We start from the raw sequence: 57671 nt of genomic DNA, 5'->3' as shown, positions 1-57671 counted from the left end.
GTCAACAGCTCAAAAATCGAGATTTTCGTGGTCCAGATTTCTTTTTAATTAAAGGGGTTGAAAAAACTCCCCGTCCTTCCTGGGTAGTGTGGGAGGAAGACGGTCAATACCCAAACCTAATCATTGAACTTTTGTCTAGCAGCACTGCCTCAACTGACCGTAGCCTAAAAAAGCAACTTTACCAAGACCGTTTTCGCACTCCGGAATATTTCTGGTTTTCCCCTGATACCCTAGAATTTGAAGGCTTTCGCCTAGTCGGTCATCGCTATGAACCAATTCCCCTGACTGGGATAGGACAACGCTGGAGCGAGGAATTAGAACTTTTTATGGGCATAAAAAATGGACAATTAAGGTACTTTTTCCCTGACGGAGCCTTGGTGCCCACTCCCCAGGAAGCGGCGGAAACAGCCCAGCAACTACTTCAACAGGAAAAAAGCAGGGCCGATCGCCTAGCTAACTACCTCATATCCCAGGGGATTGACCCCGATCGCCTGGGGGATGACTGAGGGGGGAGTCCGCAATTCTAACCGAGGAAAGGATTACAATGTGGAGGCGATTTAATTGATCACACTCCCATTGCCCTGCCCCCATGACCGACGTCCCCGTTAGCCGCATTCGCAATTTTTCGATCATTGCCCACATTGACCACGGTAAATCCACCCTGGCCGATCGCCTGTTGCAGGTGACAGATACGGTGCAACAACGGGAAATGAAGGAGCAGTTCCTGGACAATATGGATTTAGAACGGGAGCGGGGCATTACCATCAAGCTCCAAGCCGCCCGCATGAATTACAAAGCGAAGGATGGCCAGGATTACGTGCTTAATCTGATCGACACCCCGGGCCATGTGGACTTTTCCTATGAAGTATCCCGGTCCCTGGCCGCCTGTGAAGGGGCGTTGCTGGTGGTGGATGCGTCCCAGGGAGTAGAAGCCCAAACCTTAGCCAATGTTTACCTGGCATTGGATAACAACCTGGAAATTATTCCCGTTCTCAACAAAATTGACTTGCCCAGTGCGGAGCCAGACCGGGTAGCGGCGGAAATTGAAGAAGTGGTGGGGCTAGATTGCACTGACATCATCCAGGCTTCCGCCAAGGCCGGTATTGGGGTCAACGACATCCTCGAAGCGATCGTCCAACAGGTTCCTCCCCCGGCCGATACGGTAGACCAACCCCTGCGGGCCTTAATTTTTGACAGTTATTACGACGCTTACCGGGGGGTAGTGGTTTATTTCCGGGTGATGGACGGCCAGGTGAAGAAGGGGGACAAGGTGCGCCTTATGGCCTCCGGGAAGGAATACGTCATTGATGAGTTGGGGGTTTTGTCTCCCACCCAAGTGCAGGTGGAAGCATTACACGCTGGGGAAGTAGGCTATTTTGCGGCGGCCATTAAAGCGGTGGCCGATGCCAGGGTTGGGGATACCATTACCATGGCGAATGCTCCAGCAGCGGAGGCCTTACCAGGTTACACCGAAGCCAACCCCATGGTTTTTTGTGGGTTATTCCCCATCGATGCGGATCAATATCCCGATTTAAAAGATGCGTTGGAAAAGTTAAAACTCAACGATGCGGCCCTGTCCTACGAACCGGAAACTTCCAGCGCCATGGGATTTGGTTTCCGTTGCGGCTTTTTGGGTTTACTCCACATGGAAATTGTCCAAGAGCGGTTGGAGCGGGAATATAACCTGGATTTGATCACCACTGCCCCGTCGGTAATTTACCGGGTCACCACCACCGAGGAAGAAGTGATTGAGGTGGATAACCCTAGTCTATTGCCCCCCATTCAAAAGCGATTAAAGGTGGAAGAACCGTTCATTAAGGTGGAAATGATTACCCCGGAAACCTATGTGGGGACATTGATGGAACTGTGTCAAAGTCGGCGGGGGGTATTCAAGGATATGAAATTTTTCACCCAAACCCGCACTGCATTGATCTATGAGTTGCCCCTGGCGGAAGTGGTGACGGACTTTTTTGATCAACTTAAATCCCGCACCAAGGGCTATGCCAGCATGGAGTATCAACTAATTGGCTACCGGGAAAATCCCCTAGTTAAATTGGATATTTTAGTCAACGGTGATGGGGTGGACGCCCTGGCCATGATTGTCCACCGGGATAAGGCCTATTACGTTGGCCGGGCCATGGTTAGTAAGCTGAAGGAGTTAATTCCCCGTCATCAATTCAAAGTACCCATCCAAGCGGCGATCGGGGCCAAGGTCATTGCCAGTGAGCATATTCCCGCCCTGCGTAAAGACGTATTGGCTAAGTGCTATGGCGGTGATATTTCCCGTAAGAAAAAGCTGTTGCAAAAACAAGCCAAGGGGAAAAAACGCATGAAGGCGATCGGGACGGTGGATGTGCCCCAGGAAGCATTTATGGCGGTGTTGAAGCTGGATGCCCAATAGTTTTAGGTAACTAGCTGAATTCCTGAACAATTTATACTTAGTTATCGAAATATTTAAATGGTTTTCTGAGGGGGCGCTCATCGCTTTTTTTCGGGAAGAGGCCTCGGTATGATATCCAAACCCATCAATACTTTTTGGGTATCTGATAAATTGCCAATTATCTTCCGTGTCGGTAAAGGTCTCTCCTTAACTAAAGTTGGAACGACAATAATATTGTGTTTGACAACCTCTTCCGTTTGTTGGTAAACATCAATCACTTCTATTTCATGGCGGCCGTGGAGATATTCTTCACAGATTTTCTCTATGTTTTGTAAAGCTTTCAAGGACTGGAACTTATTTCCCGCAATGTAAAGCCGCAGGACATAATACTGTTCTTCAGATTCAGCAACAAATTGCTCAAATACTTCTTTGATTGTGGGCTTTGAATCCTCTGGATCAGTCATTTTGATAACCTAAAATGCTAAATTTTCTAATCCATAGGGGATAAAATTTGTAACCCAACTAGTACTTTTTCTGTGTTAGATAAATCACCAATAATTTTTTTGATTGGTTCGGGCAACTTTCTCACTAAAGTAGGCAAGGCTAAAATACTATCTTCGATCGCCAACTCGGGGTTTTGGGTCAAATCGATGATTTCAATTTGATATTGGCCGTTTAGATATTCCTCACAAATCTTTTTTAAATTCGCAAAAGCAGTGAGGGATTTGGAGGTTTGTCCCGCTACGTAAAGGCGCAGTTGCCAAATCTCTGGGTTTTGATTATCAAGTGAATCGTTTGAATTTGTCATAGTGGACGGCTCCTTAGTCCTCAGGGATTTTGGTGAATGTGACGAGATTTTTGGATCAGATTGCGATTGGCTAACATCGTTTGCTTGAATTCCTCCTCTTCCAACATTAGTACTTCTAGTTCCTCATCTTGACTAGTTAATTTCATTTGCAGGGCATCAATTTCCGCCTGCAGTAAATATTTTTTTCGCTCAAAATTGCGTTTTTCCAGCTCTAGGACTTGTTGTCGTTTTTTGGCGATCGCCTCTTCTTGTAACATCTGATTAATTCTTTGGGTGCCGGTTAAAACTTGCCCATCTCCAATGTAAGCTTCAATTAAATCTACTCCATCACTGCTCAGAATGAATTCCCGCACTTGGTTAGAGTGGGTCATGCCCCTGGATTTCAAAATATAGAGAATGCGATTGCGTTCTCCATTTACCTTCAGAGTTTGCAACTCCAGCCAGGTATCCATCAAAGAGGACACCCCAATCTCTGTTTGTTCATTATCATAGCCCACATTGCCCCCGGTCAGGTCCGTTAAAAAGACGGTAATTTGTTGGCTTTTTAAGTAATCAATTAAGCGCATAAAAAAGTTTTTCGTTTGATTTAAGCTTCCACTCATAATCAAATTACTCATGGGGTCCACAATTACCAAACTAGGTTTAAAATCCCTAACCCAACTATGGATCTTAAAGAGTCGCATTTCCAAATTATAATTAGTGGGGCGAATAGCATCAAATTGCAGTAATCCACTTTCCAAATAAGGAGATAAATCTAAACCGATAGATCTTAAATTACGGCAAATTTGTTGGGGAGATTCTTCCGTCGCGAGATACAAACACCGTTCTCCCCTCAGGCAAGTAGCTTGGGCAAAAAATGATGCTAGGGTGGTTTTGCCTGTGCCGGCCCTTCCCGTTGCTAAAATACTACTACCCCGGTAATAACCTTGCCCGCCGAACATTTCATCTAACTGGGGAATGCCAGTGGAAATTCGCTCTTGGGAAACACTGTGATTGAGCACCAGGGAGGTGATGGGCAACACTGAAATGCCATTTTCTTCAATTAAAAAAGGATACTCATTATTGCTATGGCGTGAGCCTCGATATTTAACAACTTGAATGGTTCTGGTGGCAATTTCTTCCACTGTTTTTTGATCAAGTTTGATAACACAATCAGACACATACTCTTCCAAGCCCTGCCTGGTTAAATTCTTGTCGCCCCGTTCACCAGTTATGATGGCAGTAACGCCTTTTTCCTTTAACCAATGGAATAAACGTCGTAATTCTGACCGGACAATATTGGCATTATCTAAACCAGAAAAAAGGACTTCAATTGTATCTAACAGGATCCGTTTTGCACCAATTTTGTTAATGGCATAACCCAACCGAATAAAGAGAGCTTCTAGGTCATATTCCCCCGTTTCTTCAATTTCGCTGGCTTCAACATAAATGTGATCGATAAAAATCTTTTCTTTGGCAATTAAATCTTGTAAATCCCAACCCAAAGAAGCCACGTTTTGAGTGATTTCTTTAGCACTTTCTTCAAAAGTGACTAAAACCCCTGGCTCTCCATATTCGATCGCTCCTCGCACCAAAAATTCCACTCCAAACAGGGTTTTACCACAGCCGGCGGAGCCACAAATGAGGGTTGGTCTTCCCTGGGGTAAGCCGCCGTTGGTAATTTCATCAAAACCTTGGATGCCAGTGGGACATTTAATTAGAGTGAGACTCTGGTTGCTATCTGTCATAATTTTTATGGAGCCAAGTAAAGTTAATTGATAAATTAATAGGAATAATTCTAACGAAAATTGATCCTTAAATTTTTAAAAATTATTAAATTTGCCCGTAAGCATTACCAATGGTATTTAAATCTATGTCGTAATTTTGTGCTCAGAGTATTGCCAAAATTAACCTGCCTAGGTTGAGCAGTGACTGCGCCGTGGGCATGGCTACTCCGATCGCCGTTAACTGCCCAACAAAGATTAACTCCCACACCAGTAAGACCCTAGCCAAGTATTGCGGAATTTAGCCCACTCCCTTGTTTGATTTATAGATGACGATGGAGGTGCTCCCATTGTCCCATACAGCCACGGCAATAGTATCCATTAAAATAGCGATCCCCAGCTACTACAATTAAGTTATTCCTCCCTCAAACATTCCTTGCACCATGGCCGAAAAACTATCTTCTTTGCAACCAGCCCCAAAAATTTCTCAGCGGCTTCCCCTTCTAGGGGCTGGGGGCATAGTTCTAACCATGGCGATCGCCGTTATGAGCATTGGCCAAGGATTGCGTACCATTAGCCCTTGGCTCCGCATTAACAATGGTGAGGCCAAAGCGGAAATTTCTACCCTCGTGGTGCAACAAATCCGGGCGGTCAGTCAATTAACCACCACAATTTTTGCCATGGAAACCGTGGTCCCCACTAGCCAGGAACGGCAATGGGGCAATTTCACCTTGGGGCGCACCGATTTGCTTTATATCGGCTACGGAGAAGTACGGGCCGGCATCGATCTGGAAAAGTTGAATGAACAAAACATTGAACAAAGGGGCGAAAAGCTGATTATTACCCTGCCACCGCCGCAGATTCTTGACCAAAAAATTGACGTGGAACGCTCCCGCATCTACCAATACGACCGGGGATTTTTGAACCTAGGCCCCGACACCGCCCCGGAGTTACAAAGTTTAGCCCAACGACAAACCCTAGCTAAAATAACCGCCGCCGCCTGTGACCAAGGCATTTTAGACCGGGCCAATGAACAAGCAGAAATTGCCGTGGGTAGTCTACTTAGGGGAACAGGCTACACAGAAGTAGAAATTAAAACTAGTATTCCCGGCATTTGTGCCCCATCCACTTCATCGTAGAATATCAAGTCCAAAGATTTTCAAAACATGGCGCTGAAAAGCTACGTCAAAGAGGAGTCTATTTTTCGTTCCCGTGTTCGCTCTGCCCAAGTAAGTCAAGTTTACCAATTTACCATTTAAAAGGCCAGAATAATTAATCCTGAGCAAGGACAAAAAGACGGTGAAATGGAAAGTAATCAAGATTATCGTAGATAATGTCAGCAAACAAGAGTTTTTTCTAGATTATGTACGATTACGAACGGGCGATTCCGTGGTTAATTTGTAGAATGCGGGCATGTTAGAGTCCAAAATTCTTTTTAAAAAACGGCTTGTGGGTTAGACCAAATCCTTCTTTGGCAAGGGGTTACAAGTAATTAATTAAGTTTTTAAGGTTTATATAGCTGATTGAATCAAAAATAAGACATATCTGCGGGTGACAATGCTTGTTTCACGAACTTAATGGGAGTTTGTTTTACCTCGATCTTCTTCTGATCAACCGTGCTGGACTGTATTCAATTCAATATTTGCCAGGGTTCTATTTTAACTATATTTTTCTGACTTATGGTCAAACGATCACTCCAAGCTACCCCTGCCGGAATTCAACAGGCGAAGAGATCTTTCACGATCACGGGTTGGACCCAAGAAGATTTGGCCGCCGAAGTTAATCTTAAAACCCGTCAACCGATTTGGCGTTTTTTCACTGGACAACCAGTTGATCGCCATGTTTTTATGCACATCTGCTCAATTTTAAATTTGGATTGGCGAGAAATTGCTGATAATCCACCAGCGGAATTTCCAGGGCCAGGAGAAAAAAGTTTTCCCATAAATGTTGAGATCGAAATTTTAGCGGAACAAACCCGTTCTCAATTGCGGGAAATCATTGAAAATCAATGTGGCATTTTACAACTTTTGGATATTAGCCACCCGGTTAATATCAATGATATCTATATTGACGTTAATGTTTTAAAAAAAATTACTAGTCAGCAGTATTTGGCGATCGCCGATCTTGAAAATCTTGATCCCAGAAACTTTAATCGAGTAGGATTGGGAGATGTGGAACAACAACAAATTGCTGGTATAGAAGCGGTTAAGGTCCATACTAAGCTCAGGGTATTGGGTCGTCCAGGAGTCGGAAAAACTACTTTTTTAAAACATTTGGCGATTCAATGCAATCAAGGAAAATTTGCTCCCCATCAAGTGCCTATTTTTATTTTTTTAAAAGAATTTGCTGAGGATTCTAGGCAACGAGATAAATTCAATTTAGCTTATTATATTGGACATAAATTACATAAAGAAGGAATCAACAATAGTTCAGTCTTCAAAAAACTATTACAGGAAGGAAGAGTTTTGCTTTTGCTTGATGGTCTAGATGAAGTATTGGAAAATGATCTTGATGAAGTTTTAAAGGAAATTCGTAAATTTTGCGAACAATACTACAAAAATCGTTTCGTCGTCTCCTGTCGTACCGCTGCCCAAAAGTTGCAGTTACAAGGTTTTACCGATGTGGAAATTGCCCCCTTTACCCAAGAACAAATAACAACCTTTGCTCAAAAATGGTTTGTGGCCCTTACGAAAACAACCTCGTCGATGGGAAAAAATCAATCAAATCAATTCATCGAAAAGTTAGACCTACCGGAAAACTGGCAGTTTCGACAGTTGGTCGTTACTCCCTTATTTTTGCATTTAGCCTGTTGGGTTTTTCAAAATCAGGGTAAATTTCCCATCAAGCGGACAGAGTTTTATAAACAAGGACTGGATTTACTTTTGGGTAAATGGGATGAAGCCAAGGGCGTAGCTAGAGATAGCATTTATCGAGGCTTTTTATTGCCCCAAAAAATCAAACTACTAAGTAAGTTAGCCTATATTACTTTTGAGCAAGAACAATATTTTTTTGAACAAAGTGTCATCGAGAATTATATTGGTGATTATCTACAAAATTTACCAGGGGAAAATCTAGAACCAGAGGAATTACAGTTTGAAAGTGAGGCTATCTTAAAGGCAATCGAAGCTCAGCATGGTTTGTTAATCGAACGGGGTAGGGGGATCTTTTCTTTTTCTTACTTAGCTTTTCAGGAATATTTAACAGCTCGGACAATTGTGGCAGATTATAATCTGAGAGCATTAGAAAAATCCTTAGAAGGTTTAGTCAATCATGTAACAGACGCCCATTGGCGGGAAGTATTTTTGTTGACCATGGCCATGTTAAGAAGTGCGGACTCCTTAGTGCAGTTAATGAAACAAAAAATTGACGCTTTGGTCGCTGAGGATCCATACCTGCAGGATTTTTTGCAGTGGGGGAGTCAAAAATCTCAACAAATTTCCGATCAAACCCAGCTTGTTACCAAAAGAGCATTTTATTTAGCCATGGCAAAAACTCCCCAGGCTACGGCCCATTTTGCTTTGGCTTGTACCTTAGACCAGGGAATGTTTTTAGATGCGGCATTGGAAAATTTACTTCTAGAATGCACGATCCAAAACGATCAAGAACTAGCCCAGACCAAAGTTTGCAATTTAGCTCTAGGTAATATTTTAGTAATGGTTTTAGATGCTGGTTTTTACAAATCCTTACAACAGTTACGGGCACAAATACCACCGGATAGTAACAGTAGAGAAACTCTAGATCAATGGTGGGAAGACCATTATATTGCCTGGTTAGCTCAGTTAAAAAAGGCGATCGCCAATTTCCGTAATATTCACCACCAATGGAATTTTAGCTCAGAGCAGGAGATAATTTTGGCAAAATATTATGAAGCCAACCAACTATTAATTGACTGCTTGAATAGTAAATCTGAAGTAACACCGGCAATTCGACAAGAAATCGAGACAACCATGTTGCTATCCCAAAAAGAACTGGAAGATCGCGAATGGCGAGGTAGTTAACAATTATTTGGAGTTTAAAAACGAATGAGAATTGCTATTCAATCAAATAAAACCTTTCAAAGAACGGTATTTAATACGAGCAACTGCCATACTTGAATTAGTCCGATTAAGGTTAACAAATAAATGAAATGTTTAATACTAAAGACAGTGACAGATCCAACTGGGTTGTTCAGCGAGAATACCAAGATGCTGAGGGAGTTATTCGCATAGAATATCGAGACTCCTTAGGAAAAATCTATACAGAAGCTAAAGATCCTAATCAGCAAGCTAAAATCTATCAAAACGGCTATGTTGATGGAGCTTTGGTGGAACATCACCAACAAAGTGTGCAATTAAAACAGCAGGAAGTTGCAGACAAGAAGATTTCCATGGATCTATTAGTTGGCTTGATTATTGCCGGCCTTGTTGGCATAACTGCTACCATGGCTTACTATCTATTCCAAGTAAATAGTCCTAGCCCTATGACGGTGGTGACTATGCCTATTTATGAAACTAAACCCGTACCTAGTTTGTCTCCGACGCTGGTAGAAAAATCCGTTACCAACATTACTCCTGCTCAGTCAGCTAAATTGGAACCCCAGGATTTCAATCAAACAATTACAACCCCATCTAAGGCAGCTCAACCGGCCGCAACCATCGCTCCTCAAGTAATCCCCAAGGTGACTCAAACAGTTCAACCAGTAAAACCAGCTACCATAGCAGTTGAAGCTCCAGCCCGGCCCTCTCCTTCCGAAGTAAAACCCATTGTCCCGAAACCAATGGCTTCCATGCCTCCAGTGGTGCTATCCCCTAACACCCCAATTCCTAACACTGTCTCCAGTCTAAACAAAACTGATGTACAACTAAAGGAGGATATTGTTCAGAAGCTTAATGAGCAATTTTCCAATAGTCAACTGTTAGTTGATGTCAATCAAGGCAATGTAAAAATAAGCGGTACGGTAACCACTCCGGGGCAATTGGAGCAAATCCAGCCCTTGGTGCGGTCGATGGAAGGTGTTAAGACAATTAATGTAGAAGTTACCCTAAAAATTTCTTCCAATTAGCTTTCGGTTTCTCCCTATTCTTGCCAGTATGGGGGGATTCTGTTTCAAGTTTCCCGAGATTTTGCTGATTTGGGGCATAAATGACCAGGGGGAGCTATGTTAGTGGCAAATTGTTTGATTAATGGTGGTTGAGTAAATCCAAGAGTCTGTTGTTTTTAAAGATTTATATCGTATTCAAACAAATCCACCCAAAAATCCACCAGGCATTTTCTACAGTTGGAGCAGGGACGGAAATTATTCGCTAAATTTAGCAAAAATAGTTTCTGGCCGTTTCCATTTCATTTCTTAATTTTAGGAGTACGTTATGGGTTTGAAAGATAAGGCCAAAGCCACCGCTAAGAATATTGAAGGTAAAGTCCAAGAAGGCATTGGTAACCTAACCGGAGATACACAAAACCAAGCGGCAGGCAAAGCCAAACAAGTGGAAGCTAGTATTGATCACTCCGTTGAAGATGCTAAAGATGCAGTTAAAAAAGCAATTGATTAACTACTTGCTATAGCCTCTGAATTTTGAGTTGGTACTAAATTGATCGTCAGTTAAACACGCCATAAAAAAGTGTGATAGATCATCGAGAAGCTGAGTAAGGTTGGTTTCTTGATGATTATTTTCCCTACATTTCAAGAGAAATAATTATGTCACAGCAACATGCCGTTGGTACTTTTCCTAACTATGAAGTCACTGAAACAGCTTTAAGGGAATTAAGGCTTAATAACTTTGCTATGGATCTAGTTTCCGTGGTTGGTCTAGATATTCATCAACGCACTGAAATGGCCGGAGCCAACACCAGCAATCGTTTAGTTAGCCTCGGTAATTTAGAATCCCAGAATAATCAAGCGGGGGAAAAAGCAGTAGACGGGGCGATCGCCGGAGTGACGGTGGGGGGATTTGCCGGCTTATTAGTAGGTTTGGGGGGACTGATTATCCCTGGTGTAGGTCCACTTATACTGGCAGGCACTTCCGCAATGGCGATCGCCGGCATGGTTTCTGGGGGAGTGTTGGGCAGCATTACGGGGGGATTAGTGGGAGCCTTAGTGGGGGTTGGCATTCCTGAAGATCGGGCAAAAATTTATAGTGATCAAATTAGCCTAGGGAACTATTTAATCATGGTGGAAGGCACCAATTCTGACATTACTTTTGCTGAATCAATTCTTGATAAACACGGCATCAATGGTTGGTATGTTTACAACACCCCCAATCGTACAGTGACGACAGTTTCCACTACTACTACCAGTAGTCCTGCGGCGGATCGTTCCATTACCAATAGTTAAGCTCATTAATCTTAGCTAAAACCCATCAATTTTTCAGACCTGATTAATTATCTAAACATCATTTTGGAGTTTTTTATGATTTCCTTGCAACAAATCCATCGCTTTTTTTATCGGTTAAGCTTGACTGCAATTTTGTTAATTATTGTCACTTTTAGTTTTGGTGCTGAAAAGTCCTGGGCCACCATGCCCATTAACCAATTAATTCATTCTCCCCAACCCCAAATTGCCATCATGAATCGCATTGATGCTATGTCTAAAGATGTGGAAGGCAAAGCCCAAGAGGCGATCGGTAATCTTACCGGCGATCCTAAAAATCAAATGATGGGTAAAGCCAAACAAGTGCAAAGCCAAGCGATGAATGCCGCCGAAGATGTTAAAGACAGCACAGAATTGAAAGGACGAGCCAAAGCCGTTGCCAAAAATCTTGAGGGTAAAGCCCAGGAAATGAAAGGCAATATAACCGATAATACCCAGGATAAAATGATGGGTAAAGCCAAACAAGCAGAAAGTCAAGCTCGCAATTTAGCTGAGGATATAAAAGATGTCTTTCGCTAAATAGCTGACAAACTCTTGGTCTAGGAAATATCTTGATTAGACAATAATACTTCGATCTATATTACATCTAATAATACCGATATTGATTGAAGTATTTTGACAAATAATTTTAATTTTTGGTTTAATCTTTATGACATTTTCTTCTCAAAGATACCGTAAAATCTTAATTGAAAAGAAATTGACTTTTGATATATTTGTTGGTTATAAGCGGGAAACTACATATAATGCCTTGCTCCGCAAATACGACAAATTTTACTTTAATTAATTATTCTTGGAGGTAAATATGTTTGACCTTGTGTGGACTGCTGTTGTTATCCTTTTTATTCTTTGGATATTAGGTTTCTCTATTAATATTGGAGGGAGTTTAATTCACCTCCTCCTAGTGTTGGTTTTAATTGGCATTATTTATAATTTATTTTTGAGAGGTCGTATTGGCTAATAATAATTTTTTTCGTGTTTATTTTTGATCAATAGTTTTTGGAGCTTTTAACATGTCTTTTCCTAGTAAAATTCCCCAAGTTACTCACCACAGTAATGGCAGTGAACTAATTCCCTCTGGAGTACCCTTGGAGGTACCTGTTGAGTCTGATTTAGGTTCTGGCTATGTTCAAGATGAGGCCGGTGTTCTTAATAATTACTCTGTGGAACCCCCTGTTACCGGAGTTAAACAAAGCCGTGAACGATTAATACTCTTGGGGCTAGGGGCGATCGCCGTATTGTTTAGTCTGCTATGGATTGTCTCTAGTGTTAGTTGAAATTCGCCTAATTTCTTAAGCAATATATTGATGACTTAATTATGAATATTACAGTTAATGATTGAGTGATCAATTATGGGTAGATTGTCATGATAACCAACATAAAAATTAAGGGAATGGGATCAATTTTACATCCCAATGGTGTTGCTTTTCGGGTCTGGGCTCCCAATGCAGATCGAGTTTCTGTAATTGGATCCTTTAACAATTGGAATGGGGATGCAAGTCCCATGGCACCGGAATCAAACGGATTTTGGTATTTGGACATTCCCCAACTTCAAGCAGGCGCTGAATATAAATACCTAATTGCAACGCCCGGGAAACAAATCGAACGCATTGACCCCTATGCCAGGGAAGTAACCCATTCCGTTGGCAATGCCGTTGTCCATGATCCTAGTTTTGATTGGCAGGGGGATGATTTTGCCATAGCTCCCTGGAATGAATTGATAATTTATGAATTGCACGTCGGCACCTTTAATGATCAAAATAATGACGATACCTCTGGAAAATTTTCTTCTATTTCTGCCCGACTGTCTTACTTAAAAAAATTGGGTATTAATGCTATTCAAGTGATGCCCATTGGGGAATTTGCTGGGGAAAGGTCTTGGGGTTATAATCCCGCCCATATTTTTTCTGTGGAAAAAGCCTATGGTGGCCCTTTGGCTTTTAAACAATTTATTAAGCAAGCCCATGGCCATGGCATCGCGGTTATTTTAGATGTGGTTTACAATCATTTCGGCCCCAGTGATCTTGATCTTTGGCAGTTTGATGGTTGGTCAGAAGGCGATCGGGGAGGTATTTATTTCTACAACGATGATCGTTCTCATACTCCCTGGGGCGAAACCAGACCGGATTATGGCCGAGAGGAAGTGCGGCAATATATTGTCGATAATATTTTGATGTGGTTAGGAGAATATCACATTGACGGTTTTCGTTTTGATTGTACCCAATTCATTCGCACCGTTAATGGTTTTGAAGATCGTAATTTACCCGATGGTTGGAGTCTTTTACAGCGGATTAATTTAGAAATTAGCCAACGTTTTCCCGGCAAAATTACTATTGCAGAAGACCTACAGAATAATAAATGGGTAACTAAGGATATTGGTGCAGGGGGAGCGGGATTTGGTTGTCAATGGGATCCCATGTTTGTTCACCCCATTCGAAGGGCGGTAATTACTACGGTGGATGAGCAACGTTCATTACATGCAGTTGGTGATGCCATTACCTACCGCTATAACGATGATGCTTTTGATCGAGTCATTTACAGTGAATCCCACGATGAAGTTGCCAATGGCCAAGCCCGGGTTCCCCAGGAAATTAGCCCGAATAATCCCAAAGATTGGTATGCCCAAAAGCGTTCTACCCTAGCGGCTGCGATGATTTTCACTGCCCCTGGTATTCCGATGTTATTCCAGGGCCAAGAATTTTTAGAATCGGGTTGGTTCCGGGACACCGTGCCGGTGGATTGGGAACAGCGGCATGAATTTTTTGGCATTGTAAGACTCTACCGAGATTTAATTCGTTTACGGCGTAATTTAGATGGTTTTAGTAGGGGATTATCTGGGCAATTTACCCAGGTTTTTCATCTCAATGAAAACCAAAAAATGATTGCCTTTCACCGTTGGGAACAAGGGGGAGAAAAGGATGATGTGGTAGTGGTGGCCAATTTTGCCAATGAACCCCGTTATAACTATATATTGGGCTTGCCGGCGGAGGGATTTTGGGCGTTACGTTTTAACAGTGATTGGCAGGGCTATAGCAATATTTTTGGCAATTTTCCCAGTACTGACACCAGGGCTGAATCTGGAGGATATGACAATTTTCCTTGGCATGGTTTGGTTTCCATTGGCCCCTATAGTGTTCTGATTTTTTCCAGGTAAATTTTAGCTAGTCTATTTATTAATTTCTAGTTCAAAATCAATTTTTCTTAAATATTGAATTATTTTACGAGGTAATTATGATTTTTTTAAATCGTACCTTGCTTAGCTCTGGTTTAATTGCTTTGGCATTTATTCCAATTATTCCGAGGGTTTTGGCCCAGTCCTCCAGTTTTGGAGATTTACAGGGTTATTGGGGAGGACAATATGTTACAACCCTGGCAGAACGGGGCATTATTGGTGGTTTTCCCGATGGATCCTTTCAACCCAATGCCCAAATTACGAGGGCTCAATTTGCGGCGATCGCCGTTAAAGCTTTTAATTTATCCCCTGGCAATAGCACCCGTAATTTTCGGGATGTGCCCAGTAACTATTGGGCGGCGCCGGCAATTTTAGCAGTGAGTAGTTCCGGTTTAGTAACGGGATTTCCCGACGGTAGTTTTCGCCCTGAAGAAAGGATTACTAGGGCCCAAGCTTTAGTGATTTTGGCCAAAGCTTTGGGAAATAATACCAATGCTAACCCTGATGGCTTAAATGTCTATGGCGATCGCCAAGCAGTGCCAGAATGGGCTCTGGATAGTGTGGCGAGGGCGGCCAATGCGGGCATTATTGTTAACTTTCCTGATTCTCGCCAGATTGAACCTAACAGTTTAGCCACCAGGGGGGAAGTGGCCGGATTGGTTTATCAAACTTTAGTCAAGCTAGGGGACGGTAATTTTGCTCCCATTAATATCGGCCTTAATAACCCCAGTGCCCCAACGCCAAGCCCTACGCCCACCCCCCTAAGCAGTTTGGTAATCGAACGGATTGAAACCAATAGCAATCCCCGCCAGCCTTTACGGGAAGGGGACGACTTGCTAATCCGGGTCTATGGTAGCCCAGGGGCCAATGCCAGTTTTGAATTGGAGGGGCTGAATCAGAATCGTTCTGTCACTATGAATGAGGTACAGTCTGGCATTTACGAAACTAGTTACCGCATTGGTCGTAATGACCGACAAATTAACGCCAGACCGCTGGTCTTCCTGAGTCGTTCCGGACAAAACTCCGTTAGTCGACAATTCAATCAGGCGATCGCCATTAATATCGATAATCCAAGCTATCCCTACGATCCCGGCAATGTCGGTTACGTTCTGCGGCCAGAAATCACTAACTTTAACGATAACGATGTGATTCGTTTACCGGATAATTTAATGGGTCAAACCCTCCCCGATGCCAATGTGGAAGTCAACTTGGAAACTTTCCGCAATGTGATCGGAGTGTTAAATTTTTCCCAAACTATTTTTCAATCCACTGTGCGGGCTGATCAAACAGGGCGATTTATTGTTTATCTTCCCCAATTCAATCGAGATTCGGGTACCGTTTATCGGGTAAGAATGACCGCCACCCAGGGCAATCAATCCCAAAGTAGTGAACTACTTCTGCGTCAGGAATAACTTTCAGCTAGCACGAAGAAGCGAAACGAGGCAAAATCACCATTGCCAATGCCAAGGCCGTACTCAAATCAACTGAGTTGGCCTTGACCTACTGTTCCTAACCAGCCATGGACTAGGGACTAGGAAATTTCCACCACGGATTTTGATGCCGTTAACTGCTCTGCAAATGGGGGCGGCATATTTTTGGTAACGGCCGTGAGATAGTCCAAAAAGGTTTGGGTAATGACCGACAGTTGTTTGCCCGCTAGGTTAGCCACGTACCAACGGCGTTTGATGGGGAATTCATCAATGTCCAAAATGGCCAGCTCACTGCGGGCTCCCTCGGACACCAGGGTATGTTGGGATAACACAGAAATGCCCATGCCCCCGGCGATCGCCTGTTTAATCGCTTCATTACTGCCCAATTCCAGCCGCACCCGCACATCAACATAGTGACGGTGGAACAGATTTTGCACTGCTAAACGAGTACCAGAACCCTTTTCCCGCATAATGAACGCTTCATCATTTAAAGCCGTAATGGGGATATTGCTTTTTCCCGCTAGGGGATGGTCCCGACGGGCAATGACCACCAAAGGATTATCTAAAAAAGGCTGGTAATTAAGGTCAATTTCTTCCGGCGGCTCACTAACAATGTACAAATCATCTTCATTATTTTGCATCCGGTGACGAATCTGCTCATGGTTAGTCACCTTGAGGGAAACTTCAATGCCCGGGTATTTTTGGATAAATTCCCCCAGTAAACGGGGAATAAAATATTTCGCCGTGGTAATTACCGCCAAGCGTAAACGCCCCTGTTTTGTACCCTTGATGTCTGCCACCTTCATGGCAAAGTTATCTAGGCGACGAAAAATATCTTGACAAGTGACCAGCAGTTCCTGTCCCGCTTCCGTCAGGTAGAGTCGTTTGCCAATCTGCTCAAACAGGGGAAGCCCTACGGTTTTAGATAACTGTTTAATTTGGCTAGAAACGGTGGGCTGGGTAATGTAAAGTTCCTCTGCTGCCCTGGTGAAACTGCCATGTCTAGCGGTGGCTTCAAAAACTTTTAGTTGGTGTAAGGTTGCTTGCATGTCCTTGATGAAGATGGTGATTAGATGGGGAGGGACAATTTGAGGAGGCGGATTAAAATTTTTTTAAACCCAGACTGGAACTGAAGCTAAATTTCAGTAATTTTTTGGTTGCCAGTCCTGGCCGAGCTTTGGCCTAGGCCGCACTGGAGTCAATAACTGGGATAAACTAATGGCCATGATCTTCACTTGCATAGACCTGAGATTGTTATCAGATAACTGATGATAGAATAAAACCAATGATTTTGACAAGCTTAGTCTGGTGAATTGGAATTAATGGACGGTCATCTGGGTTTATTTTTTGGTTATTCCCCGGATCAATGGACTTTTGCCCCAGAAAAAATCTGCTGAGGCGGCCATGGATTGGCCCAAACTCTAGGGTTTACTTTGCCCCCAGACCGGAGTGGCCCCATAATGGGGGAGATTTCAGCCAGAAAGGAGCCTAAACCGTGGATACAGCGGTCAACGAATCCCTCTCGATTTCCTATAACCTAGAGCAATTTCTAATTGTGCTCTCGGTTTCCCTAAGCATTGCGACCCTGTCCAAGACGGTGCCAATTCTGCGGAGAATTCCTTACACCCTGCTGTTGGTAATTGTGGGCATGGCCCTAGCCTTTGTGGATGTGAAACTGATTAATCTGTCGCCGGAATTGATCATGGAAATTTTTCTGCCGCCCCTCTTGTTTGAAGCGGCGTGGAATTTGCAGTGGCGCAATCTCAAAGAAAATTGGTTTCCCATTATTCTCTTTGCCACCTTGGGGGTGGTCATCTGTGTGGTGGGCATTGCCTTTCCCCTTTCCTACTGGGGGGGCATGGAGTTGGCGATCGCCTTTTTGGCAGCGGCGGCCCTTTCAGCCACGGATCCGGTATCGGTAATTGCCCTGTTTAAAGAGTTGGGAGCTAGCAAAAAATTAAATACCCTAATGGAGGGGGAGAGCCTGTTTAACGACGGCGTGGCGGTGGTGGTCTTCCTTATTTTGGTGGGCATTCCCCTGGGCACTAGCACCTTTGATTTGTCCACTACCCTAGCTCGATTTGTCACAGTGATCGGCATTGGGGTGGGCTGTGGCCTGCTGATTGGTTTTAGTTTATCCCTGTTGACCCAACGATTTGACCTGCCCTTTGTGGAGCAATCCCTTACTCTAGTGTCGGCCTATGGGGCCTATATTCTGGCGGAAAACCTCGGGGGCTCGGGGGTAATTGGTGTGGTGGTGGTGGGCATGGTGTTGGGCAACTACGGCTCCCGCATTGGCATGAATCCCCGCACCAGGTTGATTGTCAGCATTTTTTGGGAATTTGTTGCTTTCTTTGTGAATTCCATTATCTTCCTGCTCATCGGTGATCAAATTGGCCTAAGCAGTCTTTCGGATCACCTCAATCTGATTTTGATTGCCATTGCCGCAGTGGTGGTGACTCGCTTAGTGAGCGTTTTTGGTCTGAGCCTTATTAGCAACAAGGTGAGTGATCAAATTAGCAGTACCCACATTACCCTCCAGGAGCAAACCGTACTGTGGTGGGGAGGATTACGGGGGTCTGTGGCCATTGCCGTGGCCCTGAGTGTGCCCCAGGCGATCGCCGAGAGACAGGCCATCATCGACATTGTGTTTGGTGTGGTGCTGTTCACCCTATTGGTGCAAGGACTAACTACCCAATTTGTGCTCAAAGGCTTGGATTTAATTGGCGATCAACCCCAACGGTTGGAGTATGCGGAGCTAGTATCCCGACAAATTGCCCTACGGCGGGTGTTGGCGGAAATACAAAAATCCGATGAATTTCCTGACATTGATCCAGAGCGGTTGCGTTATAAGCAGGAATTAGTCCAAGGCCAGTTGCAAAGCGTCACCGACAAACTCAAACTGCTCTTACAGGAATATCCCCTATTGCAGGAAGTGGCCAACAAAAAGTTTGACCAGACGGTGTTGGACATCGAAGCGGAAACCTATGCCGATCTGATTCGCATGGGTCGCTTGGAGGAAAATATTATGCCGTTATTGGTCACCCTGGAGGGGGAAAATGTGGTCGAATAATCCTAGGTGATTAACCAATGTACGGAGAAATCACTATTTCTTCACCATGCACATATCCCTTTGGTGATTTTCCGACCAAGTACCGTCGCGTATTTGCCGAAGGTAGCGTCGAAAGCTCAAACTCTGTTGGAAAGAGGAAGCCGGGTTAATGATTCAGAGAAAGCCCTCTGTGTCCGGTCTAGCTTTCTTATTGGTTTCTATCCCTCCGGATTTTACCCAATCCTTGATGATGTGGCAGATTTTCTAGCCAGTGACCCTCAAGGACAAGAATTGACCGACAAAACGACCAAGGGAAAACGTACTAGCCGGAGTTTGAACTTTTGCAAAAATCAAATTTCCCCCGCCTTAAGTAACTCTTTGAATGAATTTTAAATACTGGTTATTCGGCAAACATTTCTGCTAAAACAGCTAACAACTTGCTTTGAGTATCTGCATCCAGTAAACCCAACTTTTTAACTAAACGGGCTTTATTCACTGTACGAACTTGATCCAAAATAATTTGTCCCGCCTTGCCATCAAACTCACAACTAATCCGAGTAGGATAAGGTCTACCTTTGGTCGTCATTGGGGCTACAATCACCGTAGCAATATAACGATTCATTTCATTGGGAGAAATCACCACACAGGGACTAGTTTTTTGAATTTCACTGCCCACCGTTGGATCAAGATTAACTAAAAACACCTCAAAGCGGTTTACGACCATTCCCATTCAGCTTGCTCCCATTTTGTCGCCGTTGGAGTATCCAAGAGATAATCATCTCCTTGTTTTGCCATTTCTCGAAACGCACTCTCCCAATTTTCCCTAGAGGATTGGGCATTGCGAATAATCAAAGTATTCTCTTTTACTTCAATAACCACGTCTGTCTTAATACCACTTTGTTCGAGTAATGGCTTGGGGATACGAATACCTTGGGAATTTCCCACTTTGACAATGCGAGTCCTAACCATAGTGAACATCCCTAAAAAGTGAGTGGAATTTAGCCGTATTCACATTGTAGGTACGTTAAATGGCAATGTCAATGGAACAAACCCAGGCTAGCCGAGGTGTTCACCCAACCAATGAAATGAGCGTAAATTAAAGCGTTGGCAATAGACTCCAGAACCTCAAAAAGGACTGTCAGGATTGTCATTGTTGTTATCGTCGATCGCCCTAGTACCACCACCACCGGTGGTATCGGGTAGACCTTGGCGGGAAGGCCGGGGAAATTGGATATTGTTATTGCGGGGACCGCTGGGGGGTTTATCCCAGTTAGGTACATTCATGGGCTGGGGCACCAGGTCTGGTGCAATGGGGTCTTCGTAGCGCAAAAAGTAAGGAGCAGGAAACTGATAAATTTCCCCCGTGGCACAGGTTTCCCCTTGCAATACAGCCACTGCTTCCGCCATGCCCGCTAAATTGAGACTCTCGATGATTAACTCGGCACCAGATTCCCTGGTGGTGGGACTCGCTTGATGCCCTTTAATGGTTAACTGCTCTGCTTGGAGTAATTTCGCAAAAATTTCCCCGTTGATGGCCACCCCAAAAGTGGATTTTTCCCCCACGGCCAAAGATAGGGTTGGCTTTGCGTCACCGTAACTAAGCTCTAGTTCAATTTGCTCAAATTCCCCAGGAATAAATAAAATCAGTTGGTCTTTGGTTAACTGATGGGAATAGTTTTGGTACAGGCCCAGGCAACTAACGGTGTTATTGGCTGAATCAACCAAAGGCCTAACAATCCAATGGACCTCCGCCCCCACTGACCCCCCTTGTCCTAACATCACAGTGGCGACCAAAAAAGCACCAATATCCCGGATATTCATGGTTAAGAGCCTCTAACAATTACAACCCCCATGGGAACGCTTCCACCATACCCCAGCCTCAGATCGCATTAGTATGGCGCAGGTTGGGTTAGCGAAAGTTGCCCGTGTCGGAAATTCGTTGGTTGATGTAAGGCCAAAGGAAAACATTAAAGTTCTTGCCTCCTATTTGGGTCCGGTATTTGAAGGTATCTTTTTCGTAAAGACTGACCACAGCATTAAGTTGGTTGGCCAAATTAAGACATTGCTTAAATGTGGGGGAAGTATAACATTGCACATCAATTTGGTTACAACCATAGCGGGGCACAAGATTCTTTTGGAATGGTTGGATGGAGCAAAAAATAAACTTGCGATACTGGTTGGCTAAATACTCAAAATCCCTGGCGGAATAGTTAGCAAAAAAATGGTCATCCACCTGTAATCCATCGGTGTGGCGGGCTTCGTTAATAATTTGCTCAATGGTGAGGCGGCGGTGTTGGGGGGATTGGATCCAGGCAATGGGAATAAGGTTATGGTTGCGGGCTTGTTGACTAACTTGTTCCTGTACATTGTCCGCTACCCCCCGAAAATCCAGGAAGACGAGGCGGTAACCCTGGCTTTGAATATCCCTCATTACCTGATCTAGGGCGTTTCGATTGGCGTAGAAACGGATTTGGGGCTGGGATAACCAAGTGCCGTTGGGCACCCCGGCCAGGGCTATGGTGGGGAAAAATGTGAGAGCACCGATGAGCAGTTTTTGCAGAATTTTTAACATTTGGTGGAGAGGAGGGCGAGGGGCAGTAACTTGGGGTCCAAGGGGGAGAAAGGCCGTTGATTGGGGTCAATATTAAGCTATTTGGCTGAAACTTAATCGGTTTTGCTGTTCTCAAATTTGGGGAGAGAAAACTATTTGGCGATCGCCGCTTGACCAAGGGAATGATATCTCTCGCCCACTATTAAAGTTAAAATAGGGTTTTCTGTGGATTAACCACGGACGATTTTCCCGTCGATTACATAGAGAGAGTTAATGGTAACCACCCCCACCGCCGCCCCCCGTAAACCATCCAAGGTTGAAGGCATCAAGGAAAGAAGCAATTATTTACGGGAACCCCTGGCCACCGAACTGTTGAATAATGCGAATTATTTTACGGATGATGCTGTCCAAATTTTGAAATTCCACGGTTCCTACCAGCAGGACAATCGGGATAATCGGGTTAAGGGCCAGGAAAAGGATTATCAGTTTATGCTCCGCACCCGTAATCCGGGGGGATTAATTCCGGCCCAACTCTACACCGCCCTGGATGATCTGTCCAAAACCCATGGCAACCAGACTCTCCGGGTGACCACCAGGCAAGGTTTACAAATCCACGGCATTGTCAAACAAGACCTGAAAATGGCGATCGCCACCGTGGTGAATAATTTGGGCTCCACCCTGGGGGCCTGTGGGGACATTAACCGTAACGTGATGGCTCCGGCGGCTCCGTTCCGGGATAAACCCGAATATGGCTATGCCTGGGACTATGCCAATAAGGTGGCGGATTTGCTCAGTCCCCAGAGCGGTGCCTATTACGAAATTTGGCTCGACGGAGAAAAAGTTATTAGTGGGGAAGAAGCGCCGGAGGTGAAGGCGGCTCGGCAAAAAAATCTCCACGGTACCAACCTGGATGACCCCAAGGAACCGATCTACGGGCAACAGTTCATGCCCCGCAAATTTAAAATTAGCGTCACGGTGCCGGGGGACAACTCCATTGACGTTTACACCCACGATATTAGTTTGGTGGTAATCACCGATCGCCATGGGGAGCTACGGGGCTTCAATGTGCTAGCCGGTGGTGGTTTGGGCCGCACCCACAATAAGGAGGAAACCTTTGCCCGGGCCGCTGACCCCATCGGTTATGTGGGCAAAGATGACGTTTACGACCTAGTGAAGGCCATTGTGGCCACCCAACGGGATTACGGCGATCGCCATAACCGCCGCCATGCCCGGATGAAATATCTGCTGGCGGACTGGGGGGTGGAAAAATTCCGTAAACAGGTGGAAACCTACATGGGTAAACCCCTGCAATCCTTTAAGCCCCTCCCGGCCTGGCGTTACCAAGATTACCTCGGTTGGCATGAACAGGGGGATGGCAAACTCTTTTTCGGTCTCTCGGTGGAAAATGGCCGCATTAAAGATGAAGGGGACTTCCAACTGAAAACCGCCCTAAGGAAAGTGGTGGATGAGTTCCAACTGCCCCTGCGCCTCACCGCTAACCACAACATTCTGCTCTACGAAATTAATCCCCAGGATAAAACGGCGATCGAGCAAATTTTCCAACAGCACGGTGTAGTTACCGACCCAGAGGCGATCGATACCCTGGTGCGTTACTCCATGGCTTGCCCGGCCTTGCCCACCTGTGGCCTAGCAGTCACCGAGTCGGAAAGGATTATGCCCAGCGTCAATGCCCGCCTGCGGGACCTGTTAAACAGTCTAGATTTACCCAACGAGAGCATTGTCACCAGGATGACCGGCTGCCCCAACGGCTGTGCCCGGCCCTACATGGCGGAAATTGGCTTTGTCGGCAGTGCCCCCAACAGTTACCAAGTGTGGCTGGGGGGGAGTCCCCATCAGGAACATTTGGCCGCTGCCTACACAGAAAAAATGCCCCTGGAACAGCTAGAAAGCTTTTTTGAGCCTCTATTTGTCTTCTTCAAACAGAGTCGCAAAGCTAAGGAGAGTTTTGGGGACTTTTGCCATCGGGTTGGTTTCCCTGCCCTACGGGAATTTAGCCAGAGTTACACTGTGCCGACCAAGGGCAACAAAAACCGCAAAAATCAACGGCGGGTTAGCCTGTCCGATGAAATGTATGCCCAGCTCAAGGCCCGGTCCGAGCGGGATAACTGCCCCATGAATCAAATTGTCCAGGAAGCCCTCACCGCCTACCTCGGCACATAGGGCCCGACTATCATTCCCCTAAGATGCCGTTGGCTAAACTATCCCAGCTCCCCAGTTGGGGGCCAATGGGATCGGAGTCTTCCCTCCTGGGGCTATGGAGGGGAAAAATTAGGATTTTGCCGACCAACTTAACCAAACTGAAACTAGCTGTCCCCCAGTCCCCCTAACCCGTTAATCAAGATGGATTTTGCCGCCGGTTTACCCATTTTCGTTATCACCCTGCGGGAAGCGTTGGAAGCGTCCTTGGTGGTGGGCATTGTGTTGGCTTGTTTGGCCCAGGCCCAGCAATTACACCTGAAAGGCTGGGTTTACCGGGGCATTAGTGCTGGGGTAGTGGCCAGTGTGTTGGTAGGTTGCCTACTGGCGGGCGTACTACAAGGGGTAGACCGTCTGCCGAGGCCCTACACTCCCATCCTCAAAGCTCTTTTGGCGGCTCTTTTGGGGGCGATCGCCGTGGGCATGCTGAGTTGGATGTTGCTCTGGATGACTAAACAGGCCCGTTCCCTGCGGGGGGAAATCCAAGGACAAATTGACCAGGCCTTGGCCGAGGAAGGGGGAGGCAGGGCCATTGCCGTGGTGGTGTTCGTTGCGGTGGTACGGGAAGGCTTTGAAATGGTCCTATTCCTTGCGGCCCAACAAAATATGGCTAATCCGGCGGCGATCGGAGCGGCGTTGGCCGGCATTGCTACGGCGGTGGCCATGGCCCTCTTAATTTTCCGCGTTGGGGTCAAACTAAACCTGAAGCTTTTCTTCCAGGTAATGGGCACTTTATTGCTGATTATTGTGGGGGGGTTAGTGATTGGGGTGCTGAAAAATCTTGACTTGGCCGTCAACATGATGGGTTTGACCAATCTTGGCCTGGACTATCTCTGTTTTGTCCCCGGCGACTCCTGCCTGCTGGGGCCCCAATTATGGAATTTAGCCCCCTGGTTACCGGATAATCAGTTTCCCGGCATTGTGCTCAAAACCCTGGCGGGCTACCGGGACCATCTTTACCTCCTCCAGGCGATCGCCTACGGCATCTTTTTGAGCGTTATTGGTAGTCTTTATTTCCGGGGTTTAACCGACAAAGGTGATTCTCCTAAAGCTATGGCGCAAAAATCCTAGGGCTGGGTCTTGCCTTAAGCAAATCTCTCCCTGAACCAGCCTTTTCCTAACATCCGTAAAATGGTAGGGTTTCTTTCCCCCCTTTTCCCGTGCGTATATGAAACTCATCTGTCGTCAAAGCGATCTCAGCAGTGGTCTATCCCTGGTCAGTCGGGCTGTTTCTTCCCGGCCTACCCATCCTGTGTTGGGCAATGTGCTCCTCGAAGCCGATGCAGATAAAAATTATCTACGCCTAACGGCCTTTGACCTCAGCCTCGGTATCCAGACTAGTTTCACCGCCGACGTGCAACAGAGTGGCCGCATCACCTTGCCCGCTAAATTACTCAATGACATTGTTTCCCGCCTGCCGGACGGAGATATCAGCCTGGCGATCGATCCCGATGAAGGGGCTGGGGATAGTTATTTAACCACTATCACCTCAGAATCAGGGCGATTCCAAATTCGGGGTCTAGATGCGGACGATTTTCCTGCCCTACCCACCGTGGAAGGAGTCAAACCATTAATGTTACCGGTGGCAACCCTCAATGAAGGGCTACGGGGAGCCTTGTTCGCCGCCAGTACCGATGAGACTAAACAGGTGCTGACCGGGGTGCATATCAAAGGTAGTAGCGACAGTTTGGAATTTGCTGCCACCGATGGTCACCGGCTTGCCGTGGTGGAAGCCCCTACCCAAATTGAAAATGATGAAGGGGAAGCCGTAGTTACTGGCAGTGACTTGGCGGATTTTGCTGTCACCATCCCGGCCCGGGCCCTACGGGAATTAGAAAGAATGGTGGCCAGCCAGGGCAATAGTGATTTAGTTTCCCTGGTGGTGAACGATACCCAGGTAATTTTCGAGTTGGGGGATCAACGGTTAACCAGCCGCAAATTGGAAGGGGCCTATCCCGCCTATGACCAGCTTATTCCCCGGCAGTTTAGCCGCACTGTCACCATGGAGCGAAAACGGTTAATTACCTCCTTGGAAAGGGTTTCTGTGCTGGCGGATCAGAAAAATAACTTGGTCACTTTCACCCTCCAAAGCCCCGGTAACCAACTCCAGTTGGCGGTGGAAGCCCAGGACTTGGGCCATGGGGAAGAATCCATGGGAGCAGAAATTATTGGCGAAGGTGGGCAAATTGCTTTCAATATCAAATATTTAATGGACGGTCTGAAGGCATTGCCTAGCAATGATATTCAAATGCAACTCAATGAAGGTAATCAGCCAGTGATTTTTACTCCCCTGGGGGGGCTGAAAATGACCTATCTGGTTATGCCGGTGCGGCTAGTGGGCTAGGGTTGGGCAAAATCCTTTAGGGATTGGCCATGGGACTATGGCAAAATATGTGAGGCTCAAACCGCTGATGGCCATCCTTTCTGCCGGTTTGTCTGGGGAAACTGTCCCATTCCCTGATGCTTGCTTATTTTTTTGTCTTTTTGGTCGCCTGCCCATGAACGCTGTTGCCGCTTGTTTTACTGCTCTCCGTCAAAGGGGGGAATGTGCTTTGATTCCTTTCCTCACAGCGGGGGACCCAGATTTAGCCACCACAGCCGAGGCGTTGCGAGTTTTAGACCGGGCGGGGGCAGATTTAATTGAGTTGGGGGTGCCCTATTCCGACCCTCTGGCCGATGGCCCTGTTATCCAAGCGGCGGCCACCAGGGCTTTACAAAAAGGGGTCAAGTTGGATGACGTCCTTGACATTGTCCGGCAGGTTCACGGGGAGATTAAGGCGCCAATTATTTTATTCACCTACTACAATCCCATTTTTTACCAGGGCATCGAGGTTTTTCTCGATAAGATTAAGGCCGCTGGCGTAAAGGGCTTAGTGGTACCGGATTTGCCCTTAGAGGAGTCCGATCGCCTGTTGGAGGCCACCGCTGAGCGGGGCTTGGAGTTAATTTTATTGGTGGCCCCCACCAGTTCCCCAGCAAGACAGACGGCGATCGCCAAAAAGTCCCAGGGCTTTGTTTACCTAGTCAGTGTGACGGGGGTAACGGGGGTGAGAACGGCAGTAGGATCAAGGGTGGAAACATTGTTGGCAGGGATGCGCCAAGTAACCGATAAGCCCATTGGAGTCGGCTTTGGCATTTCCCAACCGGAACAGGCTCGGCAGGTGAAAGCTTGGGGCGCAGACGCAGTAATTGTGGGCAGTGCCATGGTCAAACGCTTAGCAGAACAAACCCCAGCAGAAGGATTGCAATCCCTAGAGGATTTTTGTCGCCAGCTCAAGGCTGCTATTAGTTAGAGGCAATTCTTCCGGATCAAGGGCGGAAATCCCCATCCCCCAGGGAAATTAGCCCGTTTGGGTGAAGACAGCCTGGGCAGTTTCCCTTTATCGTGAGGTTAACTGAGCGAGAGGAGAAAGATGATGAAAACGATTAAAAGCCCATTCATTGCCCTTGGTCTGATTTTTGCTAGTCCCCTGATGTGGGGAGGCACGGCGATCGCCGAGAATGCTGATCACGTACAGCAACTGTTGGCAACCAATGCTTGTATGAACTGCGATCTGTCCGGGGCGGACCTAGCCGGTGCCCATCTGATCGGGGCCGATTTACGCAACGCTAACCTGGCGGGTACTAACCTCAACGAAGCCAATTTGGAAGGGGCCGATCTAACCGGCGCTAACCTACAGAATGCTGACCTGCGGGGAGCCATGGTCACCAATGCCACCCTCAACCAAGCTAATTTGACCAAGGCTGATTTTGCCTTTGCCAAACTCTACGATGTGGACGTGACCGGTGCCACCGTTGATGGCATGAATATCCAAAATGCCGAAATTTATAACACTGGCATTGGTATTGGTGGCGGCGACGACTAATTACCTTTACTAAAGTTTAGTCAGAGAATGGCGATCGCCATGGGGCAAATATTAATGACTCCGTTCCTGTTGCTCCATTTCCATCCTGATCTCCGATTCCAGCTCCTTGCCGAGGAAATAGTTCAAGAAGGTTCTGATCACAGCAATCAGCCCCAGCTTGCTCAGGCTTTCTAGGGTGGGGGCGATGGTGGTGGAAAGAATGTCTGCCCCCAGTTGAAATTCCAGTGCCAAGGCTAACCACAAACCGAATTGCAGACGAACACTATTAAAGAATTTCGGGGTGCCCATGGTACGGCGATCGGCAGCCCAAACCATGTGCAAAGTTTTAATTAAGCCAAGGATAATACAGAGTACGGAAAAACTTTCCAGGAAAAACTTGGTAATGCCGACCAGGTTACCCAGGTAATGATCTAAAACTTCCATAAGTCTGGAACAGTAATTTTATTTTGTTTCCCCCCAGCCTAGTTGTGGTTAAGAAATTGGCCAATTTTTTCGGCCGCTGTGGCTAAAATGGTCGGTTCCTGTACTAAAGCAAAACGCACATAGCCCTCCCCGCCTTGACCAAAGCCAGATCCTGGGGAAAGGGCGACGCCGGTTTTGGCCACCAGTTTTTGACAAAATTCCAGGGAATTGCCAGACCAACTAGGGGGTAATGGAGCCCAGACGTACATGGTGGCCGTGGGTAGGGGCACAGCCCAGCCAATTTTAGCTAAAGCGTCAACCAGGGTGGCCCGCCGTTGGGAAAATATAGCCACCGTTTGCTGCACAATGGCCGGCGGACTTTCCAGGGCGGCGATCGCCCCTTGGAGAATGCCTTCATACTGATTGAAATCCACCACCGCTTTAATTTTTTTCAGAGCCGAAATTAACTGGGCATTACCGATGGCAAACCCGATGCGAAATCCTCCCATGTTATAGGATTTGGAAAAGGTGAAGAACTCGATGGTACAGGTTTTATGGGGATCGGTCTGCAAAATTGATGGCGGCAATTCTCTCCCATCAAAAACTAAATCCATGTAGGGAAAATCGTGTACTAAAACTAAGTCATGGTCACGACAAAATTGCACCGCTGTGTGGAAAAATTCTAAGCTGGCGATCGCCGTGGTGGGATTGTGGGGATAGCTGAGCACCATCATTTTGGCTTTGCTTAAAATCACCCCGGGAATATCGGCAAAAACCGGTAAAAATTGGTTTTCCGCCCTCAATGGCATCGGGTAAATTTCTCCCCCCGCCAGGTACACGCCCCCCATGTGGGAAGGATAACCGGGGTCCATTAACAAAGCCACATCCCCTGGATTCAACACCGCCAAGGGTAAATGGGCTGTGCCTTCCTGGGAGCCAATCAGGGGCAATACTTCCGTTTCGGCATCTATGGCTAAACCAAATCTCTTTTCATACCAAACGGCGATCGCCTTCCTCAACGGTAAGGTTCCCTGGTGCAATAGGTAGCCATGGGTGCCAGGGTCTTCCAGGGCTTTGGCGATCGTGGCAATAATGGGGGCGGGGGTAGGTAAATCGGAGGAACCAAGGGAAAGATCAATGATGGTTTGTCCCTGGGCCCTGGCCTGGGCTTTAGCCAGATCCATATCAGCAAAAACGTTGCCACCAAAGGAATTGAGACGATCGGCAAATTGCATAAACAAGTGATTAGAAATTATCAGGATCGATCCAATCTAGCCCACCAGTTTAAGTAATTAGCAAAAGCTTGCCCCTAAGGGTATTGGTAAACTAGGTAATCGGCAAAATAGTGGTAACCATGAAAAAAAAGGATTGGTGTAGTGTGGCGAACGGTTCCTCCTTGCTCGGCAACCCCATAATCGGGGAATGTCTGTTTAAATGGTTACTGGCGAGTACCTAGATTAAGTTTGTGAAACAACCATAGTGGGATGAATAGTAATTTTTCTCTCAAGTTTTTAGCCGTGCCGGCCTTTGCCCTGTCCATAGCGACCATGGGGATTTTTGATTTGCCCAAGGGGTCGGCATTTGAGGCTTATTCCGGCCAGAATCCGCCATCTCCATTGGCTTCCTGTCCCCTGCCAGAAGAGGTTATTTCCCTAGGGCGATCGCCCCACGGAGAAGTTTTAATGGCTTCAGCGGCCAATGTGCCCATTCCAGCGGAGAACCCCAGTCAATCCCAGGAGTTCGACTTCGATTTTAGCTATGCGGAAAGTGATGCGGCCGTTGCCCTATTTGGCTGTGATTGTCCGGCCTGTATCGGTGCCTTGCGACAACTACGGAGTCAGCCCTACACTTCCCAAAGGTTAACCAGTAACCGCCCCACTGCCGATAAATCCTTTTTTAGCAAAAACCAGGCTAGGTTTAATGACCCAGTGGAAGGGCATTGCTGGGCCAATCTTCAAGAATTGGCAACGGAAGAGGATATCCAAGTGGTTCTGCAAACCCTGGAAAATGAAGAGTCTGTGGAAAAGGCAAAGGAAACTTTCTAACCCTTGTGCCTACGCATCCCCTTTGCCAGTCATATTCTCTGCCCATAGAAGCAATTCCCCGCCACAGCCCCCGGCGGCGAGATGATTCCCTTGGGGTGACCAGGCTAGGGTAGAGAATCCGGCGGCTACTCCTTCCAGAACTTGGGCGGCATGGGTAGCTTTTTTCCACAGGCAGACTAAACCATCTTCCGACGCAGAGGCCAATAGGTTGGAACGGGGTTTAAAGGCGATCGCCGTTATTGTCCCATTGTGTAAATCCAACGGTTGAGCGACCCAATTATCATTTTCTGCCTGAACCCAGGCCACCATGCTCTTACCACTGCTAGAAACCAACAGGGGTGAGCTGTCCGGAGCTTTCATAGACCAGGCCAAATGCCTTACCTTGCCCGGAAATCCTTGCATTTGCCAGGGGTCAAGGTTTTCCCATTCCCAAACCAACAATGTTCGGTCATTATTACCGGAAGCCAAATACTGCCCATCGAGGGAGAAGGCGATCACCCCGCTAGCTCCACTGATATCCCACAGATGTGGATCATCATCCCAGGCTTTTGTCTTCCAAACTTTGAGGCTCTGGTTACCGGCTAGGACTAAAAAGTTGCCGCTGGGATGCCAGGCCATATCCAACACCGACGATTTTTCAAAGTTAATCGTTGCCACCACTGCCTTGAGGCCCCCATCCCATATTTGGGTGTATTTTCCCAGGGCAAAGGCCAGTTCTGGACGCTGGGGATGCCACCGCAGGCAATCGACCCAAGTCCGCTTATTTTCCAGTTCTGTTAGTAATACTGCCCCATCCTCCACCATCTGCCAAATGCGCACCGTGCCATCCTGGCCCCCCGTTGCCAAAAATTGACCATCGGCGGAAAAGGCGATCACATCTACGGACAACCCCTGCTGTTGCCGTAAAGTTAGTAATCTTTTTCCCTTAACTTGCCATAGCACCACTTCCCCCGCTGCTGAAGCCACCGCCAGAAAAGCTCCATTTGGTGACCAGGCGATCGCCGTTACATAATCGGCAAGAAGGATTTGCCAACTCAAGGTAAGCAGGGATTTAGTCATAGAAGAGAGAGGATAAGGTATGGGCGATGCTTATTTCAAACATTGCCGAAAGTTTTGCTCCAAATCCATGGCTTCCAGATTTCTGCCGATGAAGACCAACTCATTTTTACGGAGTTCATCGTCCCGCCAAGGACGATCCTGACGCCCTTCAAACAACATGTGGACCCCCTGGAAAACAAAGCGGCAGTCTTCCCCGGCAATATTGAGAATACCTTTCATACGAAAAATATCGGGGCCTTGGTCCCGGAGCAATATTCCCAGCCAGCGGTTGAGTTTATCCCCATCTATTTCCCCTGGTTCCACTAGAGCAATGGAATGAACAGTTTCATCGTGTTCGTGGGCAGTTTCGTTGAGAAATTCGGGATCAATTTTTAAAGCATTACCCAAATCAAAGGCATTCACACCAAGGATAGAGTCCATTTCCACCTGGGCATCACGGGTGCGATAAATTTTGGCGATCGCATTCATGGCCCGGATTTTTTCCTCTAGAGCCTGCAACTCGACCTCCGTAACCAGGTCAGTTTTGTTAAGCAAGATTACGTCGGCAAAGGCAATTTGCTCTACAGCTTCTTCCGCTTCCCAATGTTGGGCAATGTGGGCGACATCCACCACCGTTACCACTGCGTCTAAGCTGGTTTGGGTTTGTACCTCGTCATCCACGAAAAAAGTCTGAATCACTGGGGCCGGGTCAGCTAATCCGGTGGTTTCAATGACAAGGTGATCGAATTTGTCCCGACGCTTCATTAAGTTGCTAATGATGCGGATCAGATCACCCCGCACAGTACAGCAGATACAGCCGTTATTCATCTCGAAAATTTCTTCGTCGGCATCAATGATCAGTTGGTTATCGATGCCCACTTCGCCAAATTCGTTGACAATCACCGCCACCTTTTTCCCATGCTCGTGGGTGAGAATGCGATTCAGGAGAGTTGTTTTGCCCGCCCCTAGATAGCCTGTAAGCACTGTGACTGGAACCGAACGTAGGGCATTAGCAATAACCATAATCAGATTTCAGATTCAGAGGATAGTCAACGACCTTGATTTTAATCCGGATTCACCCGTAGGATGTTCTGTTATCAGAAATAACGATAATCATTTTCGCCATCTATGGTACCTGAGCCTAGAATCCTGCCAAAGTTTATTGATTTGGCGATCGCCGGAGCGGGCCCCCAAGCCTTGACCCTAGTGACCCATTTATTACAAAAAAGAAAACCCCTGCGGGGACGATTTTTGGTGTTTGATCCCAGTGGCGACTGGCTCCAGCGTTGGCAATACCAATTTGCGGCAGCGGAAATTCCCCATCTGCGATCCCCCGCGGTGCATCACCCCGACCCCAATCCCCATGCCCTCCGCACCTTTGTTGAACAACGTCCCCGGGAATTATTTCCTCCCTACGATTTACCGGGTACAACTTTGTTTTGGGAATTCTGCCAAGAAGTTATCGAGCGGTGGCAATTGCGGAACCTGGTTTATCCCGCCCAAATAACGGAAATAGAGCCCCTACAACACCAAAATCGCCAGCGGTTTCGTCTTTGGTTAGCGGATGGTCAATCAATACTGACCCGTAGGCTAGTGTTGGCGATCGCCGGAGGGAAACCCCAAATCCCAGCCTGGGTGGATCAGATTTCGTCTTCTTATCCAATCCATGCCCTTATGCACTCGGAAAAAATAGACCTGAGAACCATGCATCTGGCGGGGGAAAAAATTCTTATCATCGGTAGTGGCCTGACCAGCGGTCATTTGGCGATCGGGGCGATTAAACGGGGTGCCAAGGTACTCATGATGGCCCGGCGGAAATTTTACGAGAAGCTTTTTGATGCGGAGCCGGGCTGGCTAGGGCCGAAATATTTGAAAGGTTTTTACGCTGAACCAGATTGGCATAAACGCTGGCAATTGATTCAAACGGCCCGCAATGGAGGTTCCCTCACCCCTGCGGTATTAACCCATCTACGTCGCCTGGAAAAAGAAGGGTCACTGACTTTCTATGAAAATTGCGAAGTTAGCCAAGCCCAATGGCGAGAAAACCATTGGCAGGTGAGTTGTCATTATCCTGGGGCTCATGATTGTGTGGCCCATTTAGGGATTAATCGTATTTGGCTCTGTACAGGTAGCACTATTGACGTTAGAAAATGGCCCCTGTTGAAGGAAATCCAGACCAACTATCCTGCGTCAATAATTAATGGTCTACCAGTGTTGGATTCTGCCCTACGCTGGCCTGGTTGCAACTTACACATCATGGGAGGAGCCGCCGCTCTCCAACTCGGCCCTGTGGCCCGTAACTTAGCCGGGGCTAGAATGGCGGGCGATCGCCTGGTAGCTCGTTTATGAAGACCAAAGACCATTGGGAGTCCTTGAAAAAAAGACGATCTCAAACGTCATAACCAAACAAATTGGGATTAACTTCTGTTAAATTAATATCCCCCAAACCATATTCCGCCCAGCGTTGACTGACCTGTTCCGCCATGGCTTGATCCGATTCCAATACCTCGCCCCATTCGTGATCCGTTTCCGGGGGAATTTTGGTGGTGGCATCAATGCCCATGCGTCCCCCCAATCCAATTTTTTCGCTGGCAAAATCGAGACTGTCAAAGGGGGTTTCCGGCAAAATAAATACGTCCCGCACTGGATCCACCTTGGAACTGATGGCCCAAACCACCTGGCGGGGATCGCGGATATTAATACTCTTATCCACCACAATGACAAATTTGGTGTAGGTAAATTGGGGCAGAGCACTCCAAAAAGCGAGGGCGGCCCGTTTAGCCTGGCCGGGATAGGCCTTATCAATGGAAATAATGGCCGCTTTATAGCTCAACGCCTCCATGGGCAAAAAGAAGTCGGTAATTTCCGAAACCTGTTGCCGCAAAATAGGAGTGTAAATACGGTTCAAGGCGATCGCCATCATGGCTTCTTCCTTGGGGGGACGGCCGCTAAAGGTGGTTAGGTAAATGGGATTTTTGCGATGGGTCAGGCAATGGAAGCGCACCAAGGGGGAATCTTCTACGCCGCCGTAGTAACCCATGTGGTCCCCAAAGGGGCCATCCGGTAACATTTCTCCTGGGGTAATGGTACCTTCCAAGACAAATTCTGAATCGGCAGGCACTTCCAAATCCACAGTTTTACATTTGGCCAGGGCCACCCCGGAACCACCATATAAACCAGCAAATAACCATTCCGACAAATCCACCGGGATTGGTGTGGCCGCCGCCATAATAATTAAGGGATCTACCCCCAAGGCGATCGCCACTTCCAGCTTTTTACCCTGCTCCGCCGCTTTCCGTAAATGCCTGGCCCCTCCCCGCACGGAAAGCCAATGGACGGTCATAGTGGTTTGAGATTGCAATTGCAAACGATAAACCCCCACGTTGGGCGTACCGGTTTCACAATCTTTGGTAATAACTAGCCCCAGGGTAATAATTTTGCCCGCATCACCGGGGTAGGGACGGATGAGGGGAATTTGGTTTAAATCTAAATCTTCGCCATCGATGATAACTTCTTGGCAAGGGGGGAAAAAGTTACGGCCAGGCTTTGCTTTGAGGACATCGAATAAGACTTTGCCGAAATCGATCGCCTGGGAAATTTTCTTCGGCGGTTTAGGTTGTTGTAACAGGGCTAACTTTCTGCCCAAATCTTCCAATTCCAGGGGATGCTCCATATTCATCGCCCAACAAATGCGCTCCACCGTGCCCATTAAATTCACTGCCACCGGGAAGGGGGAACCCTTGACATTTTCAAACAACAGCCCTGGGCCACCGGCCTGCAACATGCGGTTGGCGATTTCCGCCACTTCCAAGTTGGGATCCACCTCAGCGGTAATGCGGCGCAACTGCCCCCGTGCTTCCAACAACTGGATGAATCCCCGTAAATCTCTGGCCATGGCAGTTAAAAAACTATACTTTCCATATTTAATACTAACAGACTTTAGCTGCGAAAATAAGCTATAATCTTCTCGTGGATTATTTTTATATTTTCTTTTAAAATGTCTTATCAATCAAATGATTTGGCTAAGTACCTTTCAAATATTTTAATAAACATTATCAAAATTTATCCGGAATACTTGCTCGAAAAATACAAAAAGTATGATTGGAGTAGTGAGAAAACATCGCAGATCATTACAAAATACTTTTCTGATCATCTTAATAATTTAGTTGATAATGGAGAAGATAATTTTTTTCTAAATATTAGCTTATCCATTTTTCGTAAATTTCTAGTACCATTTAGCTTAAGTGATAAAGATGTTATTGATTTATGCATAAAAAATAAATTAAGCGAACATGGCAAACACTTAGATAGCAAATCTGAGAATTTAGGATTTTCGGTTCTTTTAATTGACATCGAAAATATTTATCTGGATGTTACAGAAGAAGACTTAATCAAAAAATTTAGTAGGCATTCTTTAAAACACCACTTAGCTTTTGGTAATTGGAAAAAATTAGGAAATAAAGATGAAGAGCTACACAAAAGGGGATATGAACTATTTCATGTACCTTCAGGCAAAAATAATGCAGATCAAAGAATGACAAATATAGGAGCTTTTATTTGCCTAAATTATCCTGATATAAAAGAGATTTTTGTTTGTTCTTCAGATAAAGACCTTGAAATTCTATGCAGTTTTTTGTCTCAAAAAAATATTGTGGTCTATCAGGTTTTCCGACAAATCAATAATTTATGCATTAAAAATCCTGAAACGAATGAAATTTTGTCATATCCCATTATTTCTAGTGAATCTTCCAATGAAAAAATTATTGATCTAAAAACATTAATCGAAGAAATAAAATCTATTATTCGTGAAGTGACAAATCAGGCATCACAACAGCAATGGGTTACACTGAGTCAGGTTTCAACTATATTTTATCGTAAATTTGGATTAAGTCTTAACGATGTTGTTAAGCATCATTTTCCTGGAAAAACAGCAAAATTTATATTTTTGGAATATAAGAATTACTTCGTTGTCCATGATCCACCGGAATCTAAAGATATTTTTATTGCATTGTTTAATTTTAACAAAGAATCTTCTGAATTCATCACTCAAAATAGTCAAGATTCTTTGGAAAACAAGTTTGTTAAAATCATAAAAGAAGAGATTAAAAACAATAAAAATAAAAAAGTTGAAATAGGTTATGCTGCCTCCAAATTTGCTGGAAAGTACAATATTTCAATCACTAAAGCTCTTAAGAATGCCAGTCGTCCTGGTAACTATAAAGCTTTTATTAACTCAATATCAGTACTAGAACTCATAAATGAGGGTGGACGTTGTTTTATCCGCTTACGCTAGAAGCTAAAAATAGTCTATTAAATACATCAATTAAAATTGTTGAAAACTTTCCATCCCCTCACGGCGATCGCCGTCACTCCCCAAGCCGTTAAATTGCTTCTACCCGTGGCGGAAACGTTGACGGGAAAATTACTCCTATCAGAATCCTTGGCTGAGGAATTAAACCTTGGTGGCAATCCCGCCGTAGAAACCTATGACCATTCCCTGGCCATGGCCATTGAGGAAAGGTGGAGTACCCATAAAGCTTTGATTTTCAGTTTAGCAACGGGGGCCGTAGTCCGCTTAATTGCCCCTTTATTGCATGATAAACAGACCGATCCCGCTGTGGTGGTGGTGGATGCCATGGGCACATCGGTGATTAGCTTGCTCAGTGGTCATCAAGGTGGCGGCGATCGCCTGGCGGAGATAGTGGCAGAACAGTTGCAGGGAAAGGCAATTCTGACTGGTGGAGCTAATGGCTTAGGGCAAATTGCGGTGGATTGTTTGGGCATTCCCTTCGGTTGGCGGAGGGGAACAGGGGATTGGACAGCGGTCAGTGCGGCTTTAGCTAGTCAAAAACCGGTGGCAGTGCAACAAACGGCGGGGTCAACTTTGTGGCAAGGGTATTTACCCCCAGGCCATGGTTTTAATTTTTCTGGAACGGAGGCAACGGCGGCAACCCTGGCCATTACCGTTCAAGACAATCTTCCTGAACACCAGGGGCACCCCATGGCTCAATGGCATCCCCGACTGCTATGGGTGGGTATCGGCTGTGTGCGGGGCACCGATTTAGCGCTGTTGGAAAAAGCTTTGCTAGAGGTTTTAGCTAGGGAAAATTTCAGTCCCCTGGCGATCGCCGGCCTGGCCAGTGTGCATTTAAAAGCGGACGAAGTAGGAATGCAGCAATTGGCCCAAAAATATGATTTACCCTTTGTTACTTTTTCTGCCGAACAGTTAGCGGCCCAGTCTGTGCCCAATCCCTCCGCTGTGGTTAACCAGGAAGTTGGTACCCCCAGTGTGGCGGAAGCGGCGGCCCTCACGGCGACCCAGGTTTATGGCGAAGGAGGAAAACTGATTGTCGAAAAAGTCATTGTCAAACAGGATCAACAAGCCGTGACAGTGGCGATCGCCCAGGGAAAACGGGAATATATCGGTAAACCGGGGCAGTTATGGTTGGTGGGTACAGGGCCTGGTGAATTGAGCCAAATTTCCCCCGCCGCCCGCACGGCCATTCGAGAAGCGGATGTGCTCATCGGTTATGGACTTTATTTAGATTTGATTGACCCCCTCCGCCGTCCCGGACAAATTTGCGAAACTTTTCCCCTCACCCAGGAACGGCAACGCTGTCAGCGGGCTATTGAATTGGCCCAATGGGGCTTAACGGTGGCGGTGTTATCCTCCGGGGATTGTGGCATTTACGGCATGGCCGGGTTAGTGTTGGAGGAATTAGAAAAAGTTGGCTGGGATGGACAAACCCCGGGAGTAGAGGTTTTTCCTGGCATTAGTGCGTTCCAGGCCGCAGCAGCCCGGCTGGGTGCCCCCCTGATGCACGACTTTTGTGCCATTAGCCTGAGTGATTTACTTACCCCCAGGGAAAAAATTTTGCAACGGTTAACGGCGGCGGCCCAAGCAGATTTTGTCACCGCTTTGTACAATCCCAAATCCCAAAAGCGTACTGTACTAATTGAGCAAGCCCAGGCCATTTTCCTGCAATGGCGATCGCCAGATACTCCGGTGGCCCTGGTGCGTTCCGTATATCGACGGGATGAGACCATTGTGCGGACCACATTGGCCGAAATGTTGAACTTTCCCATTGATATGCTGACGGTGGTGCTGATCGGCAACAGTAACACCTACAATTATCACGATTATTTGATTACCCCCCGGGGCTATTATGCTAATGCCTAGGGGAACGCAGTCGGTTATCGGAGCGGCGTCAGCTGCCCCCTAGCCCCCTAATTTTCAAGGTACCCTGGATGGAAGTGAGTGTGTTGACTGGGAGTATTTTCCAATGAAGCTGGTGAAGGATGTACAACTGAGGCGCTATACCCCCCCCACCTGTACTTTAGAGCTGTGGCAAACTCGACGGGTGTGGCAAAGAACCCCCCAAACTTTGCCGCCGGATTATCGGTTTGCGCTTCACTTTGACGATCCCCGCTTGCCGGAAGTAGAACAACTAACCTTGTCGGGCACACCGGAAGAATTGGAAACCCTGGCTGTAGCGGTGGAATCTTACCTCCAACAACGCCTGAGCCCCTGCGCTTCCCTGGAACCAAGCACCTATCCGGAACCGATATTTAATGCCGACGGTGAACCATCTTTTTGCCTCCGGCCCCAGGGGTCATGGAGCCATGAACTATTGGGCATGGGGGCCCCCGTAATCCTCAATACTTCCCAGTTGTACGATCTAATGTTGGCCCTGGAAAGTTTTCGTCTCCAGGACCTAGAACCCAGTCGGATGCCCCCAGCCATTGCCGGGGAAAAGTTACCTCAGGGATTAATAGTGGGAGGAGTAATGGCGGCCGGTGGTGTGCTGGCGATCGCCATGGCGACCCTATGGATGCGGCAACCCCAAGGGGAAGTGGTGGTACAGGAAAATTTTCAACTGCCCGTGCCGAGCCAATTCCAGTTCAACGAAGTTAGTAACCTCGTGCCTCCCCCTCCCCGGGGCAATACCCCTTCCCCCCAATTGGCCCAGACCCTCGCTTTAAGGGACCCCCTACCTTCCCCCAGTGCAGTGTTAGCGGCCACGCCCCCTGCCCGCAATGCCAATATTCCCCTAGTGGTGCCTCCAGAAAGGGTGCGCCCTCCGGATTTGCAAGCTCCAGCAGCCCCAGGGGAAACCTATATTGCCATTCCTGACCCGACCAACTTACAACCCCTGACCCCACCGCCAGAACCGCCTTCCCCCGATGCCCTAGCCATCTTGCCCCGCCCCGACGGCCTGCCCTTGCCCTACGGTGGCCAAGTTTTACCCAACGCCCCCGATTTACCTTCCCTGCCACCAGGCTCCAATCCCATTAGTTTCAGACCGCCCCGACCCCGCTCTGTGCCACCCCGCTCCACCAATTTGCTGGACACCATTCCCCAGGTGGCGGAAGTGCGGAGATTTTATCAACAGCAGTGGCAACCGGCGGAGGATCAAACCCAAACCTTGGAATATCGTCTGCAAATTGAACCCAATGGCACGGTGAAAAGAACTGTGCCCCTAGGCCGGGCCGCTAGCATTTACATGGCCCGCTTACCCCAACCTGCGCCGGGGGAACCGTTGGTGTCTCCCCTGGCCGATGACAGAGTGGAAACCATCCGCCTAGTCCTAACTCCCCTGGGGGATGTGAAGGCTTTTCTGGAAGATCAACCCCAATAGTCCCCAGCATTAAGCAAAAAAAGCCCGCTGGTTTTTCCGTCGGGCCTTGTTTAATTGGTTTTGAAAATGTTTTCAAGATTCCACTCCCAAGTTTTAAGGAGAGTAGATCAAAGCCCCCAGTATTACCGGAACTTGGTCGATTGGGGGTAAAAACTAAAGCTCTTAGTTTCCAGAGTTTGATGGCTAATGCCTAGGCTAGGGCCGCTACCTTGGGCCAGCGTCCCACCGTTTGGCCAATCACGGCCAATTGTTGCATGGTTTCATCAAAGCGGTCGGGGGTGAGGGATTGGGGCCCGTCGGACATGGCTTTGGCTGGATTGGGATGCACTTCAATCATCAAAGAATCGGTGCCCGCGGCGATCGCCGCCATGGCCATGGAAGGCACATACTCAGACTTCCCAGTACCGTGGCTGGGGTCGATCATAATGGGCAGGTGGGTGAGGGAGCGCAGCACAGGCAACACCGACAAATCGAGGCAATTGCGGGTGTAATGGCCATCAAAGGTACGAATGCCCCGCTCACAGAGAATCACGTTGGGGTTGCCCGCCGCCAGAATGTATTCCGCCGCCATTAACCACTCATCAATGGTAGCCGCCATGCCCCGCTTTAACAGCACCGGCTTATCCTGGGCCCCCACTTTCTTCAGCATGGAGAAATTTTGCATATTGCGGGCTCCCACTTGGATCACATCCGCCACTTCTGCGATGATTTCTAAATCCGCCGCATCCATGACCTCGGTGATGATGCCCAAACCAGTGGCTTCCTTCGCCGCCGCCAACAGACCCAAAGCACTTTCGCCATGGCCTTGGAAAGCGTAAGGAGAAGTGCGGGGTTTGAACGCGCCGCCTCGTAAGAACTGGGCCCCGGCTGCTTTAACCCGACGGGCCGTTTCCACAATCATGGTTTCGTTTTCCACTGAACAGGGCCCGGCTACCACCGCCACAGGATGGTTTTTGCCGATCGCCACGGGGCCAGCGGGGGTAGAAACAATCACTTCGCTGTATTCCCCATGGCGAAAAGTCAGGCTAGCCCGTTTAAAAGGTTGTTCCACCCGCAACACATCCTCAATCCAGGGGCTAACTTCTTGGATTTGCAGGGGATCAAGTCCGGCGGTTTCCCCCACCAATCCCATCACTACTTTATGTTTGCCGACGATTTTTTCGGGGGTCAGGCCCCGTTCAGTAAACTCCTTACCAATGCGCTCAATTTCTATATCTGGTGTGCCGACTTTCATGACGACGATCATGATAACTTCCTCTTTCGATAGGGTGGAACAGGGGGAAATTTTTTAGCTACAAGCTTAATAACAAATGCGGACTCGCAAAGCCGAACTAATGGTAATTTTAACGAAATTATTTTGACCAGCAGGATTGGGCAACCATTATTGACCAATCGTTAACTTTGTTAACAAAAATTCACAAATCTTGAACATTGCCCAAAGATATTTAACGATCGCCGTTGTCCGGGGCCGTTTGTTGGGCATTGCGCCAGACGGCGATGGTGCGACCCAGGTTGAGGCGAAATTCTGGCCAACCCCACAAACTACCTGGTTCATCTTCCCAGGAGGTGGAAAAAATGCCATAGCTTAGGCCCACCACCCCCAGACCAAAAAACAGCAGACTCACCGCAAACACCACATAGGTGGGAATCTCAAACCAGTCCCGGCTCACAACGAGGTAAAAAAGCACAAAGGACAACATGCCCAAACCGGTGGGAATGCCGGAAAACAAGGCCATGCGCTTGACCATCCGCTGGCTCACCACGGCGGGAATGCCACTGTCCGCTGAGCGGCTGGATTTTTTTTCTTTGGCACTGCTGGTTTTACTGCTGGGGGCCGCCACTGAGGGGGGCTTTTTTTCGACCTTTTTCTTTTTGGATTTCCGTTCAAAAGGAAGGCGGTCTCGGTTGGTGGGGTCAGCCATGGGAAAAATGCAAAAACTTAACGACGGATACCGAGGCGTTTGATCAGGGCTTGGTATCGTTCCGGCTCCCGGGCGTTGATGAAACTCAATAAACGCTTACGACGACCAATCATTTTGAGCAGGCCCCGACGGGAGGCGTGGTCTTTGGGGTTAGCTTTGAGGTGCCCTGTGAGCTGGGTAATTCTTTCTGTCAAGAAGGCCACTTGCAGATCAGCGGACCCAGTATCAGTCTCGTGGGCTTGATACTCGGTCATCAATTCTTGTTTACGGACTTGGGTTAAGGACATATTTTCTGTGAAAAAAACCTGAGCGGTAAAATACTAGGCGATAAATTTCGTTGCAATCTCTTACTATATCACGTTTGCCGGAGGTCCCCTTCCCCGGGCCAAGGGGGGCAGTTAATTGGTAAGTAAGGGCCGTGGTTGGGCAGATTATTCCAGATTCAAAACAGATAGCTGTGGGCCAAACTGAGCAGAAAAGTTAATTGCCCCGCCAGAAGGAGCAGATAGATGACAATGCGCCGCTGGAAGACAGACAACAATAGCCCAATGCTTTTGACGTCAATCATAGGGCCAAAGACCAAAAATGCCAGCAAGGAGCTACCGGTGAAGGTGGAGACAAAGGAAAGGGCAAAAAATGAGTCCACTGTGGAGCAGACCGATACCACCACCGACAACAGCATCATGGCCAGAATGGAGCTAATGGTGCCCTGCCCCAACAATAAAATCCATTCCCTCGGAATAAAAACTTGGATAACGGCGGCGATTAAACTGCCCAAAATTAGCATGCCGCCCAATTCCCGCAGTTCCTGCACAATATTGTCGGTGAACATTTCCCAACGGCTGGGGGCAATGGGGGGTAAGAGGGTTTCCACCGCTTGCTCATCTAGTTTCAGCAGTTGACCGCTGTTGCCACTACCCAAAATAAAGGTACCCGATTGCAAAAGGGGGGACTCACAGGCGATCGCCGGGGGAGATTCCTCGGGACGATTGAGGTAGGCCAATCTACGACCCAGGGCAGGCTTGAGCAGGGGCACTGCATCCAACTGGCGACTAAACACCCAACTAATGATCACAGTGATGATCAAAGAACAGACAATGCGGGCCACCACCATGCCCGGTTGGTCCCGGAAGGCCACCCAAGTGGACCAAATCACAATGGGATTAATGGTGGGAGCGGCCAACAAAAAGGCCACCGCCACGGAGGGGGGTAAACCCTGCATCAAAAATCTTCTGGCCACGGGCACATTGCCGCACTCACACACCGGAAACATAAACCCCACCAGGCTACCGGCGATCGCCCCCAGGAAGGGATTACGGGGGATGTAGGCAATTAACTTTTTTTCATCGCTGAATACTAACAGAGCACTGGAGAGCACCACCCCAAAGGTGAGGAAGGGAATGGCCTCCACCAGTAAGCTCAAAAAAATAGTAAAGGCTTCGTGCAATTGGGTCATGATTCAATCAAAGCCAGGCAGACTTAGCCCAGGGGACAAAAAAATTCCTGAAGCTCAGGGTGAGAGGAGCAAAAAATGATAATACCAAACTGCGATCTTTCTAGGGTTGAGTCGGGGGAGGCGTACTCTCTGTCCCTCCGCCCTGGTTATTGGGTTCCGTCGGTGCCAAAGGATTCTGGGGTGGGGGCAACTGGGGATTTTCTACCTGTAGTTTAATGGCCGCCAGCAACTGTTTTAGCCCCTCTTCCTCCGGATAAATTTTTGTCAACTTCTCCATCGGGGCGATCGCCCCTGCCAAATCTCCCATCTGCAAACGTGCTTCCACCAGACCTTGCAACGCATTGGGGTTGTCCGGTTCCCGTTGCAATACCTTTTCATAGCCTTCGGCGATCGCCTTTAACTGCTCTATTTCCGCCGCCGTTGGTTGTGTCCCCTGGGATGGGGCTTCCGTCTGGTTTTGGTTGGCATTGCCCCTCAACATAGTCAGCATCGGCACCGTCATCATGCCCAGAAAAGCCAATCCTGAGGCAATGATGAACGTCTTTTGTAAAATCTTTTTGGTGGAAGCCATAGAAAAGGGGGAATGCCCAATAACAACAAAATCAAACTTTAAGGTTATACAACCTAGCCATAGTAGAGGTTTCTTTGACCATTAACCGAGAAAATTAGGCGGGGGGTAGGGGATAGTAGAAGAAATAACCATACACTCCCCAGGCAAAGGCCGAGCCGCAGATTAGGGCTAATAATAACAAGCTTTGCCCCTGGCCCATGCCCAGATTCCGCAACTCAATCCGACCGAGAATGGCCGCCGCCAGCAGCAACAAAAATGAAGTGAAATAGTTAAACCACCGCAGGGCCACCACAAACACAAAACACCAAAACACCATGGACACCATCGACCGCAGTTCCGATTTGGCCCAATTACCCACCACATAGGTCATTAAGGTAATGGGGGTAGTCAAAGCTAAAGTGGTCAACGTGATAATAAACAGAGTGAAAATATGGATTAAAGCCAGAACCGTCCTCTGATCAATATCGACCCGCAGGCCCTTGAGATGTTCATGGAACATAATGCTCCAGGGCACACTGGCCTCAGCCAATCTCCAGCCAAAGGCAACATAGGTAATAATTACCAAGGCAATGGACAAAAAAGGAATAGATTTGAGCCAGGGCATGGGCAGTTTTCCCCTCAGGGCTAAGGACTAGCGTGATCAAAACAGCCAAAAAAGAGAAAACGAAGAAGGCATGGTCGGCCAAAGGAACCCAACGCCATCTTCGTTAATCTTCGTCCCAAAACCAATCAGGACATGAACTGAATGATGTAATCAAAATAGGGAGCTGTCTCATTGGCATCCTCTGCACTCAACAGTCCCAAAGCTGCATCTTTCAGTACGTTCACCGCATCCACCATGCCCGGCACCGGCACATCTAAGGAGTTGTACATCTCCTTAACACCGATTAAACCAGTGGTTTCAATGGGTTCTTTGTTGCCCGCTAAAACGCCATAGGTAACTAGGCGTAAATACCAACCGTAATCCCGCAAGCACTGATTATATTGCCGTTGACCGTAGGCATTACCCCCCGGGGCTCGGTATTCAGGATGCTTTTTAAACAGTTGTTTTTGGGCTTGATCGACTATCTTTTTTTCATTTTCGGCCAAGGTTTCCGCAATGCGAATACGCTGGGCACCGGTGGTTAAAAATGCCTGGATCCCTTTGAGTTCACCGCTAGTGGGGTAGCGGAGTTGATCGTCGGCTTGCAAAATAACTTGACTAACTACACTCATGATATCAACAAGAATTTCATATCATACTGTAGTTTAGCCTGAGTTGCCCCATACCGCCCCAGGCTAAATACCCTCCTCCCGAGGCGGTAGATTTTTTGACCAGCTACTTGCCTAGACGGCCACCACTTGGGGGCTAGAAGCAAAGGCCGCTTTCAACACATCCACTTTATCGGTGTATTCCCAGGGTAAATCTAGGTCATTGCGGCCAAAATGGCCATAGGCGGCCACATCTTGATAGAACCGCCCCCCCCGTTCAGCGGGCAAATTCCTTAAATTAAGGGATTGGATGATACCAGCCGGGCGCAGTTCAAAGTTTGCCAACACCACTTCCAGCAGTTTTTCTTCGTCCACCTTGCCGGTGCCAAAGGTATCAATTAAAACGCTGACGGGGCGGGCAACCCCAATGGCGTAGCTGACCTGTACTTCGCATTTATCTGCTAAACCCGCGGCCACAATGTTTTTGGCCACATAGCGGGCGGCATAGGCTGCAGAACGGTCTACTTTGGTGGGGTCCTTACCGGAAAAGGCACCGCCGCCATGGCGGGAATAACCACCGTAGGTGTCCACGATGATTTTTCTTCCCGTTAACCCCGCATCCCCTTGGGGACCTCCCACAACAAATTTGCCGGTGGGATTGACAATGAAGCGGGTTTTATCGGTGGGTTTGAGGGCAATGTCGCTGAAGCAATGGCCCACCACCACGTCCCAAAGATCGGCCTTAATTTTGGCTTGCACTGCATCATTATCGGTGATATCGCCAATGTGCTCGTCGTGCTGGGTGGAAATGAGAATGGTGTCAATGGCTACGGGCAAGCCATCTTCGTACAGGATGGAAACTTGGGTTTTACCGTCGGGGCGCAGATAGCCCAATTGGCCTGACTTACGCACTTCCGATAAGCGCAGGGCAATGCGGTGAGCCAAGCTGATGGGCAGGGGCATTAATTCTGGGGTTTCGTTACAGGCATAGCCAAACATTAGGCCCTGATCGCCGGCACCGATTTTGTCTAGCTCATCATCGCTGAGGGCGTGGCGTTGTTCCTGGGCGGCGGTTACCCCCTGGGAAATGTCGGGGGACTGTTCGTCGATCGCCAGCATGACAGCACAACTGTTGTGGGAAAAGCCGTTGTCGGCATTGGTGTAGCCAATTTCAGCAATTTTCTGGCGGATTAATTCGACAAAGTTGATGTGGGCTTGGGAAGTAATTTCCCCCGTCACTAGGGTTAAGCCTGTGTTGACTACGGTTTCCGCCGCTACTCGACTGTTGGGGTCTAAGGTTAATAGGGCATCAAGAATGGTATCGGAAATCTGGTCACACACCTTATCGGGATGGCCTTCTGTCACCGACTCGGAAGTAAATAAATAGCGCTTAGACAAAGTCTTCAGTCCTCGTACACGATAAAGGCTATTGGGCAAACAAGACCTTCAACAAAGCTTGTTAAGTTAAATTAACATTTCATCATACAGGTTCTCTCCCCCGGTAAGAAAACGGCGATCGCCAAAATTTGTTCCCCAGGCTACCAAGGGCCGGTTTGCTCGAAGGCTCGAAAATTATAATTAACTTTCCCTCGCTCCCCTGCGGACAGAGGGCAATGACGATGACTTACCCTCCTTGGAGAGGAGCATTGGCTAGCAATGTCACTTTTTAAACGGGTTGCAGAATGTCCTGGGATTGTTGGGCTTGGAGGGCTTTTTCTAACAGTTCCGGCCCAGCTGACGCTAATAGACGGGAATCGCTCAGGGTACGGCGCCAAAATTTAGCCCTGGGTTGACCATTAAATAAGCTCAATAAATGCCTGGTAATTTGATTAAGGCGATCGCCATGGCGTAAACGCTCTTCCACATAGGGCAACATACGCTCAATAATTTCTGCTCGGCTGGGGATTAAATTTGTTTTTTGGTAAATATCCCGGTCTACCGTGGCAAAAAGGTAGGGATTTTCGTAGGCGGCCCTCCCCACCATTACCGCATCTACATGGTGGAGATGGGCGTTGATCTGCTCCATTTGGGTAATGCCACCATTAATTTCGATCGCCAATTCAGGGCAGTCTTTTTTTAACTGATAGACATCTTGGTAGCGTAACGGCGGAATGGTGCGGTTTTCCTTGGGACTGAGACCCTGGAGCCAAGCTTTACGGGCATGGACGGTGAATCTTTGACAACCAGCTTGGGCCACAACGGTCACAAATTTGACTAGGTCTTCATAACTATCCTGATCATCAATGCCGATGCGATGTTTGACGGTAACGGGAATGGCCACAGCCCTTTGCATTGCTGCCACACATTGGGCCACCAACTCCGGCTGGGCCATGAGGCAAGCCCCAAAATTGCCGCTCTGCACCCGATCACTGGGACAACCCACATTTAAGTTAATTTCGTCATAGCCCCAATCCTGACCAATGCGGGCACATTCCGCCAACAGTTGCGGGTTATCCCCCCCCAATTGCAGGGCCACCGGTTTTTCCTCCGGGCTAAAGTCCAACAATTTGGGGCGATCGCCGTGGAGGATCGCTTGGGCCGTGATCATCTCTGTGTACAGCAGGGTATGGCGAGTTAACTGCCGCAGGAAATAACGAAAATGGCGATCGGTGTGGTCCATCATCGGCGCCACACTGAGGGGGTTAACAGCACCATCGGAAAAAACTTTGGTCATCAGGGCAATATTTAGGTTAAGTCAGTCTTTAGGGCAATTTCATCCGTCAGGGCGGGCAGATCCAGAGTGGCATAAATTTCCGCCAAAGGAATCGCCAAGTTAAGGGCTTCAATGTCGGCGATCGCCTCTAGGCCTTCATAGGACTTCAGTAACCAAAAATTCTGGGGAGTCCGCTGGAAACACTCCACCAAATACTGCTGGGTATTAACCAAAATGTAAGCCTGCAAACCCGATAAAGTACGGTAATCCTGGAACTTTTTGCCCCGGTCAAAGCTTTCTGTGGATTCCGACAGAACCTCAACAATTACCCTGGGATATTGAACTATAGAGGAATTGGTATCATCATTATCTTCGCAAGCAACCACAACATCGGGATAATAGTAACGTCTCTGATTTAAGAGCATCACCCTGATATCCGCCATAAACACCTGACAATTATTCCCCATCAGGCGGGAGCGCAAAGCCAGAGCTAAATTGAGAGAAATTATGTTGTGGGCCTTGGTTGACCCGGCCATGGCATAAATCTGGCCATTGATGTATTCATGCTTAACATCACTGCGACCTTCAAACTCTAGGTAATCGTCGGGGGAAAAGTATCCATTGGAGGAGAGAGCAACCATCTGCCTTGCCAAATTTGTCTAAATTGATTGTCTCCATTTTATTGCCCCACTCCCTTTCGTTAAATATCTTTACGATCGCCTTTGGTCAGCCAAGGAAAGCTAAAATACTGGCCGGATAACCCCATTTACCGTTTCCCGAGGGGGGAGTACCCTAAGGGAGAGCGAATAGATTGCGGGCCGAAAATCCGAAAGAATCGGTAAAATGGCAAAGTCAGCATTTTCGCTTGTAAACCCAACATTACCTACAAACTTCAACAAAAAACACCTGTGGCCGATAAAAGAAGACCCCAACGCGACCTACCTCAAATTAACGAAAGAATACGTTTCCCAGAAATACGAGTCATTGACAGTGACGGTGCCCAATTGGGGATTATTACCCCCAACGAGGCCATGGAAATCGCCGACGAGCGGGGGCTCGACCTTGTGTTAGTGAGTGAGACCGCCGATCCGCCGGTGTGCCGCATCATGGACTATGGCAAATATAAATTTGAGCAGGAGAAAAAAGCCAGGGAAGCCAAGAAAAAACAACATACCGCCGACGTTAAGGAAGTAAAAATGCGGTACAAAATTGATGAGCACGATTATCAAGTGCGCATTAATCAGGCCAAGCGCTTCCTCAAAGCTGGCGATAAAGTGAAAGCAACGGTGAACTTCCGGGGCCGGGAAATTCAGCATGCCCACCTAGCTAAGGAATTACTAGACCGCATGGCAACGGATCTGGCCACCGAGGCGGACATCCAACAGGCTCCCAAACGGGAAGGACGCAATATGATGATGTTCCTTTCCCCCAAAAAGGTCTAGCCCTACGGCAACGGTGAACCAAAACCGTTGGATAGTTTAAAAAATTTTTTGCATCCCCTGGGACCATCTGAGGGGATTTTTTGCATGGCTGTTACAGTACCAATCTTGCCGGAGGACGGCACAAGTTTTCGGCCCCTGTCCTAGAATGGGAAAGTCAGCAGAGCCCCACTGGTGGAGGAAAAGGTTTTGGACGAACTGCGCTCAGCGTTAGAGTTGGCGACGGAGGATGAACTGACCCAACTAACTCAAATTCTTTTTTGTCGAAAGTTTAATCCTTTGGATTATCTGCAAACCCCTCTGCCGGTGGAGGTACAAAGCTTGGGTCGTCCGTTGTGGGAAAGTTCCCTGGAGGAAAGATTCCGTTACCTGGCCGCCGATGGCCTGACGGTTTTGCGGGGCAAGGCCAAACAATTTAGCTATCGAGATACCCTAATTCGGGTTTGTCAATTCCTCAAGGTGCCCTACGCCCAACAGATGACCACCTTGGATTTGGAAACGGATATCTTTCTCCACTTGGTTAACCAAGCTTGGCAAAAGTTGCCCCCGGCGGAACAAAATAATCTAACCCGCAAAATTCAACGGTCCCTGATTAATTCTCCCCTCCCGGAACCCCTGCCGCTGCAAATTCAACATAATCCTGTCAATGTCATCCTCAAAGGAGGTGGGGCGATCGCCGTTAGTTCGGTGCTGCGGCCTCTGCTGTTGGGGCGCATTTTACAGCAGGTGACGGTACACATAGCCCAATATCAAGTGGCTAAATCAATGTTGGTGAAGGGCGGATTGAATGCGGCGGGTCAGTTGCAAAGTCAGTTGGCTCTCCAAACTGCCAAGCAGGGGGTACTGATGGGAACGGCTCGCTACGGGGCAGTGCGGACAATTTTTTCGGTGTTGGGGCCGGCCCTGTGGGGACTATTCCTAGCAGATCTGGGCTGGCGGGCGATCGCCACCAACTATGGGCGCATTATTCCGGTTATTTTTACCTTGGCCCAAATTCGCTTAACCAGGGAAACTTGCTGGCAACTGGCCTAGGTTGAGACGAGGAAATTAGAATGCCCTAGGAACGGCGGCGGGCCTTGGATTGGCCTGGGCGGGGTTGTTTTTTGCGCCCCAGTCTTTTTTTAAGCCAACTGCTTCCCCAGTCACTGAGGCTATGGGCCATGGCCCCTGCTTCCAAACCCAGGAAAATGATTACCAATTCTCCGCGGTGATTTTGCACCCATTGCCCCAGGGATAACCAGTCAATGCCCTCTAGCCTCTCTAAATTGAGCTTTTGTAACAGTACCAATACTATCCCCATCCCCAGGGCCGCTAACAATAACCAACAACTTAGGTACAACAATCGCAACATAGTACCGATTAAAAAGCCGTGGGAAAGGGGCGATCGATGAGGAATAAAGCGGCGGTAGGGGAGCCAGATCCACCTCAGCCAGCCCCACCGTTTATATTGGCAGGAATGGATGTCCAGATCTGGACCAAACATTAGCCCACTAAAGCCAAAGGCGATCGCCATTAGTAGGGTCAGTCGGGCACTGCCGGTGCTGATAAATGCTACGGCCATAACGGCGGGGGTAGCCCCCAGGGTAATGCGGTCATGGATTTTACCTGCGGGCATGGCAAGGGAAAAAAAGGGATGGGCAACCAGGAAAAAAAAATTTCCGAGGGCGATCGAACAAAACGATAACCTATGATATAGTGATTAAGCATGAGTAAAGGGCGATTAGCTCAGTTGGTAGAGCGCCTGCCTTACAAGCAGGATGTCGGCGGTTCGAGCCCGTCATCGCCCATAGAAGTTTTGAAATTAAATAATTAAATAAGTTCAAAACGCCCAGGCTACACGCTGCCTTCCGCTTCCTCCCTAGCCTTGGCTAGCTTCTGGCGATCGTAATAGCGATTGCTGTAGTAGCGGCCATAGTAATAACCATATCCACCGGAGGTGGAAGTGATGGCATTGGCCACAATTCCCAGCACATTCAAATCCGCCAAAGCCAATTCCCTAAAGGCTTCCTTGAGGCTGTCCTTACGGGTTTTATTAAGGCGTACCACCACCACCAGGCCATCGGTCTGATCCGCAATGAGGCGGGAATCCGTTAGTCCCAAAATAGGAGGCGTATCGATCAAGATTAAGTCGAAAGTTTCTTTCCACTGGTTCATTTTGACCACAAAATTCTGGGAAGCGGAAACTAACTGCTCCGGGGTCATGGTGTCATCTTGAACTTTGAAATAGAACAGATTCTTGCCCAAAAGTTCAGGTAAATCTTCATTTTGACCATTGGAGTTGGCAGCTAGGGTACTGAGCACGCCATTACCATCGGAGGTTGTATTTTCGCCCCCAAAGCCCGTGATTTTGGCCAATTTTAACCAGGCTTGTTTTTGGGGAAAATAGCGATCGCCGTCTACTAGCAGAACTTTTTGCCCCAACTTAGCGGCGGCCTGGGCTAGGAAAAAAGCCGTAGTGGATTTCCCATCCCCCGATTCAGCAGAGGTGACCACAAAGGAATGGCACTGGCGTTTGCGTTTGAGGAAAAATAGGTTGGAATAGAGCTTAGCGTAGGATTCCTGCATAGCCTCATTGGGCAGGGGGGAACCATACTTAATGCTGGCCCGCAGTTCCTTTTCCAGGGGAATGTACCCGAGGATGGTGTGATGCTGACTAGCTCTTAAGTCTTCCACACTGTGATAGGCAGGATCCAATCTATCCACCAATAAAGCGGCGCCTCCCCCTGCCAGAAGTCCCAGCATGGCAGAGAGTAAAATATCCCTGGGCAAAGTGTTGATTGGTTTATCGGGTAGGGTGATGGCGGAAACTAAGCGCCACGGCACAAAGCTCCTCGCGACTTCTACCTCCAAGGCTTGCCTTGTGGTCACCAACTGGGTTAAACCATTTCTTTGTAGCTCTAGCTCCTGTTGCAAACTAGCAAACTGGCCAGCAATGGTGGTGAAATTTTCCAGTTGATTTCTTAGTTCTGTTTCCGACTCAATGATGTTTGCCAGTTCAATGTTGAGAATATCCAGCTCGATGCCAACACTGGCAAGTTCTTGCAAAGCTTCTGCCTTGGGGCCCCCCACGTCTGTGGCGGTGAGGACCTGAGCCAAATCTCCATTGCTGAGCGTCCCCTTTTCCTTTTCGGCTTCAGCTCTGATCAACTGTAAAACGTTATCCTTTTCTTCTTGCAATTGTTCCATCTGGGGGCTATTGCCAGTGTAGATGGTGCTGGCCTCCGCCAATTTGAGGTTGATTTCGTTGAGACGACTCACTAGGCCTGCATAGACAGGGGATTGACCTAGGGAGCTTAAGCCAAAGGCACTATTGTTATCTATGCCCGTTTTTTGTTCCAGAGCATTCCGTTTGGCCGTTAGTTGTTGGATTTTGATCGACAAATTTTGCCGGAGCACATTGATTTCGTTGAGGCGCGAGCTAATATTTTCTGCTGTCTGGCTAGGATCAAAAAACTTATATTGCCGCTGCAAGGCCAACATTTGCGCTTGCAACTCTGCTACCCGGTCTTGGAATTTGGGTAACTGGTCATTAACAAAGCGGAGTTTTTCGCTCTCCTGTCTGGCCTGGTCTCTACGGGTGTAGTCCAAATATTGTTCAGCTAGAGCCTCCAAAACCGCCTTAACCCTTTCTTGATCATTACCCCGGTAGCCGATCTCAACAATGCCGGTGTCCGGCACCACCATCACCGACAAATTAGCCAGAAAACCACCATAGGAAATTTGCTCCTCTGGGGGGAGGGCGTCATAAATTTGGCTCCACACTGGTTCCAGCAGAATATTACTTTGTAGGATTTCCGACTGGGTGTTTAAATATTCCTTTCCCCGGGGAATGGTGCCCAGCAGTCCCGAACCCTGGAGCTGGGCCAGGGGATTAACTGTTTCATTCTCGGGGGGGGAGACTAGTAATTGGAAACTGGATTGAAAAACCGGCGGCTTATCAAGTTGCCGCTTGAGGTTCAAGCCTCCCACCGCTAGGGCCACCAGGATAACAATCCACCATCTCCTCCTCAAAACACCTGTCAGATTACCGAGGGAAAAGGAGTCCACTTCTTCAGCACCATACACTCCCACTAAAGGAGGGGGGGGACTGCCCTGGGGCAATTCTGGGTAACTGTAGGTCATTATCTTGGGGGGAATGGTTATTGGGCAAGGATGCTTGGGGAATTAGCCATGGTTTAGCACCTAGTGTGGGAGAGCGGTTTTATTTACTTGGGTCAATATTACCGTTATTTTCGGTGACTGTGCACTGTCAATACTAGCTTGGATCTACTGGGAAGGACTCCCATTTCGTTGCCCTAGTTCCTCTGATTAAACGGAGACCGGAAGGCTAAAAAAACAGATAGAATCGGCGATCGCCATTGATTGGAAGACTTAAAAATCGATGATGATGGCTGCCGGTGGCCAGGGGGGGGATGGGCAGTTGGAATTTTTATGACTATCCTTGCCCTAGGCAGGCACGATGCCAACGCAGGGTCCCTGTCCCCATAGTTTTGATCCTTCACACTTAAGTATTGGGGAAGAAAAGTTGATGATATTTCTTTTCTGACCCAGCTGGACAAAACGGGGTCAATAAATTAGATTGAACTGTAATCAGGCTTGTTTGGCCACCGACCGATCTTTCGGAGGTAAAGGCTTGGTCTGACTGGTAGCTCCTCTGCTTTCCATGGCGGAAGGAAGCCTTGATATAACCCCCCGAAAAGGCTAAACAGTTTTTTCGGTCACAAAAACAATTGAATCTTCATTTTTCCGCCCTAGCCGGAGCCTCGACGGTCCCACGGATCTCGGTTTCGTCTGCCGTATTCTTAGAAAAGACTAAGAACGTATGCAGGGTTCGTGCGGCCAGAAATAGGGAATTCAACCAGTGAAAAGTTGATAATTTCATCCCATGGGCGGTTAAGGGAAAAGATAAAGCCATAAATGTCCGGTTTTCGCCTAGCCTGGGGCAAGCCATTATGATGGAAGCCAGCCCTTCTCCACCAGCATTCGGAGGACAACATGTCAGCAATAACGGCCCAGGAACTGGAAGCACAAATGCCCGATGCCACTAAGTTATTGAGTGATGAACCGGAGATGGAAAGTTCTTTGCACTATATGCAACTGCTCTTGCTGGTCACTAGTCTGGAGTGGGCGTGGCGTCAGAGGGATGATTTTTTCATTGGTGCTAACCTAACCATTTACTTCAGTCGGCAACAACTCAAACAGCGGGACTTTCGGGGCCCCGATTTTTTCCTGGTGAAAAATACCACTGGGCACCCCCGTAGTTCCTGGGTGGTGTGGGAAGAGGACGGCCGCTACCCAGACTTGATTATCGAATTACTTTCCGAATCCACCGCGAAGGTGGATAGAACCACCAAATTGGACCTTTATGCCACCAGGTTCCACACCCCTGAATATTTTTATTTTTCCCCTGAAACCCTGGAATTTGCCGGTTTTAGATTGAATTTCAACCAATATTGCCCAATTACCCCCAATGAACAGGGTTGGCTATGGAGTGAGGCGTTGGGCTTTTTTCTTGGCATCCACCATGGTCAATTGCGCTATTTTTCGCTGGAGGGAATGTTGGTACCTACCCCCGAGGAGGCGGCCCAACAGGAAATGTTCCGGGCTGACCAGGCCATGGCAATAGCAGAGCAAGAAACCCAGAGGGCAAATCAAGAAACTCAAAGGGCAAATCAAGAAACTCAAAGGGCGGATCAAGAAAAATCCAGGGCCGATCGCCTAGCGGCCAAATTAAAGGAGTTGGGGCTAGACCCCGATGAAGCCTAAGGACAAAGGAGAAAAAGGCGATCGCCTATAATTGAGCCTATTATTGAACGGGCTATGGCACTATGTATCAGAGTTCTCCCCCCCTTTCTCCTCGGGAAACCCTACCCACCATGTACGATCTGCCCAGTGAAGATCCGGAGGAGCCCGGCTTGCCCGACGAATTCCATTTACTGCAACCAGAACTGTTGCGCCAGACCTTCCTACCCCCTAGTTATGAAGCGGCGGATTTTTTCACCGCCAGTGACCTGAATCTTTACTACGACGTTCACCATCCCCAGTGGTATAAGCGCCCGGATTGGTTTGGGGTATTGGGGGTGTCCCGTTTATATGACCAGCGGGACTTGCGCCTCAGTTATGTGATCTGGCAAGAGGGCATTGCCCCTCTGGTGGTGGTGGAATTGCTCTCCCCAGGCACGGAAAAAGAAGACCTGGGCCGGAGTTTGCGGGATGCCAGTCAGCCCCCCAATAAATGGACAGTCTATGAACAAATTCTGCGTATTCCCTATTATTTTGTGTTTGATCGCTATACTGACGAGCTCCAGGCTTTTGGTTTAGTGCAGGGGATTTACCAACCGCTGGTGCTGGAGGAGCCGGGCATCTGGCTGGCAAAGGCGCAGTTGGGACTAGGGTTATGGCGGGGTACGTATCAGGGCATAAACCGGCTTTGGCTACGGTGGTACGACAAGCACCATCACTGGATCTTGACCCCAGCGGAACAGGAAGCTCAACGGGCAGAACAGGAAGCCCAACGGGCGGCAAGGGAGGCTCAACGGGCAGAGCAAGAAAAGTCCAGGGCCGATCGCCTAGCGGCCAAATTAAGGGAGTTGGGGCTAGACCCCGATAAAGTCTAATAATGGCCATTGGCCTGACCCCAGGGCACGAGAAATTTACCGAAAAGTATGAGTACTTCCCCCCCAGAACTAATTATTGAAGCAGGACGTACCGAGCGTCAGTATTGGCAAGACCTATGGCGCTACCGGGAGTTGTTTTACACCCTGGCCTGGCGGGACATTGCAGTGCGCTATAAACAAACGGCGATCGGTGTGGCCTGGGCCCTCATTCGACCGTTTCTGACCATGGTGGTGTTTACGGTGGTATTTGGTAAGTTGGCCAATTTGCCTTCGGAGGGGGTGCCCTATCCCATTCTGGTGTTTGCGGGGATGTTGCCCTGGCAGTTTTTTTCCACTTCCCTCAGTGCGGCCAGCGATAGCCTGATTGCCAATGCCAATTTAATTTCTAAGGTGTATTTTCCCCGGTTGGTGGTGCCCACCAGTGCAGTGGTTACCAGTTTTGTCGATTTTTTAATTGCTGGGATAATTATGCTCGGGTTAATGGCTTGGTACAATTTCGTTCCCAGTTGGCACGTTATTACCCTACCGTTATTTATTTTGATTGCTTTTATGGCTTCCATGGGAGCAGGGTTATGGCTTTGTTCCCTCAATGTCAAATACCGCGATTTTCGTTACATTGTGCCGTTCATTGTCCAATTTGGTCTGTACATCTCCCCGGTGGGCTTCAGCAGTAATGTGGTGCCGGAAAAGTGGCGATTGCTCTATTCTATTAACCCGATGGTGAGTGTGATCGATGGTTTTCGTTGGGCTATTTTGGGGGGAGAATCGACTCTGTTTTTACCGGGGTTTTTGTTGTCCTTACTCTTGGTGATAATTATTTTTGTGACGGGTATTCTCTATTTTCGCAAAGTGGAACGAACCTTTGCCGATGTGATCTAACTAAACCATTTTCCCAACTGTTGCTACAGCAATTAGCGAATGAAACTTCTTGGCTCAAAATGCCCGAAGAGCAAAGCCCTAAAATTAATACCCCAGCGGACTTTGACTGTGTGAAATTTTCACCGTGGCGCAGTGATTACAATGATAAGGAAACTGTGCCGGGGCAGTGAATTACTTTGAATTACTATGACGGAAGCAGAAATCAGAGCCTTAATCCAGAGGGAGTTACCCAGGGCGATCGCCGAAGAACCGGCCCTGCGGGATTTTGTCTTGCGGACGGTGTCGGAATACTACACCCCTAGGACAGAGTTCGATCTGAAATTTGACCGGGTTCTGGACGAATTACAGCGCGATCGGGAAGAGCAGGCCCGCAAATGGGATGAGCAAAATCGTAAGTTCGATGCTTTTCAGGCGGAACAAGCTTCCAAATGGGATGAGCAAAACCATAAATGGGAGGAAAACACCCAGCGTCTGGACAGATTGGAAGCGCAGAACAGTGCCACCCTGGCAGAAATTCAGAAGGCTAATCGTCGTTATGAAAGTACCATCGGGGCTTTAGGGTCCCGTTGGGGTCTTTATTCGGAAGCCAGTTTCCGCAACGGGTTAAAAGCGATTTTGGAAGAATCCTTTGGAGTAGAGGTGCTCAATCTTAATGAGTATGACCACGATGGCATGGTCTTTGGCAGACCGGACCAGGTGGAAATTGATGTGATTATCAAAAATGGGGTCACCATTCTGTGTGAAATTAAGTCCTCCATGAGTAAATCCGATATGTATATTTTTGACCGTAAGGCAACTTTTTACGAACAACGACACCAGCGACAAGTTACGAGGAAAATTGTCATGTCCCCCATGGTGGATGAGCGAGCTAAGCCAGTGGCAGAAGCATTGGGTATTGAGATGTATAGCTACAGTGATCAGGTTCAAGAAATTTAAACTTTTTGGGTTTACTAGCCCCCACTGTTTTGACGTTGCTGTTAATGGCTATTGTCTTTTTGCGGTTCCAGGACCAAAACCAACGGGCATTAAGGGAAGTTTTGGCACTCCTAGCAGAATATGGGGACATCTTCTCCTAAGGGCGATCGCCAGGGGATCTAGCACTTAAAATGGAATTATCTTTGCCTTGCCCTCGATGTGGTTAAACTTTCTGGCACTATTGCCCGCCACTGTCTTGACGGTGTTATTGATTGCCATTGCCTTTTTGAGGTTCTATGACCAAACCGATTTTGAATTCCTCGGATACATCACCCAGCCCCGACAATGGAGCAATGGATTCACTGTGGCAGCCCTCCTGGCT

General features: G+C 47.8%; 55 protein-coding genes and 1 tRNA gene (1 of these 56 running past the window's edge). 30 read left to right on the top strand and 26 right to left on the bottom strand.

Annotated elements, in window-relative coordinates; translation table 11 throughout:
* A protein-coding gene (locus H6G45_RS14720) for a Uma2 family endonuclease (protein WP_347338275.1) crosses the window boundary here: on the top strand, nt 1–506 show its 3' portion. The gene continues 190 nt to the left of window position 1, outside the view; 506 of the gene's 696 nt are visible here — the last part of the coding sequence; its start codon lies beyond the left edge, outside the window; its stop codon occupies nt 504–506.
* An 83-nt stretch (nt 507–589) separates the two neighbouring features.
* A complete protein-coding gene (lepA, locus tag H6G45_RS14715; protein WP_190599158.1) occupies nt 590–2401 on the top strand; it encodes a translation elongation factor 4 in 1812 nt (603 codons plus the stop codon).
* Between the two features lie 77 nt (nt 2402–2478).
* On the opposite strand, the gene H6G45_RS14710 is transcribed toward lepA, so the two are convergent.
* The 4 genes from H6G45_RS14710 to H6G45_RS19885 all read right to left on the bottom strand — a co-directional run bounded on the left by H6G45_RS14710 (nt 2479) and on the right by H6G45_RS19885 (nt 5180).
* Entirely contained in the window at nt 2479–2844 is a 366-nt protein-coding gene (locus H6G45_RS14710) for a circadian clock KaiB family protein (RefSeq protein WP_190599157.1), read from the bottom strand.
* Nucleotides 2845–2870: 26 nt separating this feature from the next.
* Nucleotides 2871–3188, bottom strand: a complete 318-nt coding sequence (locus H6G45_RS14705) for a circadian clock KaiB family protein (protein ID WP_190599156.1) — start codon at nt 3186–3188, stop codon at nt 2871–2873.
* 20 nt (nt 3189–3208) lie between these two features.
* Entirely contained in the window at nt 3209–4915 is a 1707-nt protein-coding gene (gene kaiC / locus H6G45_RS14700) for a circadian clock protein KaiC (RefSeq protein WP_190599155.1), read from the bottom strand.
* A 142-nt stretch (nt 4916–5057) separates the two neighbouring features.
* Nucleotides 5058–5180: a hypothetical protein gene (locus H6G45_RS19885; protein WP_277922728.1), complete on the bottom strand. Its 123-nt coding sequence runs from the start codon at nt 5178–5180 to the stop codon at nt 5058–5060.
* Between the two features lie 154 nt (nt 5181–5334).
* Here H6G45_RS19885 and H6G45_RS14695 point away from each other — a divergent pair, with 154 nt between their 5' ends.
* The 10 genes from H6G45_RS14695 (at nt 5335) to H6G45_RS14650 (ending at nt 15818) form a co-directional block, all read left to right on the top strand.
* Nucleotides 5335–6030 carry a DUF4230 domain-containing protein gene (locus H6G45_RS14695; RefSeq protein ID WP_190599154.1) on the top strand — a complete coding sequence of 232 codons (696 nt, stop codon included), beginning with the start codon at nt 5335–5337 and terminating at the stop codon, nt 6028–6030.
* A 540-nt stretch (nt 6031–6570) separates the two neighbouring features.
* Nucleotides 6571–8889, top strand: a complete 2319-nt coding sequence (locus H6G45_RS14690) for an NACHT domain-containing NTPase (RefSeq protein ID WP_190599153.1) — start codon at nt 6571–6573, stop codon at nt 8887–8889.
* A 128-nt stretch (nt 8890–9017) separates the two neighbouring features.
* Nucleotides 9018–9932: a BON domain-containing protein gene (locus H6G45_RS14685; protein WP_190599152.1), complete on the top strand. Its 915-nt coding sequence runs from the start codon at nt 9018–9020 to the stop codon at nt 9930–9932.
* Nucleotides 9933–10236: 304 nt separating this feature from the next.
* Nucleotides 10237–10419 carry a CsbD family protein gene (locus H6G45_RS14680; protein WP_190599151.1) on the top strand — a complete coding sequence of 61 codons (183 nt, stop codon included), beginning with the start codon at nt 10237–10239 and terminating at the stop codon, nt 10417–10419.
* Between the two features lie 146 nt (nt 10420–10565).
* Nucleotides 10566–11201: a signal transduction histidine kinase (STHK), LytS gene (locus H6G45_RS14675; RefSeq protein ID WP_199309792.1), complete on the top strand. Its 636-nt coding sequence runs from the start codon at nt 10566–10568 to the stop codon at nt 11199–11201.
* Nucleotides 11202–11276: 75 nt separating this feature from the next.
* Nucleotides 11277–11756, top strand: coding sequence for a CsbD family protein (locus tag H6G45_RS14670; RefSeq protein WP_190599150.1), 480 nt, complete (start codon nt 11277–11279; stop codon nt 11754–11756).
* Between the two features lie 283 nt (nt 11757–12039).
* Nucleotides 12040–12195, top strand: coding sequence for a lmo0937 family membrane protein (locus H6G45_RS14665; protein WP_190599149.1), 156 nt, complete (start codon nt 12040–12042; stop codon nt 12193–12195).
* A 52-nt stretch (nt 12196–12247) separates the two neighbouring features.
* The gene (locus tag H6G45_RS14660) at nt 12248–12511 is read left to right on the top strand and encodes a hypothetical protein (RefSeq protein ID WP_190599148.1); all 264 of its coding nucleotides are present in this window, start codon (nt 12248–12250) and stop codon (nt 12509–12511) included.
* Between the two features lie 89 nt (nt 12512–12600).
* Nucleotides 12601–14388 carry an alpha-amylase family glycosyl hydrolase gene (locus H6G45_RS14655; RefSeq protein WP_347338274.1) on the top strand — a complete coding sequence of 596 codons (1788 nt, stop codon included), beginning with the start codon at nt 12601–12603 and terminating at the stop codon, nt 14386–14388.
* A 77-nt stretch (nt 14389–14465) separates the two neighbouring features.
* Complete coding sequence (locus tag H6G45_RS14650) at nt 14466–15818, top strand: S-layer homology domain-containing protein (protein WP_190599146.1); 1353 nt, start codon at nt 14466–14468, stop codon at nt 15816–15818.
* A gap of 119 nt (nt 15819–15937) precedes the next feature.
* Here the strand turns inward: H6G45_RS14650 and H6G45_RS14645 are convergent, their stop codons facing one another.
* Nucleotides 15938–16885 carry a LysR family transcriptional regulator gene (locus H6G45_RS14645; protein ID WP_190599145.1) on the bottom strand — a complete coding sequence of 316 codons (948 nt, stop codon included), beginning with the start codon at nt 16883–16885 and terminating at the stop codon, nt 15938–15940.
* 446 nt (nt 16886–17331) lie between these two features.
* On the opposite strand from H6G45_RS14645, the gene H6G45_RS14640 reads away from it, so the two are divergent.
* Nucleotides 17332–18909, top strand: a complete 1578-nt coding sequence (locus H6G45_RS14640) for a Na+/H+ antiporter (RefSeq protein WP_190599144.1) — start codon at nt 17332–17334, stop codon at nt 18907–18909.
* Between the two features lie 379 nt (nt 18910–19288).
* Here H6G45_RS14640 and H6G45_RS14635 read toward each other — a convergent pair whose 3' ends face one another.
* From H6G45_RS14635 to H6G45_RS14620, 4 genes are all read right to left on the bottom strand, one after another.
* Entirely contained in the window at nt 19289–19612 is a 324-nt protein-coding gene (locus H6G45_RS14635) for a type II toxin-antitoxin system PemK/MazF family toxin (protein ID WP_347338273.1), read from the bottom strand.
* Nucleotides 19603–19857, bottom strand: a complete 255-nt coding sequence (locus H6G45_RS14630; RefSeq protein WP_228017116.1) for an AbrB/MazE/SpoVT family DNA-binding domain-containing protein — start codon at nt 19855–19857, stop codon at nt 19603–19605. The genes H6G45_RS14635 and H6G45_RS14630 overlap by 10 nt, the downstream gene beginning before the upstream one ends.
* 156 nt (nt 19858–20013) lie before the next feature.
* Entirely contained in the window at nt 20014–20709 is a 696-nt protein-coding gene (locus H6G45_RS14625; protein ID WP_190599141.1) for a hypothetical protein, read from the bottom strand.
* Between the two features lie 88 nt (nt 20710–20797).
* A complete protein-coding gene (locus tag H6G45_RS14620; RefSeq protein WP_190599140.1) occupies nt 20798–21460 on the bottom strand; it encodes a hypothetical protein in 663 nt (220 codons plus the stop codon).
* A gap of 252 nt (nt 21461–21712) precedes the next feature.
* On the opposite strand from H6G45_RS14620, the gene sir reads away from it, so the two are divergent.
* The 5 genes from sir (at nt 21713) to H6G45_RS14595 (ending at nt 27522) form a co-directional block, all read left to right on the top strand.
* Nucleotides 21713–23620, top strand: coding sequence for a sulfite reductase, ferredoxin dependent (sir, locus tag H6G45_RS14615; RefSeq protein WP_190599139.1), 1908 nt, complete (start codon nt 21713–21715; stop codon nt 23618–23620).
* A gap of 180 nt (nt 23621–23800) precedes the next feature.
* Nucleotides 23801–24727 (top strand): EfeU/Ftr1 family ferrous iron transporter subunit, encoded by a 927-nt coding sequence (locus H6G45_RS14610; RefSeq protein ID WP_190599138.1) that lies wholly within the window; start codon nt 23801–23803, stop codon nt 24725–24727.
* A 97-nt stretch (nt 24728–24824) separates the two neighbouring features.
* Nucleotides 24825–26000, top strand: coding sequence for a DNA polymerase III subunit beta (dnaN, locus tag H6G45_RS14605; protein WP_190599137.1), 1176 nt, complete (start codon nt 24825–24827; stop codon nt 25998–26000).
* Between the two features lie 154 nt (nt 26001–26154).
* Nucleotides 26155–26949 (top strand): tryptophan synthase subunit alpha, encoded by a 795-nt coding sequence (gene trpA / locus H6G45_RS14600; protein WP_190599136.1) that lies wholly within the window; start codon nt 26155–26157, stop codon nt 26947–26949.
* 123 nt (nt 26950–27072) lie between these two features.
* A complete protein-coding gene (locus H6G45_RS14595) occupies nt 27073–27522 on the top strand; it encodes a pentapeptide repeat-containing protein (protein WP_228016961.1) in 450 nt (149 codons plus the stop codon).
* Between the two features lie 51 nt (nt 27523–27573).
* Here the strand turns inward: H6G45_RS14595 and H6G45_RS14590 are convergent, their stop codons facing one another.
* Together H6G45_RS14590 and H6G45_RS14585 are read right to left on the bottom strand one after the other, a co-directional pair.
* Nucleotides 27574–27945 carry a DUF1622 domain-containing protein gene (locus H6G45_RS14590; RefSeq protein ID WP_190599134.1) on the bottom strand — a complete coding sequence of 124 codons (372 nt, stop codon included), beginning with the start codon at nt 27943–27945 and terminating at the stop codon, nt 27574–27576.
* Nucleotides 27946–27983: 38 nt separating this feature from the next.
* The gene (locus H6G45_RS14585) at nt 27984–29159 is read right to left on the bottom strand and encodes an LL-diaminopimelate aminotransferase (protein ID WP_190599133.1); all 1176 of its coding nucleotides are present in this window, start codon (nt 29157–29159) and stop codon (nt 27984–27986) included.
* Nucleotides 29160–29408: 249 nt separating this feature from the next.
* Between H6G45_RS14585 and H6G45_RS14580 the strand changes: the two genes are divergently transcribed.
* Complete coding sequence (locus H6G45_RS14580) at nt 29409–29969, top strand: hypothetical protein (RefSeq protein WP_190599269.1); 561 nt, start codon at nt 29409–29411, stop codon at nt 29967–29969.
* Between the two features lie 9 nt (nt 29970–29978).
* Here H6G45_RS14580 and H6G45_RS14575 read toward each other — a convergent pair whose 3' ends face one another.
* Together H6G45_RS14575 and H6G45_RS14570 are read right to left on the bottom strand one after the other, a co-directional pair.
* On the bottom strand, nt 29979–31028 hold the full coding sequence (locus H6G45_RS14575; RefSeq protein WP_190599132.1) for a WD40 repeat domain-containing protein: 1050 nt from the start codon (nt 31026–31028) through the stop codon (nt 29979–29981).
* Between the two features lie 30 nt (nt 31029–31058).
* Nucleotides 31059–32030, bottom strand: a complete 972-nt coding sequence (locus H6G45_RS14570; protein WP_190599131.1) for a GTP-binding protein — start codon at nt 32028–32030, stop codon at nt 31059–31061.
* A gap of 105 nt (nt 32031–32135) precedes the next feature.
* Here H6G45_RS14570 and H6G45_RS14565 point away from each other — a divergent pair, with 105 nt between their 5' ends.
* On the top strand, nt 32136–33356 hold the full coding sequence (locus tag H6G45_RS14565) for a SidA/IucD/PvdA family monooxygenase (protein ID WP_190599130.1): 1221 nt from the start codon (nt 32136–32138) through the stop codon (nt 33354–33356).
* Between the two features lie 40 nt (nt 33357–33396).
* On the opposite strand, the gene H6G45_RS14560 is transcribed toward H6G45_RS14565, so the two are convergent.
* On the bottom strand, nt 33397–34902 hold the full coding sequence (locus H6G45_RS14560; protein ID WP_190599129.1) for a UbiD family decarboxylase: 1506 nt from the start codon (nt 34900–34902) through the stop codon (nt 33397–33399).
* A gap of 102 nt (nt 34903–35004) precedes the next feature.
* On the opposite strand from H6G45_RS14560, the gene H6G45_RS14555 reads away from it, so the two are divergent.
* The 3 genes from H6G45_RS14555 (at nt 35005) to H6G45_RS14545 (ending at nt 39646) form a co-directional block, all read left to right on the top strand.
* The gene (locus H6G45_RS14555) at nt 35005–36300 is read left to right on the top strand and encodes an NYN domain-containing protein (RefSeq protein WP_190599128.1); all 1296 of its coding nucleotides are present in this window, start codon (nt 35005–35007) and stop codon (nt 36298–36300) included.
* Nucleotides 36301–36336: 36 nt separating this feature from the next.
* A complete protein-coding gene (gene cobJ, locus H6G45_RS14550) occupies nt 36337–38187 on the top strand; it encodes a precorrin-3B C(17)-methyltransferase (RefSeq protein ID WP_199309791.1) in 1851 nt (616 codons plus the stop codon).
* Between the two features lie 103 nt (nt 38188–38290).
* Complete coding sequence (locus H6G45_RS14545; RefSeq protein ID WP_190599127.1) at nt 38291–39646, top strand: DUF4335 domain-containing protein; 1356 nt, start codon at nt 38291–38293, stop codon at nt 39644–39646.
* Nucleotides 39647–39836: 190 nt separating this feature from the next.
* On the opposite strand, the gene aroF is transcribed toward H6G45_RS14545, so the two are convergent.
* From aroF to H6G45_RS14495, 10 genes are all read right to left on the bottom strand, one after another.
* The gene (gene aroF / locus H6G45_RS14540) at nt 39837–40892 is read right to left on the bottom strand and encodes a 3-deoxy-7-phosphoheptulonate synthase (RefSeq protein WP_190599126.1); all 1056 of its coding nucleotides are present in this window, start codon (nt 40890–40892) and stop codon (nt 39837–39839) included.
* Nucleotides 40893–41091: 199 nt separating this feature from the next.
* The gene (locus H6G45_RS14535; RefSeq protein ID WP_190599125.1) at nt 41092–41568 is read right to left on the bottom strand and encodes a PAM68 family protein; all 477 of its coding nucleotides are present in this window, start codon (nt 41566–41568) and stop codon (nt 41092–41094) included.
* A 17-nt stretch (nt 41569–41585) separates the two neighbouring features.
* A complete protein-coding gene (gene rpsO / locus H6G45_RS14530) occupies nt 41586–41855 on the bottom strand; it encodes a 30S ribosomal protein S15 (RefSeq protein ID WP_190599124.1) in 270 nt (89 codons plus the stop codon).
* Nucleotides 41856–42010: 155 nt separating this feature from the next.
* Entirely contained in the window at nt 42011–43024 is a 1014-nt protein-coding gene (locus H6G45_RS14525; protein WP_190599123.1) for a permease, read from the bottom strand.
* A gap of 100 nt (nt 43025–43124) precedes the next feature.
* Nucleotides 43125–43595, bottom strand: a complete 471-nt coding sequence (locus H6G45_RS14520; protein WP_190599122.1) for a tetratricopeptide repeat protein — start codon at nt 43593–43595, stop codon at nt 43125–43127.
* Nucleotides 43596–43689: 94 nt separating this feature from the next.
* Nucleotides 43690–44199, bottom strand: a complete 510-nt coding sequence (locus tag H6G45_RS14515; RefSeq protein ID WP_228016838.1) for a hypothetical protein — start codon at nt 44197–44199, stop codon at nt 43690–43692.
* A 125-nt stretch (nt 44200–44324) separates the two neighbouring features.
* Complete coding sequence (gene apcD / locus H6G45_RS14510) at nt 44325–44810, bottom strand: allophycocyanin subunit alpha-B (protein WP_190599121.1); 486 nt, start codon at nt 44808–44810, stop codon at nt 44325–44327.
* Nucleotides 44811–44921: 111 nt separating this feature from the next.
* On the bottom strand, nt 44922–46184 hold the full coding sequence (gene metK / locus H6G45_RS14505; RefSeq protein WP_190599120.1) for a methionine adenosyltransferase: 1263 nt from the start codon (nt 46182–46184) through the stop codon (nt 44922–44924).
* 268 nt (nt 46185–46452) lie between these two features.
* Nucleotides 46453–47460 (bottom strand): tRNA dihydrouridine(20/20a) synthase DusA, encoded by a 1008-nt coding sequence (gene dusA / locus H6G45_RS14500; RefSeq protein ID WP_190599119.1) that lies wholly within the window; start codon nt 47458–47460, stop codon nt 46453–46455.
* Between the two features lie 11 nt (nt 47461–47471).
* Entirely contained in the window at nt 47472–48080 is a 609-nt protein-coding gene (locus H6G45_RS14495; RefSeq protein ID WP_190599118.1) for a Uma2 family endonuclease, read from the bottom strand.
* A gap of 267 nt (nt 48081–48347) precedes the next feature.
* Between H6G45_RS14495 and infC the strand changes: the two genes are divergently transcribed.
* Both infC and H6G45_RS14485 read left to right on the top strand, forming a co-directional pair.
* On the top strand, nt 48348–48881 hold the full coding sequence (gene infC, locus H6G45_RS14490) for a translation initiation factor IF-3 (RefSeq protein WP_010871520.1): 534 nt from the start codon (nt 48348–48350) through the stop codon (nt 48879–48881).
* A gap of 171 nt (nt 48882–49052) precedes the next feature.
* Nucleotides 49053–49910: a hypothetical protein gene (locus H6G45_RS14485; protein WP_190599117.1), complete on the top strand. Its 858-nt coding sequence runs from the start codon at nt 49053–49055 to the stop codon at nt 49908–49910.
* A 25-nt stretch (nt 49911–49935) separates the two neighbouring features.
* Here the strand turns inward: H6G45_RS14485 and H6G45_RS14480 are convergent, their stop codons facing one another.
* Nucleotides 49936–50493 carry a metal-binding protein gene (locus H6G45_RS14480; RefSeq protein WP_190599116.1) on the bottom strand — a complete coding sequence of 186 codons (558 nt, stop codon included), beginning with the start codon at nt 50491–50493 and terminating at the stop codon, nt 49936–49938.
* Between the two features lie 99 nt (nt 50494–50592).
* Between H6G45_RS14480 and H6G45_RS14475 the strand changes: the two genes are divergently transcribed.
* Nucleotides 50593–50665, top strand: a tRNA-Val gene (locus tag H6G45_RS14475).
* Between the two features lie 46 nt (nt 50666–50711).
* On the opposite strand, the gene H6G45_RS14470 is transcribed toward H6G45_RS14475, so the two are convergent.
* Nucleotides 50712–53000, bottom strand: coding sequence for an exopolysaccharide transport family protein (locus H6G45_RS14470; protein ID WP_190599115.1), 2289 nt, complete (start codon nt 52998–53000; stop codon nt 50712–50714).
* Between the two features lie 873 nt (nt 53001–53873).
* On the opposite strand from H6G45_RS14470, the gene H6G45_RS14465 reads away from it, so the two are divergent.
* From H6G45_RS14465 to H6G45_RS14450, 4 genes are all read left to right on the top strand, one after another.
* Nucleotides 53874–54644 (top strand): Uma2 family endonuclease, encoded by a 771-nt coding sequence (locus H6G45_RS14465; protein WP_190599114.1) that lies wholly within the window; start codon nt 53874–53876, stop codon nt 54642–54644.
* 62 nt (nt 54645–54706) lie between these two features.
* Nucleotides 54707–55495, top strand: coding sequence for a Uma2 family endonuclease (locus H6G45_RS14460; RefSeq protein WP_190599113.1), 789 nt, complete (start codon nt 54707–54709; stop codon nt 55493–55495).
* 48 nt (nt 55496–55543) lie between these two features.
* Nucleotides 55544–56374, top strand: a complete 831-nt coding sequence (locus tag H6G45_RS14455; protein WP_190599112.1) for an ABC transporter permease — start codon at nt 55544–55546, stop codon at nt 56372–56374.
* 186 nt (nt 56375–56560) lie between these two features.
* Nucleotides 56561–57310, top strand: a complete 750-nt coding sequence (locus H6G45_RS14450; RefSeq protein WP_190599111.1) for a DUF3782 domain-containing protein — start codon at nt 56561–56563, stop codon at nt 57308–57310.
* Nucleotides 57311–57671: the final 361 nt, after the last annotated feature.

Source organism: Synechocystis sp. FACHB-383, from assembly GCF_014698605.1.
Lineage (GTDB): Bacteria > Cyanobacteriota > Cyanobacteriia > Cyanobacteriales > Microcystaceae > Synechocystis > Synechocystis salina.
Note: the sequence above shows the minus strand (reverse complement) of the source record. Positions and strands in the feature narration are given on the sequence as shown.

Excerpts from the sequence above, each read along its gene's own strand:
- H6G45_RS14465 (WP_190599114.1), top strand. The coding sequence starts at position 53,874 with ATGTCAGCAATAACGGCCCAGGAACTGGAAGCACAAATGCCCGATGCC.
- H6G45_RS14585 (WP_190599133.1), bottom strand. The coding sequence starts at position 29,159 with ATGCAATTTGCCGATCGTCTCAATTCCTTTGGTGGCAACGTTTTTGCT.
- dusA (WP_190599119.1), bottom strand. The coding sequence starts at position 47,460 with ATGACCAAAGTTTTTTCCGATGGTGCTGTTAACCCCCTCAGTGTGGCG.
- H6G45_RS14560 (WP_190599129.1), bottom strand. The coding sequence starts at position 34,902 with ATGGCCAGAGATTTACGGGGATTCATCCAGTTGTTGGAAGCACGGGGG.
- rpsO (WP_190599124.1), bottom strand. The coding sequence starts at position 41,855 with ATGTCCTTAACCCAAGTCCGTAAACAAGAATTGATGACCGAGTATCAA.
- H6G45_RS14495 (WP_190599118.1), bottom strand. The coding sequence starts at position 48,080 with ATGGTTGCTCTCTCCTCCAATGGATACTTTTCCCCCGACGATTACCTA.
- H6G45_RS14515 (WP_228016838.1), bottom strand. The coding sequence starts at position 44,199 with ATGCCCTGGCTCAAATCTATTCCTTTTTTGTCCATTGCCTTGGTAATT.
- lepA (WP_190599158.1), top strand. The coding sequence starts at position 590 with ATGACCGACGTCCCCGTTAGCCGCATTCGCAATTTTTCGATCATTGCC.
- H6G45_RS14685 (WP_190599152.1), top strand. The coding sequence starts at position 9,018 with ATGTTTAATACTAAAGACAGTGACAGATCCAACTGGGTTGTTCAGCGA.
- H6G45_RS14565 (WP_190599130.1), top strand. The coding sequence starts at position 32,136 with ATGGTACCTGAGCCTAGAATCCTGCCAAAGTTTATTGATTTGGCGATC.
- sir (WP_190599139.1), top strand. The coding sequence starts at position 21,713 with ATGGTAACCACCCCCACCGCCGCCCCCCGTAAACCATCCAAGGTTGAA.
- H6G45_RS14545 (WP_190599127.1), top strand. The coding sequence starts at position 38,291 with ATGAAGCTGGTGAAGGATGTACAACTGAGGCGCTATACCCCCCCCACC.
- H6G45_RS14680 (WP_190599151.1), top strand. The coding sequence starts at position 10,237 with ATGGGTTTGAAAGATAAGGCCAAAGCCACCGCTAAGAATATTGAAGGT.
- H6G45_RS14690 (WP_190599153.1), top strand. The coding sequence starts at position 6,571 with ATGGTCAAACGATCACTCCAAGCTACCCCTGCCGGAATTCAACAGGCG.
- H6G45_RS14695 (WP_190599154.1), top strand. The coding sequence starts at position 5,335 with ATGGCCGAAAAACTATCTTCTTTGCAACCAGCCCCAAAAATTTCTCAG.
- apcD (WP_190599121.1), bottom strand. The coding sequence starts at position 44,810 with ATGAGTGTAGTTAGTCAAGTTATTTTGCAAGCCGACGATCAACTCCGC.
- H6G45_RS14660 (WP_190599148.1), top strand. The coding sequence starts at position 12,248 with ATGTCTTTTCCTAGTAAAATTCCCCAAGTTACTCACCACAGTAATGGC.
- trpA (WP_190599136.1), top strand. The coding sequence starts at position 26,155 with ATGAACGCTGTTGCCGCTTGTTTTACTGCTCTCCGTCAAAGGGGGGAA.
- H6G45_RS14535 (WP_190599125.1), bottom strand. The coding sequence starts at position 41,568 with ATGGCTGACCCCACCAACCGAGACCGCCTTCCTTTTGAACGGAAATCC.
- H6G45_RS14470 (WP_190599115.1), bottom strand. The coding sequence starts at position 53,000 with ATGACCTACAGTTACCCAGAATTGCCCCAGGGCAGTCCCCCCCCTCCT.
- H6G45_RS14655 (WP_347338274.1), top strand. The coding sequence starts at position 12,601 with ATGATAACCAACATAAAAATTAAGGGAATGGGATCAATTTTACATCCC.
- H6G45_RS14460 (WP_190599113.1), top strand. The coding sequence starts at position 54,707 with ATGTATCAGAGTTCTCCCCCCCTTTCTCCTCGGGAAACCCTACCCACC.
- H6G45_RS14620 (WP_190599140.1), bottom strand. The coding sequence starts at position 21,460 with ATGTTAAAAATTCTGCAAAAACTGCTCATCGGTGCTCTCACATTTTTC.
- H6G45_RS14675 (WP_199309792.1), top strand. The coding sequence starts at position 10,566 with ATGTCACAGCAACATGCCGTTGGTACTTTTCCTAACTATGAAGTCACT.
- H6G45_RS14665 (WP_190599149.1), top strand. The coding sequence starts at position 12,040 with ATGTTTGACCTTGTGTGGACTGCTGTTGTTATCCTTTTTATTCTTTGG.
- H6G45_RS14525 (WP_190599123.1), bottom strand. The coding sequence starts at position 43,024 with ATGACCCAATTGCACGAAGCCTTTACTATTTTTTTGAGCTTACTGGTG.
- kaiC (WP_190599155.1), bottom strand. The coding sequence starts at position 4,915 with ATGACAGATAGCAACCAGAGTCTCACTCTAATTAAATGTCCCACTGGC.
- H6G45_RS14610 (WP_190599138.1), top strand. The coding sequence starts at position 23,801 with ATGGATTTTGCCGCCGGTTTACCCATTTTCGTTATCACCCTGCGGGAA.
- H6G45_RS14595 (WP_228016961.1), top strand. The coding sequence starts at position 27,073 with ATGAAAACGATTAAAAGCCCATTCATTGCCCTTGGTCTGATTTTTGCT.
- H6G45_RS14455 (WP_190599112.1), top strand. The coding sequence starts at position 55,544 with ATGAGTACTTCCCCCCCAGAACTAATTATTGAAGCAGGACGTACCGAG.
- H6G45_RS14570 (WP_190599131.1), bottom strand. The coding sequence starts at position 32,030 with ATGGTTATTGCTAATGCCCTACGTTCGGTTCCAGTCACAGTGCTTACA.
- H6G45_RS14645 (WP_190599145.1), bottom strand. The coding sequence starts at position 16,885 with ATGCAAGCAACCTTACACCAACTAAAAGTTTTTGAAGCCACCGCTAGA.
- H6G45_RS14555 (WP_190599128.1), top strand. The coding sequence starts at position 35,005 with ATGTCTTATCAATCAAATGATTTGGCTAAGTACCTTTCAAATATTTTA.
- H6G45_RS14705 (WP_190599156.1), bottom strand. The coding sequence starts at position 3,188 with ATGACAAATTCAAACGATTCACTTGATAATCAAAACCCAGAGATTTGG.
- H6G45_RS14580 (WP_190599269.1), top strand. The coding sequence starts at position 29,409 with ATGAATAGTAATTTTTCTCTCAAGTTTTTAGCCGTGCCGGCCTTTGCC.
- H6G45_RS14710 (WP_190599157.1), bottom strand. The coding sequence starts at position 2,844 with ATGACTGATCCAGAGGATTCAAAGCCCACAATCAAAGAAGTATTTGAG.
- H6G45_RS14520 (WP_190599122.1), bottom strand. The coding sequence starts at position 43,595 with ATGGCTTCCACCAAAAAGATTTTACAAAAGACGTTCATCATTGCCTCA.
- H6G45_RS14625 (WP_190599141.1), bottom strand. The coding sequence starts at position 20,709 with ATGAATATCCGGGATATTGGTGCTTTTTTGGTCGCCACTGTGATGTTA.
- H6G45_RS14630 (WP_228017116.1), bottom strand. The coding sequence starts at position 19,857 with ATGGTTAGGACTCGCATTGTCAAAGTGGGAAATTCCCAAGGTATTCGT.
- H6G45_RS14635 (WP_347338273.1), bottom strand. The coding sequence starts at position 19,612 with ATGGTCGTAAACCGCTTTGAGGTGTTTTTAGTTAATCTTGATCCAACG.
- H6G45_RS14575 (WP_190599132.1), bottom strand. The coding sequence starts at position 31,028 with ATGACTAAATCCCTGCTTACCTTGAGTTGGCAAATCCTTCTTGCCGAT.
- H6G45_RS14480 (WP_190599116.1), bottom strand. The coding sequence starts at position 50,493 with ATGCCCGCAGGTAAAATCCATGACCGCATTACCCTGGGGGCTACCCCC.
- dnaN (WP_190599137.1), top strand. The coding sequence starts at position 24,825 with ATGAAACTCATCTGTCGTCAAAGCGATCTCAGCAGTGGTCTATCCCTG.
- H6G45_RS14670 (WP_190599150.1), top strand. The coding sequence starts at position 11,277 with ATGATTTCCTTGCAACAAATCCATCGCTTTTTTTATCGGTTAAGCTTG.
- H6G45_RS14450 (WP_190599111.1), top strand. The coding sequence starts at position 56,561 with ATGACGGAAGCAGAAATCAGAGCCTTAATCCAGAGGGAGTTACCCAGG.
- aroF (WP_190599126.1), bottom strand. The coding sequence starts at position 40,892 with ATGATCGTCGTCATGAAAGTCGGCACACCAGATATAGAAATTGAGCGC.
- H6G45_RS14650 (WP_190599146.1), top strand. The coding sequence starts at position 14,466 with ATGATTTTTTTAAATCGTACCTTGCTTAGCTCTGGTTTAATTGCTTTG.
- H6G45_RS14590 (WP_190599134.1), bottom strand. The coding sequence starts at position 27,945 with ATGGAAGTTTTAGATCATTACCTGGGTAACCTGGTCGGCATTACCAAG.